Below are 57,671 nucleotides of genomic sequence, written 5' to 3' on the forward strand. Positions count from 1 at the left end.
CCGTCCTTTTAGTATGCCCGCCTACCGGAGGGCATCTTTCATTCAAGAGTGCTCCGTAGGAGCAGTTTCCTATAAAGTAAAAAAAGAACTCTGCACTTAACAGAGTTCTTTCTCCATCCTATGTAAAATTTAATGAATCCGTAATTATAATGCAGTTACGATCTTATCCTGGAATGCAGCCGGAATATCTTCTTTGTCAAGAGACATGCTGATGATGAATTTCACATTGAATTTCTCACCAACGGTAGTAAGCTGCTCCAGTGTACTGGTAACATCCAGTCCTTCTAATTTAGCTGTAGTCAGGAAACTGTCGAGATAAACCTGCTCAAGGTCATGGTCCTGAGAAATGATTCCACATACAAATCCGACAAATTCATCGGCGTTCTTGATCGGATATACAGAAACATCGATCAGACGAACCTTATTATTCAGCTCATACATATGCTTGGTGCTTTTGTCCAGATAAACAATGCTGCCATTCGCATCCTTAATTGCGCCGTTTACTTTGTCTAACAGTACTTTTGTTTTGCCTTTGCCTTTCTTTCCTACGATCAGTTCAACCATCCTGTTTTCCTCCTTAGACACAATATGATATTAATTTTGAACAAATACGATAATTAATATGTTTGTATTATAGTGTATTTTGTATCAAATTTCAATAGATAATTGCAAGTTTTTGTGAAATTTTCTAAAAGGAGGAAAATTTATAGTTCTTATGGTCGAGGTGTTTTGTCTGCGGCAGATTAATTTTCCTATGCCAGAGGAATTCCCGATTTTGAGTAGTTGTAATGAAGATAATAGTCTGTCATGTTCTCTATCCTTGATTTATAGTTAGCTTCTGTCATCTGGTATGTTCCATCGTGGATCCAGTCCATGATATCCGCACTGATCTGCTCGCTGTAATGTGTATCATCCTTGTAATTATCAAGATCACAGGTCAGATCAAAAAGATCTGTGAAGGAAAAAAGCTTCACATTATCGTATTGCAGGAGAAGCTCTGCCTGCAGTTGTTCTGCCTGAAAATAGCGTTTAAGATTCCCTGAACATTTCGTCTTATACCACCAGAGGGCACTGTATGGTGGAGTATAGAAATAAAAGGTTGTTTCAGGATGTGCTTTTACCATATCGAGAACATTTTCTTCTACATTATGTCGGACAATTTCAGCTTCTTTTTCTGTGAATTCCTTTTGATCCTCACATCTGGCTGGTGCGGAGTAATTCTGAAGGACATAATCTTTACCGACCGGATGATCAGCTGCCCAGGAGCTGTATTGATCCATATCAGGCATTTTCTGTCCATGAAGGGTATATTTCACGACACCGAGTGTATTGTCTATAAAAATGTCTTTATTAAAGAGATACTGTACGTCATTCCAGGGATTATCATCATACAGATAGGTCGGAACATTATCGTAATTATAATCAGACTTGTCATCAAAAACCTTATTATAGTCCAGACAGCGGAAGATATATTTTATATCAGATTTATTCTGAAAAATCATCCGGATTTCCTCGTCTATCGCCCAGTATGTATCACCGGTAAGAGTCACTTTGACAGAATGTGCATCAAATAGCTTATCAAACTGAGAGGTTTTGAAATTCTGCATCATAGAAGTTCCGGTGATTGCAGAATCATAATCAAAGTTTCGGATGATTCCATTGTTGAGATAACGCTCTCTTCCTCGTTCAAGAGGATATTCCAGCTGTGCTAGTGGCTTATGATAATGAAAAAATGGATCTATTACTGCTGTCATGCCGCCGATAAGAACCAGCATCGTACCAGTTCCGACGAGTACTGTTTTTACAAATTTATTACTGTTCATAATATTTATTGCTCCCTAAAAGTTAAAGTAGAGAAATTCCGACACACCTGAAAGGGTAAAAATTCCCCATACCATACAGAATACGGTGAAAACAGCCATAGAGACTGTCGGGCGAAACTTCATTTCCTGATTGTTTTTAAAATTAAGACATAAGAATAACATTCCGGCAAGCATGATCAGTGCATCAACACCCCGGATGGAAGCCATAACTTTATTCAATACAGGAATATGGCTGTAAATAAGATGAAATTCTTTTAACTGGAAGGTCTGCAAAAAAGGTCCCCGGACATTGAGATTTTTGAAGCCGAGGATTCTTTTGATAAACGTAAACGCCTGTGAAATAGAATCTGCCCGGAAAAAAATCCAGGTGATATTTACAAACAGAAAAGTGGCTGCCCATTGAATCACCTCGTGCATACTCTCCCACTGTTTTTTGAACATTCTGGTGACAGCATTACCGATTCCATGCAGGAAGCCCCAGAAAATAAAAGTCCAGTTTGCTCCATGCCAGAGTCCGCTTACAAGGAATACCATGATAATATTAAAGTAGGTACGAATGGTTCCCTTACGACTTCCCCCAAGTGGAAAATATACATAAGTACGCAGAAATCTGGTCAGCGTCAGATGCCATCTTTTCCAGAAGTCTACAATTGACAGAGCCTTATATGGAGAATTAAAGTTCATTGGAATATGGATATTAAACATATATCCAAGCCCGGTTGCCATGTCGCAATATCCGCTGAAATCAAAATAAATCTGGAAGGTATAGGCCAGCATAGTCAGAATTGCTTCCATGGAAGTAAGATCATTTCCGAGATGGCTGTATCCCCATGCGACAGACACACTTAATGTATCTGCGATAACGGCCTTTTTAACAAGGCCTGCCGCAAACATATAAAGCCCATGAGCCATATTGTCACTGTTAACTTTCCAGTTGTTCTTGTCCTCAAACTGAGGCAGAACCTCATTATGCAGAACAATTGGTCCGGCGATCAGCTGTGGAAAGAATGTTACAAATAATGCATAGTCTGCAAAATTATACTCTTTTGTTTCACCACGATAGGAATCGACCATGTAAGAAACCTGCTGAAAAGTAAAAAAGCTGATACCCAGCGGGAGAACAACATGTCGCAGCTGAAAGTCAGCTGAAAAAACTTTGTTCAGATTGTCAACAAAGAAATCATAATACTTAAAGTAAAAGATCAATCCAAGATTAAAGATAAGTCCAATACCAAGCAGAGTCTTTTTGAGCAGTGAGATTCTCTCAGGTGCAAAAAGCCATTTGCGCTGCAGCAGCTGAGACAACAGATAATTGACAAGAATACTACTGCACATGATCCAGAGATAGCTTGGATTAAAATAACCATAGAACCAGAATGACATAAGAATCAATGAAACTTTGGCTAAAACAGGTTTTTTAAGTTTATGTAGTCCGTAATAGCTTCCAATAGCCAACGGCAGAAAAACAAATATAAATATGTAAGAATTAAATAACATTTTTCTATGATTTCCCCTTAACTTTAGTTTTCTATTATTCCGTATCAACTATAAGGGAAACTTCAGGGTTAGTCAAGTCTTTCATGATGTTCAGATGATGAAGGTTGACTATGCTGGTTGATAAAAGCGCGGAGCGCAATGTATTTTGTGTTATTTGTATTTACTATACTATAACATTTACATCTTGAAAAATAACAGCCCGGGATTTATTAAGGTTCTCCGGGCTGTCTTCACTATACAGTATTGATATGTTCCAACAGGGATGTCATCTCCTGATACAAAAGTTCTTTCGTGGATGCACCCATTACAATGGACACAAATGGATTTCCATATTCATTCTGACACAACAGGGCAAGACAGTTTCCTGCACTGCTGGTCGTTCCTGTTTTACCTCCAAGGATCGTGATACCCTTTGGTGCTGTTGCTTCTCCTGTAAGATAATGATCTGTTGCAGTCAGCGCTACACTCGCATCGGAACCATCACTGTATTTATAGCTTGTCGTGTAGCTTCCCAGCTGAGTGATCTCTGTAAACTCAGGATATTTCAGAGCCTCCTTCAGCATCAGATAAATATCATATGGTGTTGTATAATGATTTTCATCCTGCAGGCCGTGAGGATTAGTGAAATGAGTTCCTGTACACCCAAGTGAAGCAGCATACGCATTCATCATAGAAACAAAATTCTCTGTCGTTCCTCCAATATGCGTCGCAATCGCAGATGCTGCGTCATTTCCGGAATATACCAGTAGACAGTGAACCAGTTCATCCATTGTGACCTGATCTCCCACCTGGAATCCTACACGCTGAGAACCTTCCTCCAAAGTGACATTCTCCTCTGAGATTGTGACAACATCATCCATATTCCCATTGGTGAATGCCAGAAGTGCTGTCATGATCTTGGTAATACTTGCCGGATAAACCTTATCGTAGGCTCCTTTGGCGTACATTACAGATTTGTCATTAAGATTCAGAAGCAGTCCCTCCTGCCCATCCTCCAAAGTGACCGAATCAAGTGCCTGATCCCCACTTACAACACAGAGGTCACCGGCAAACGAAACCGCCCTTGAGGTTGTCCTGAGTGTGTTCTGATACTGAAATTCCTGATTGATATCAAAGGCCTGTACCTTTTTTCCAGCAGGTAATCCTGTCCGGAATACATAGTATCCACCACCGCATAAAGCAATGACAAGAAGGATCACTGCTATGACCGGTAGAAAACTTCTTCTGCGCGATTTTTTCTTTCGGGAAGGCGGGTTTCTGCGGGCCTGTGATGCTTCGACCGGACGTGCATTTCTTACAGAAGTATGTGCAGTACCTCCTGTCGGCCTTGCAGATCTTCCTGATTTCCTGTTTGCCGAGGCACTTCTGCCTGATGAGATATGCGGCCTTGCAGATTTTGCTGTATCTGCGGTACGCCTGCGTTCATATGGCTGTTCTTTTTTCATAAGTAATCCTCTTTCTGATTCATAGAATTTTTGCGAATTTCCTTATTATATGCACTGCTCTGCAGACCTACATTCAAGACAAGTCCCATTCCGATATAAAGACTTACCAATGAGGTCAGACCATAGCTTACAAATGGAAGCGGCGTACCTGTGTTCGGTGCTATTCCTGTAGCTACACTGATATTCAAAAAACTCTGCAGTGCAACGACACTGGCCATTCCGCAGCATATGATCTTACCGGACAAATCCTTCGCTCGAAGCCCCATCCGGACACATTCTATGGAAATTGCCAGAAGAAGCAGGATGATCAGGGAGCAGCCGAGAAATCCATACTCCTCTCCTGCAACTGCAAAAATAAAGTCTGTCTGATTCTCTGAAACAAAGTTACCCTTATTTACTGAGGTCACCTCGTCACTTCCGGACAGCCGCTTACCGATCAGCTCACCTGACGCGATCGCTGTCTTGGAGTTATTCTGCTGCTGGATATCATCACTGTACTCGTCGTTCTCAGGGTAAAGGAATGACATGATTCGATTTCTCTGATAATCCTTGATCAGTTTCTGATCCGGCTGAACTACTATCGAGAGAAAAATGATGATAAGAGGAACCAGAATCAGAACTGTGCCTCCTATGATCTTATAGCTGAGTCCTGCTATATAGATAAGAATACAGAATACAGCCAGCATCATAAGTGTGTTTTTCAAGTCGGGCTGCTCTAAGATCAGAAAAAGAGGAACTGCCAGTAACAAAACAGATTTGGCCAGCGTCTTTGGCGTGTTCAAATCTTCCTCATGATCCATAAAGAACCTGGCGAAAAACAAAATAATAATGATCTTTGACAGCTCTGTAGGCTGAAAACGAATGAATCCAAAATCGATCCAGCGGGCTGCTCCATTTGCAGAGTCACCAAAGAGTCGTACGATCAGCAGAAGCACAATATTGACCCCGTACAAAATCCATTGAAAATTTGAGATCCACGAGTAATCGAGCAGCGAAAGTGCTGTCATGATCAGCAGACCCATAATGACACCGATCAGCTGTTTACTTCTGAGATCATCTCTGGCACTTCCGACTAATATGATTCCGATCGCACTGATCGCAACAAGAAAAAGCACCAGTCTAAAATTATAAAATCGTAATTTATACTGTTTAATCATTTTGTATTTTATTCCCTTTTCTTATATACCGGTATGTCTGCATGAAGGACCGGAGGTTCCTGACTTATCCAGAACACAACGCCTTCCTCATCTATGGAAACGTATTTTTTTACTGTATGGATCATGTCGTCCTTCAATAAATCCATCATTTGCAAGGAACAGCCAATCCTCTCTGAAACCAGAAGAAGCTTCATCCGGTTTCTTGCATATTCTGCGGAGCGGTTTTTGAACTGAAACAAAGCTTTCACATGAATCCTCTCCCTCCGTCTGTAGGCAGTCATTTATGAAAAAGGTTTCCAATCCTCTGAAGCATTCCCTTTTTTTGATGAAGGGGTGCAAATGGAACCTCCTCACCCAGTAACCTGCGGCAGATGTTTCGATATTCTTCTTCAGCCTGTGAATTTCTGCCCGAAAAAGGTTCTCCCTGATTAGCAGCGATCACAATCTGCTCATCATCCAGAATGCTTCCGATCAGATTCACGGCAAGGATCTCAACGACATCCTCCACTGACATCATATCTCCACGTGCGATCATATCCGGACGAAGCCGATTGATGATCAGATGAATATCCTGGATGCCATCTGCTTCCAGAAGTCCTATGATCCGGTCTGCATCGCGAATCGCTGAAACCTCCGGGGTTGTGACCACAAGAGCTTTGTCCGCTCCTGCGATCGCATTTCGGAATCCCTGCTCAATCCCTGCCGGGCAGTCCAGAAGAACAAAATCAAACTCTTCTCTCAGTTCTTCTGTCAGCTTGATCATCTGTTCCGGAGAAACAGCGGATTTATCCTTTGTCTGTGCCGATGGAAGCAAATACAGTTCCGGATGTCTCTTATCCTTGATCAATGCCTGCTTCAGGCGGCACTTCCCATTTATGACATCTACCAGATTGTATACGATCCGATTTTCGAGTCCAAGAATCACATCCAGATTCCGAAGACCGATATCCGTATCGACAACGACTGTCCGCTTGTCCAGCATTGCCAGTCCAGTACCGATATTGGCTACTGTTGTTGTTTTGCCGACTCCACCCTTACCGGATGTAACTACTATCACTTCACCCATGTTTCTGCACCCTCCTGAAAAGATATGTTCCAGACCTCTGGTATTCTCTTCTGTATATTTGCCGCAGCACATATCCTTAGTCGTTTGAAGTATTACTTGTATCACTGGAGGCATAACCTGTCAGAATTGTATCCTCGTCTGCCAGATCATAGATGTACTGTAAAATATCATTTGCAGTCAGGCAGGCATTTCCTGATGTATATCCATTTGCAATACGGACAGCAATCGCATATTCCGCGTCTCCCGTAGAAGGTGAGTTTGTATATCCGATAAACAGACCGTGGTTCGGATGGTAAATATCCAGCTCAGCTGTACCTGTTTTACCCGAAAGTGTTACCCCAAGTCCGTTGAACTGTTCATGCGTCTGTACCACTCTTCGCATACCGTCGTGAATATCTTCCCACACATTATTCGGTACATCACTCATTTCATTCTTTACAGACGGTGCGTATTCATTGAGAATTTTGCCCTGGGAGTCTGTAACCTTATTTAAAAGTGAAAGGTCATAGACGGTTCCCGAGGTTGCCAGTGCTGTCGCATAACGGGCAAGCTGGCTGGTTGTAAACAGATGATTACCCTGTCCAATATAGGAAGGAACTGCTTTACTGTCAGAAATATGTGGTGTTGCTTCTGAAATCTCAATGCCAGTTTTTTCATCGAGACCAAACTCAGAAGCATATTTCTGCAGTTTGGAAAGACTCAGTGTTTCAGAAAAATCACCATCCGCATTTTTGCCTGCAAGGAAACCGACCATGTTAAAGAAATAGTTACAGGACTGTTCGATCGCACCTCTGATCTCCAGAGATCCGTGACCCTGACGGTTCCAGCAGTAGATGGCCGGTGACACCAAGTCAAATTTACCCGTACATTCATAATAGGTGCCGTCATCGATAACACCCTCCATCATACCTGTAACGGCAGACAGAAGCTTTAAGGTGGAACCTGGTGCCGTTGTCTGCTGCGTTGCCTTATTGAAGAACGGACTCGACTGATCCAGGGCAAGCTTTGTATAATAGCTGGTATCCATATTGTTGCTGAGCTTATTATTATCATATCCCGGATAGGATACACAGGCAAGAACTTTTCCTGTTTTTACATCTGTAATGACAGCGGATGCTGAACATGGTGCAAGTGCAAGCTGTGCTGGTTCGATCTCCAGATTGGCAATCTTGTTGATCATGAAATCATATGCTGACATCTGACCGGATGCAAGGCTTGCGTAGCTTGCATCATCCTTTGAGAGTACTCCCTGCTCATACAGCACCAGACAGATATCCTGTCCTGAAATCCGGTCATCCATAAGCATGTATTTATACAGAAGCTTGGAGAATCCGGTATCTGTCTTGAGATAATCAGTAATATAATCTGTAAGTGTTGTATAAACCTCGTTGGAATCCAGATATTCTTCTTTCGGAGAGATGACTGATATGTCAATCCAGTTCTGACTGGCAGCATAGTTCAGATAATCCTTAAGACTGATGCTGCGATCTGTGGCCCATGCCTGATAGGTTGCATCAGAAGTATCCACCGCATCCTTCTTGATCACACCAAGTGTATCTCTCAGAATGGTATCACAGATATAAGAAAGATATTCTTTAAGCTCATCGGATTCGTCCTTGTATGCCGGTGGATTATCCATTGTCAGCCTATTAGTTATTGTATCAAAAACTTCCTGCTGCTTTTGTTGAAATTTGGCGTATAAATTTTTTTCTGTATCCGATGCATTCTCATCACTGAACTTGTCAATATCAATGACACTGTTCGAGATCAGAGCATTGTATACATCATAGATTGGAATAACGATCTTACTTGCATCCTGCTCAGCTTCATAGTTGAACTCTTTAACAGCCTCAATCTTGTTCAGAAGAATACCTGCAACTCTCTGCTTCAGAATCTGGTAGATTGCCGCCTGCCAGTCTGCATCAACAGAAAGATAGACATCATTTCCTGCCTGAGGCTCGACGGTAGTATCGCTGTCGATCTTCAAAACCTTACCAAGGTTATCAACCGTAACCGTTTCCTGACCATCTGTCCCCTGCAGTTCCAGTTCCATATACTGCTCAATTCCGGCTTTTCCGATCACTGCGCTGCTCTTATATTTTGAGTTCTGCTTCTTAAGATCCGCCAGTTCCTCAGAAGATGCCTTTCCGGTATAGCCAAGAAGCGGTCCCATACTCTCATCATCTACATACTGACGACTGGAATCCTCAAGCACATCAATTCCCTGGAGTTCATTCTGATTTTCTTTGACTGCTGCCACTGTACTTTCACTGACATTTGTCGCTATCGTAACAGCCATATATTTCTGGAAGCTGTTTGTACTCAGCTCATAACGCATGATCGCAATGTCGAGGACCTCCTGTCTGGTCAGTTCCTCCGGAAGTCCATATTTCTTCAGTTCTTCCGTTGTATAGGCATTGTCACCATAAAGAACAATAGAAAAGCCCTTGCTGCCGCTTAAGTAGCTCATAATATCCTCTGCACTTGCAGCCGCCTCATCCTCTGTCAGATCATCGATCAGCGCATGACCGTAAATATCCGCCTTAAATCGATTCAGGGTAAATCCCGGCTCAATATCAAATACATAGTTTCCGTCATTGTCCAGTTTGATATGGAATGTATTAGAGAGACTGTCACCGTTATCTGCAAGGATACGCAGAACCTTATAGGCAACTCCGTTCAGAGTCAGATTCTTTTCACGGGTGGTATCATAACTTCCATTATCCTCAAATGTCAGAGAATAAGACAGAATATTGGAAGCAATCAGTTTATTGTTTCTGTCATAAATATTACCCCTGGTACTTTTGAGGACTCGCGTTTTCGTCGTCCTTGTCTGAAATTCATCAATATAATCCTCTCCCTGTATGATCTGCAGCTGATAGAGCTGTCGGATCAGGACAAAAGACAACATGATAAATAAAAGTAAAAGTACAGAGGTTCGTTTCAGTTGAAATTTTTTGAATATTCTTTTTATTTTAGTACCCAAATAGATTCCCTTTCTTTCCTGGTTGCATTCATAAAGTGATGATTAATATAATAAAAAATTTTATATACGATCAATGCCAGAAAAACTGTATAGAAGATTTCCGGAATGATGATCCTGTATAAATATTTAAATATCCCAAGTCTTCCCCTCAGGAAAAACTGAAGCCCGTATACGGCAAGATTATAGATGAGATCCATAATAGCCGTCAGTGCCATTGGCACCTTGATATCATCATCATAATAAATACGAAATGCATAACCGCTGAAAAAACCGGCATACATATAGATCAGTGCATAAAATCCAAATACAGATCCATAAAACAGATCCACAAGCAGTCCGCTGAAAAAGCCGGTCCACAGACCACTCTTACGCCCACGCATCAGTCCCATAGATACACACAGGATCAACAAGAGATTCGGCGTGATCGAGCCAATGGCTATTTTCTGGAGGAGCGTGGACTGCAAAAGGAAGCATACAATGATCGTAAAGAAAAGAACAATCTTACTCTTCATTATTCTGTTCCCTCCTGACCAGTCTCTGCGGCATCCTCCTGTGAAGTACTGCCGCTATCGACAGCATCCTGCTTATTGACCGTGATCACAAAAACATCCTTCAGATGCTTAAAGTCCACAGGAGTCACGATCGTACCTGTCTTTGTCAGATTGTTAGTATCCAGTTCGAGCTCACTGACATAACCTACGAACAAACCTTCCACATATTTGTCACTGATGTTTGAAGTGACAATACGTTCTCCCACGGTCACCTTGTCGTCCTTGTCATACAGCTGTGAAAAACGCAGCTTGCCTTCATCGATCAGCTCAAGATCTCCTGTCACCACGCAATTATCATCCGTACCCACAGTCATAACACTGACATAGCTACTGTCGTCGATAATGGCACGGACGGTTGCCCAGTTCGAGCCTACCTCCGTGACAATACCAACAAGCCCCTTGCCGGAAATGACATTATTATCTACGCGGATGCCGTCGTTGCTTCCCCGGTTGATCATAAATGTATCATACCAGTTTCCAGGATCCTTGGAGATGATTCTTGCCGCAACCTTTGGGTAGGAAGAATACTCCTCATCCAGCTTATATAATTCCTGAAGACGTGAAAGCTCCGACTGATTCTGGATCAGAATATTGTTCTGCTCCGTCAGTGTATCCACGGCATCCTGAAGTTCCTGATTTTTGTTGATCAGCTCCTGCTTGTCCTGGAAGGTCTGACTGATCTCACCGATCCAGCTTCCGATTCCATCGATACTCTTCTCAAACGGAACCACGATCATACCTGCTGCCTCTGCCAGAGGTTCCGACGTAACGCCGGAGGCCAGCGTCGATACTACCGCACTGCCACAGAAGAATGTCATGATGACCAATAAATGCTTACTCTTTAAATGTATTCGAAATTGAAATTTCTTTTTCAGGTTTTTCATGTATCATACCCCTAAGAAAATTATAATTTACGTTGTTTGACGGGCTGTGCCCAATTTCTAAGATCCCGGTCCCGGATGATCTTCTCAAGTCCGCAGATCGTCGACTTCTCGTAGAAAGGCGATAAATTAAAGGATACGCCTGTATAGCTTGCCAGATAATTGTCGATATACGGAATACGTGTACTTCCACCGGTAAGATAGATTCCCTCTCTGGAAATATGATAAGCGATCTGCGGTGGGATTCGTTCCAGAAATATCTTCATCTCTGCCGCGATCGCATTCACACAGTCCATGATCCCGGCGTTCACGACATATCCGGAAATGATCTCTTCCCTCGGAAGGCCGGAAATACTGTCGATCCCGACCACCTTGCGGGCATCCTTTCGCTGATCGTTCAGTCGTCCCATGGCAATCTTAAGCCGCTTACCGGTACGTGTGCCGATCTGCAGATTATAACGCTTACGTATCTCTGCACAGATAGCTTCATTCATCTGTCTGCCGCCGATCGGAACCTTCCTGGACATAATAATATTTCCGTCCGTCAAAATGGAAAACTGCGTACTCTGTGCACCAATGTTGACGACCATACTTCCCTCATTCTTCTCCATTCGAATTCCCATGGCCAGTGCATCCGCTATGGGAGCTTCCACCATATAAACCCGATTCTGACGAAGCCAGTGACCGTTTACCACATGATAATATGCACGTTTCTCAATCGCCGTCATATCCAGCGGAACTGAAAAAAACATATCCGATCCGATCCCGAGAAATTTATCAATCTTCTTCATCATGCTGTACAGGGCAATCTCCTGAAGTTCCAGATTGGCGATCATTCCAAAAGTCATCGGAGAGTTCACCGCAATATTTACCGGGGATTTTTCAAACATCTCATAGGCCTCATTTCCAATGGCAATGATCGTGTGCCCCTTGGATGCCACCATGTTTTTTTCCATGTAACTCTTGTTCTTTAAAAAGGAATAGACTTTGATGGTGCTGCTGCCCAGGTCTATTCCGTACGTTTTTCGTAAAAGCATAAAACAATCCCTTCATTTCAGGTATTCTCCGAGTATTTCCTGTTCCCTGAAGCTGACATATCTGTGATCTCCAATGATGATATGATCCAGAAGAGAAATCCCAAGCATTTCTCCTGCTTTAAAGATCCTCTCCGTGATCTCACGGTCACAATGACTTGGTGCAGGATTGCCGCCAGGATGATTATGTACAAGTATCAGGCTGACTGCATGATAGCGGAGTGCCTCCAGATATACTTCTCTTGGAGTGATCAGTGTCGCATTTACTGTTCCCTTGGACAATACAATATCATTCAGCAGATGGTTCTGATTGTCAAGCATCATACAGATCATCAGTTCCTGTTCCTGGTGTCGAAGCTGCTCCATATAATAGGCTGCGATCGAGTCCGGATTCTGAAAACTAAGTGCCGGTCTTGCAGCCGCACACGCCATGCGTTTGGAAAGTTCCCCGATGCATTTAAGCTGTACTGCCTTCACGGTACCGATCCCATGGATCTTCTTCAGATCTTCCAGTGAACTGTGAAGAAGTCCAAGCAGTCCCGGGTAGGAAGAATGCTCCATATGATTCAGGATTTCGTTTGCCAGTCCCAGAGAATTCATCCCCCTGGTACCGCACCGCAGAATCACTGCAAGGAGCTCACTGTCACTGAGCACTGCCTCTCCATCCCGTATACATTTCTCATAAGGACGCTCTGACTCCGGTATTTCTTTCATAATTTGATTCATATGTCTGCCTTTTGCTCTCTAAACAAGATCAGGCCCCCCGAAGAATCAAAACTCATTTTAGCATAAAAAGAGGGAGATGTACACTCCCTCCTAAAAATTTCTGAATTTTTCACAAATGAATTCCGCCACTTTTATGCCATCCATAGCAGCAGATGTGATGCCTCCGGCATATCCGGCGCCTTCCCCGCAGGGATAGATTCCTTCTATATTAGATAGTCCTTCTTTGCTGCGGACAATCCTCACCGGAGAAGAAGTTCTGCTCTCAATTCCACTCAAAAGTGCATCTTCACGGTCAAATCCGGAAAGCTTTCTGCCGAAGGCAAGCATGCCCTCCTCGATGGAATCACCGACTGCCTTAGGAAGAATAGAACGGACATTGGAAAGGACAAATCCACCTTTCATCTGCGGTATCACCTCACCAAAGGCTGTACTCGCCTGATTTTTTCTGAAATCCCCAAAAAGCTGAACAGGAATCCTGCCTTCTCCAAGCTCCCAAGCCTTACGTTCCAGATCTCTCTGGAAAGCAATTCCCCCAAGTGGCGTATCATCCGGGAAATCGGAAGGACTCACGGTGACGATCAGGGCACTGTTTGCATTTTTACTGTCACGCGCCTGATAGCTCATGCCATTGACTGCCAGTCTTCCCGGTTCCGAAGAGGCATTCACGACATATCCACCCGGACACATACAGAAAGAATACACTCCGCGTCCATTTTCGCAGGTATGTGTCACCTTATAGCTTGCAGCACCGAGGAATTCATTTTCCTCTTCTCCATAAAGATCCATATTGATCATACTCTGCGGATGCTCCACTCGAAGACCGACAGCAAACGGTTTGGGTTCCATATAAACTCCCCGCCGATTTAACATCTCAAAGGTATCTCTGGCGCTGTGACCAAGTGCCAGTACGCAGACCTCTGCCGGGATTTTCTCCTGAGCATTCACTTCCACTTCCTTCAGATGTCCCTCTTCAAAAAGCAGGTCTGTCATCTTCGCCTCAAAGCGGAAGCTGCCGCCCATCTCCTCGATCTGATGGCGGAGCGTTTCTACAATGCCGATCAGCACATCTGTCCCAAGGTGGGGCTTTTGCTGATAGACGATCTCCTGTGGGGCTCCTGCCTGTACAAAGCGTTTTAATACCTCATGGTTTCGTCCGTTTGGATCCTTGACCAGAGTATTCAGCTTTCCGTCAGAAAAAGTTCCTGCACCGCCTTCTCCGAACTGAACATTGGAATCAGGATTCAGGACACCATTCTTCCAGAAATGATCCACGGTCTCCTTTCGTCTGGATGCTTGCTCACCGCGCTCCAGAACCAGAGGACGATAGCCGGCTTTTGCCAGATACCAGGCACAAAAAAGACCGGCCGGTCCGCTTCCGACGATGACCGGTGGATGTACGAGCCTGGTACTTCCCGGTTTCGGAAACTGGTATTCCTTCTTTTCTGTTGACATAATATTTTTATTGTGAACTTTTTTTAATATCTGTTTTTCATTCGGAACGACAACATCCACCGTATAGACAAATTTCTTGTCTTCTTTATGTCTGGCATCCAGAGACTGTCTTATAATCTCATATGAAAAACTTCCCTCCGGACACTTCAGCGTCCGTGCAATTTTTTTGTGAAGCTGTACTTCTGTATGATTCACAGAAAGCTTTAACTGTGTGATCCGTATCATCTTTGCTCCTTTGCCGCATATCTGCCTGCCACTGCTCCGCTTGACCACGCCCACTGCAGATTATAGCCTCCGCAGGGACCGTCAATATCCAGGAGTTCCCCCGCAAAATGCAGTCCCTGACAAAGCAGGGATTCCAGTGTTTCCGGGTTTATTTCTGTAGTATCTACCCCTCCGGTGCAGACCTGTGCCTGCTCAAATCCGCTGGTTCCCTTTATTTCAAGCGGAAATGCCGTCATTGCCATGCAGAGGTCTTTTTGCTTTTGAAGGACTTTGATCAGCTTATCCGGAAGCAGGCCGAGAAGTCTCTCTGCCGCAGAAAGCTCCGGATATTTCTTTTCCCTTTCCAAAAGAAGTTCCCGGACAGCTGTTTCTGTATATTCCGGAAAAAAATTCAATGTGACAGACACCTTTTTTTTCTGATCCAGTGCCCTTGCTGCCGCTCCGCTGATCTGAAATACAGGAATACCAGAAATACCATACTCTGTCAGCTGAAGCTCTCCGGTTTCGCTGTCAGATACCTCTCCATCGATCCACAGCGTCACCTTACCTTCCGTACGTACCCCTGCCCAGGAAGAGAAGAAATTTCCCTTCGCCTTCAGTCCTGTGAGTGCCGGAAGCGGTCTTAAAACAGAATGCCCAAGTTCCTCTGCAAGGACATAACCACTTCCGTCAGAGCCCGGAACCTTTGAAGCTTTGGAGCCATTTGCAAGAATGACAGCATCACCTTCATACGTCCAGCCTTCGGTCTGAACCTTCCAGGTATTCTGTTCTTTATAGATTTTTAAGACCTTTTCCCTGGTTTTGATTTTTACTTTGAGGGAACGAGCTCTGAGAAGCAAAAGCTCCGGAATATATTTCGCCTGCCCTCCACGAGGATACAGCCAGCCCTTTTTCTCTATCACGACAATTCCCAGTTCATCAAAAAATCTTAAGGTATCTTCCAGAGAAAACTGAGCAAGGATCTTCTTTGCAAACTCTGGATGTTCTCCGTGAAAATACTTCCAGGACATATCCTGGTTTGTCAGATTGCAGCGCCCATTTCCTGTCACACAGATTTTGCGTCCCGGCTTCTCGTTCTGTTCCAGGATCGTGACGGCGGCTCCGTTTCTCGCTGCCATGATTCCTGCGGTAAGTCCGGATGCACCACCACCGACAATGATCACCTGTCGTTTTTTATCCATAAATAACTCCTTCTCAGAAAAAACGCGGTCCCTGCTTTATTTTACAGGCAGAGTTACCAGATTTTTCTCTACCAGTTTCTGAAGCGACATCAGAACACCCAGTTTGGCATGCTCAAAGGTAAGTCCGCCCTGGAAATAAACTGCATATGGCGGTTTTACCGGACCATCTGCGGAAAGCTCAATGGAAGAGCCCTGCACGAAGGCACCCGCTGCCATGATGACCTGGCTGTCATATCCCGGCATATCCCACGGTTCCGGATCCACATAGCTGTCAACCGGCGCTGCTGCCTGGATTCCCTTACAGAATGCGATCAGTGCTTCCGGGGAACCAAGTGTAACTGCCTGAATGATATCCTGCCGTGGCTCGCTTCCGTTTGGAACAACCGGAAAACCAAGCTTCTCATAGATGTTCGCTGCAAAAACAGCACCCTTTAAGGCTCCCTTGGTCACCATCGGAGCAAGGAAAAAGCCCTGGTAGAAAGAACGGTTTACACCAAGAGAAGCACCTACTTCCATCCCAAGACCAGGACAGGTCATACGGGCTGCCGCATTTTCCACACATTCTTTTGTTCCTGCGATATAGCCTCCGATCGGTGCCAGTCCGCCGCCCGGATTCTTGATAAGAGAACCTACGATCATATCTGCTCCGACATCACTTGGCTCCACTGTATCGACAAATTCACCGTAGCAGTTGTCCACCATACAGATGACATCCGGTTTGATTCCCTTTACGAATGCGATCAGTTCTCCGATCTGCTTTACAGAATAGGAAGGTCTTGTCTGATATCCCTTGGAACGCTGAATTTCCACAAGACGTGTTTTTTCATTGATCGCAGTGCGGATCGCATCGTAATCAAAGGTTCCGTCTTCTTTTAAATCTACCTGTTTATAGGTAACACCATATTCTGCAAGAGAGCCTCTGGACGGGCGGATACCGATCACTTCCTCCAGGGTATCATAAGGTTTTCCTGCCGGTGCCAGGATTTCATCGCCTGGGCGCAGATTTCCAAACAATGCGATCGCAAGTGCGTGAGTCCCGCAGGTAATCTGTGAACGGATCAGGCAGGCTTCCGTATGGAACGTATCTGCATACACTTTTTCCAGAGTGTCACGACCGAAATCATCATAGCCATACCCTGAAGAAGACTGAAAGCAGTCTGCACTGACTTTGTTTTTCTGCATTGCCAGAAGTACCTTCATCTGATTGTATTCTGCAATCTCATCAAATTTCTGAAAACGTTCCTTTAAAGATGCTTCAATCTCTTTTCCAAAATCGTAGACTTCAGAAGAAATCCCAAGCTGTTCATACATTTCTTTCATTTCTTATCTGTTCCTCTCTCGTTAATTTCTTTCAAGAATACCTCGTTCACTGAGTATATTCATCATATATTCCAGTATTTCACTCTCATTCCAGTGAAATGCTTCTTTATCCAGCCAGATCACGTCCTGTTCTCTTCTGAACCAGGTCAGCTGGCGCTTTGCAAAATGCCTTGTGTCCCTTTTAAGGATGCGGATTGCCTCTTCAAGAGGATATTCTCCGTCCAGACAGGCCAGGATCTCCTTGTATCCAAGTCCCTGCATGGATACCATTTCCCGATGACATCCACGTTCTTTTAACGCTTTGACTTCCTCAAGAAGTCCCTCCTCCATCATCTTATCTACACGTTGATCGATGCGTTCATACAAAATCTCTCTCGGTGCGTTCAGGACAAAATATGCCAGATTGTACGGGGAAACCTGCTGCTTTTGTTCGTCGTTATGCTCTGAGATCGGTGTTTTATTCTGATGATAGAATTCCAGGGCACGGATCACACGCTTCACATTGTTGGCATGAATATTCTGTGCACTCTTGGGATCCACTTCCTTGAGTTTCTCATGAAGATATTCTGCCCCTTTTTCTCTGGCGAGGCCTTCCAGCTCCTCCCGATAGGAGGTTTCCTGTTCTGCCTGGGTAAAATCAATATCCCTGGTAACTGCCTGAATATAAAATCCTGTTCCTCCTACCAGGATCGGTATTTTTCCCTTTGCATAGATCTCTTTCATGGCAGCTTTGGCCATTTCCTGAAATTTCACAATATGAAACTCATCCTCTGGCTCCAGCACATCTACCAGATAGTGCGTGACACCCTGCATTTCCTCTCTGCGGATCTTGGCGGAACCGATGTCCATTCCTTTATAAACCTGCATGGAGTCTGCAGAGATGATCTCTCCGTTTACTGCCTTCGCCAGCGAGATCGAAAGACTTGTTTTTCCTACTGCGGTTGGCCCCGTCAGTACGATCAGTGGCTTTTTCATAAAACACTCCTATACGATTCGTTTAAATTTCTTTTCCATTTCTGTCTTTGTCATGGAAATGATCGTTGGTCTTCCATGCGGACAGTGATATGGATTTTCCAGTGTCATAAGTTCATCCAGAAGCTTCTCTGCTTCCTCCATAGATAAGCGGTTATTACCCTTGACTGCTGCCTTACAGGCCATCGTTGCCAGCCTTGAAGCAAAAATATCCAGAGTATCCTTACTGTGATCGCTCTCCAGCTTATCCAGCATCTCAAGGAAAAGTTCCTCCTCCGTCAGTCCATACAGATTAGACGGCACTGCACTGATACAGTACTCACGTCCTCCAAAATGCTCGATCTCAAAGCCAAACTTCTCAAAATAATCTCTGTTTGCATTCAGGACTTCCTCCTCCTGCATGTTCAGGGAGACAATAAGTGGCGGTGTCAGATACTGAGAATCTATGGAATGCTCCCGGAACTTTCTGACCAGACGCTCATAGTAGATTTTTTCATGCGCAGCATGCTGATCGATGATATAAAATTTATCCTCAAACTGTGCCAGCCAGTAGGTGTCAAACACCTGACCGATCATGCGGATGCGGCTTCTGGACTGCGGAGAGAGTAACTTCTCCTCAAAAAGCTCCAGCTGCTTAGGTTCCGGTTCATTTACTTTTTGTTCTGCCTCTTTCGGCTTTCCTTCTTTTACTTCTGACTGTATTGTTTCCGGCCGTTTTGACTCTGACAGTTCCGGTTCCGATCGCCTGAGTTCTGGCTGCTTTTCTTCCGGATTTACTTCTGATCTTATTTCCGGCTTTTCTTCCGGTTCTTTTTCCGGCTTGGAAGGCAGTACGGCTGCCTGTCGGCTCTTTGCTTCATCCAGTTCCTGATTTTTCTTGAGAGTTCCCTCAAAAAAAGTTTCCTCCAGAGGCGTAAATACCGGACTTTCGCGAACCAGAGAGTGTGTCGCAGAAGCTTTGTAAAACTGCTCTCTTCGTTTCTGTTCGAACGGTTCCGGCACTGCAGCGGATTTTACAGTTTCTTTCGCCTCTTTCTTCACAGGTTCATCTGTGCCGAGTGTCACCTTCGGAATCATTTCCCGTCTGGTCAGGGCGGTATGGACGGTATCATAGACAGCATCATAGACCTCCTGTTCTCTGGCAAAACGCACTTCCCTCTTGGCAGGATGAACATTGACGTCCAGGTCATTTCCTTCCATTTCCATCCGAAGAGAGACAAACGGGAATTTATGCTGCATCAGAAATCCTTTGTAGGCATTCTCGATTGCCTTTGTGATGATGTTGTTTTTGACATAACGGCCATTGATATAATAATTCTCAAATGAGCGGTTTCCGCGGGCGATCTCCGGTTTACCGACGAATCCGGTGATCTTCATAAAAGAATTTTCCCATTCCACCTCCAGAAGTGCCTTTGCAATATCTCTTCCGTACACGCTGTAGATCACATCACGGACACTGTAGTTCCCAGAGGTATGCAGCTTCACCTGTTTGTTCTGAATATATTTAAAGGAAATTTCCGGATGTGAAAGTGCCAGCTGCTCCATCAGGGTGTGGATATAGTTTGCCTCCGTACTATCCGATTTCAGAAATTTACTCCGGGCCGGTGTGTTATAAAAGAGATTCCTTACCAGAAAAGTCGTTCCTTCCGGTGCTCCCAGTTCCTCCAGCGAATGCTCCATTCCACCCTCTATCACATAGCGGTTTCCACTGATGGCAGACGGTGTCTTGGTAATCAGTTCCACCTGGGAGACTGCCGCAATACTGGAAAGTGCCTCGCCACGAAATCCCAGCGATGCTATGTGCTCCAGATCTTCCACCTTCTCAATCTTGCTGGTGGCATGACGGAGAAAGGCCAGCGGGATCTGCTCTTCTTCCATACCGGATCCATTGTCTGTAATGCGGATCAGTTTTTTGCCGCCGTCCGTGATCTCTACGGTAACAGCCGTCGCTCCGGCATCGATCGCATTTTCTACCAGTTCCTTCACAACAGAAGAGGGACGCTCTACCACTTCACCGGCTGCGATCTTGTCAATTGTATTCTGGTCCAAAACTGCTATTTTTCTCAAGGCTGCCTCCTCATTCCATGGTACGCTCTTTTACCAGCGGTTTTTGATCTTGTTCTGTAGATTATACAAAATGTTCATGGCCTCCATAGGCGTCAGATTCGTCATATCCAGCTCCTTGATCTCCTGTACGATATCATTATCCTGAACGGTATCAAAAAGAGACATCTGTGCCATATCGACCTGATCATAGACAATTTTCTGTTTCTTCTTCGGAGCAGTCAGATCCTTGACTGCTGCCGTGATATCGGCATCGCTTAATTCCTCTACAAGCTCCTTCGCACGGTTGATAACAGAATCCGGAACACCGGCAAGCTTTGCCACCTGAATACCGTAGCTCTTATCGGCACCGCCTTTGACGATCTTACGAAGGAATACGATGTCGTCCCCTTTTTCCTTGACGGCAATACAGTAGTTATTAACTCCCGGTATCTTTCCCTCCAGCTCTGTCAGCTCATGATAATGGGTCGCAAACAACGTCTTGGCTCCGCAGAGTCTGGTGTTGCTGATGTGTTCGATCACCGCCCAGGCGATCGCCAGACCGTCAAAGGTACTGGTTCCGCGACCGATCTCATCAAGGATCAGAAGACTCTTTGAGGTCGCGTTGCGCAGAATATTTGCAACCTCCGTCATTTCCACCATAAAGGTACTCTGTCCGCTTGCCAGATCATCGGAAGCGCCGACTCTCGTAAAAATACGGTCCACAATGCCAATGTTCGCTTTCTCTGCCGGAACAAAGCTTCCAATCTGTGCCATCAGTACGATCAGAGCTGTCTGGCGCATATAGGTGGATTTACCTGCCATGTTTGGTCCGGTGATGATGGAAACTCTTTTTTTCTGATTATCCAGGTATGTATCATTTGAAATGAACATATCGTTTTCGATCATCTGCTCTACGACCGGATGACGTCCTCCCTTGATATCAAGGACACCGGTTTCATTGATCTTCGGTCTGACAAAATTATTCTTTTCCGCAACAAGGGCAAGAGAGGCAAAAACATCCAGTGCAGCTACTGCCTTGGCAGTCTTCTGAATGCGCAGGACCTCCTGTCCGACTTTATCACGGACATCCGCAAACAATTCATACTCCAGTGCATACAGACGGTCTTCTGCACCAAGGATCAGATCCTCCAGTTCTTTGAGTTCCTGTGTGATATAGCGCTCTGCATTGGTCAGTGTCTGTTTTCGCACATAATTATCCGGCACCTGATCCTTGAAGGAATTTGTAACCTCCAGGGAATATCCGAATACACGGCTGTATTTGATCTTAAGAGATTTGATCCCGGTACGTTCCTTCTCACGGGCTTCCAGCTCTGCCAGCCACTTCTTGCCGTCTGTTCTGGAGCGGCGGTATTTGTCAACATCTGCATGATATCCTTCACGGATAATGCCTCCGTCTTTCTGTGCCAGCGGCGGTTCATCTACGATCGCACGCCGGATCAGATCTGTGACGTCCTCAAGAGGATCCATATCCTCATAGATCTTCTGCAGGATCGGTGCCTTAAACTCACCCAGAATCTGACGGATGAACGGGATCATTGCCAGAGAAGAAGCAAATGCAACCATATCTCTCGGATTTGCGGACTGATAGCTGATCCGGCTGATCAGTCTCTCCAGATCGTAGATAGGATTGAGATATTCACGGATCTCGTCACGGAGCATCGGCTTCTGTGTCAGTTCCTCTACCGCCGTCAGTCTCTCCCGGATCTCTGTGGCATCGATCAGCGGCTGCTCCACATAGCCTCTTAAAGTTCTGGCTCCCATGGCAGTTCTGGTCTTATCCAGAACCCAGAGAAGAGAACCTCGCTTCTGTTTTTCACGAAGAGTTTCTACCAGTTCCAGATTTCTTCTGCTCGAACTGTCGATCAGCATAAATTTGTCGGCAGAATATGGTCGGATCGATGCCATATGGGAAAGTGCGGTCTTCTGTGTCTCATTCAGATACTGAAAAAGTGCTCCTGCTGCTATCACACCGCTGTCATAATCCTGAATACCAAGCCCTTCCAGCGTATTTACATGAAAATGCTCCTTCAGTGTACGCTGACAGAGACTGTCATCAAAATACCAGTTATCCAGTGGAAAGATGCAGATACGAAGGCGGTCCTTCAGATCATCGGTATCAATTCCGCTCATAAAAAAAGCGTCATTGCAGATGATTTCCGCAGGGACGAATTTGTTGATCTCATCCAGAAGCTTCTGAGGTTTGTCAACTTCTGTAAGAAAACAGTCACCTGTTGTGATATCTGCGATGGCACAGCCAAAATGATCTTCCATTGATACAATAGACATCAGATAATTATTCTTGGACTCATCCAGAGAAGTCGCATCTAGCGTTGTTCCGGGTGTGACAACACGGATCACTTCCCTCTTGACCAGCCCTTTGGCTTTCTTCGGATCCTCCACCTGCTCGCAGATTGCTACTTTGTGTCCTCTTTCAATCAGGCGTTTGATATAGGTCTCCGCCGCATGAAACGGAATCCCGCACATCGGTGCACGCTCTTCAAGGCCGCAGTCCTTGCCTGTCAGTGTCAGTTCCAGTTCTTTGGATACAAGCAGTGCATCATCAAAAAACATCTCATAAAAATCGCCCAGGCGGTAAAATAAAATACAGTCTTTATAAGTTTCCTTGGTCTTGCAGTATTCCTGCATCATCGGAGATAATACACTAATATTCTCCGGAAACCCAGTGTTTATGCGGCTTTTAGAAGTCCCAAATGTTGATTTGACCACATTATTACGATAGTTTTTTCCCTCGTTAGTGTTTTTGTCTATACTCAAGTATTTAAACCTCTCTTTAAAATTTTATCTCCATTTGCAAAATCAGGTTTCTGTTCCGTATTTTTGAATATACAGTTCGTATTCGTCATCTATATGTTCTTCTTCAATGTGTGTATAATAATTAGTCATTTTTTCATCAGAGTGTCCAGCTATTTTCTTTACTGTAGCGGCATCCATTCCCGATTGAATGCATCTTGTTACAAAAGTATGACGGAAAATATGAGGATGAACATCCATTAAATTCGGATCTCTGTTCTCTTTTTCTGCCAGAGCAATTTCATGTTTATTAACAATCCCAACAATCCGCCTGCATTCTGTTTGAGCTGATGATGGAAGATAACTTCTTCCTGAAGATGTTGTAAAAATCAGACCGGGATATTTTTTTAAAAGTATATTTGGTTTTCCCCAGTTTTTCCCCAGTTTTTCTTTATCACGATCCTGTTTTTCCTTCCAGCTCATAAAAGCAGCAATCACTGCATCCGTTAATGGAACCTTTCTATTGCTGGCACTTTTCTTTGGTGTTGTAATCTGAATAGTAGAATACCTTTCAGGAAGTTCATTTCCTTTCGAATCATAATATTTTGTAACTCTGTTTAAGGTTTTATATACACGAAGCTTTTCATGCTTAAAGTCAAGATCACACCATTCTAGGGCAAGTGCTTCCCCTATACGTAATCCTGTATGAAGAAGAATAAAAAAGAGTTCATAATACCGGGTATTCTTGCAGCTCTCAAGGAAACGATGAGTGTCATATATACTAAGACATTTTTCATCTTCTTGTTCCTGCATTATCTTCTCATCAGGTATTTCACCCGGTTCTTCTTTAGGCAGTTTAATATCGGCTACGGGATCTATGGGTATCATTTTTCCACTATATGCCTTTTTGAAAAGCTGACGGACTACACTTAATGATTGTATTACCGTTGTACGTGCATATCCTTCTTCTTCGAGTCCCTTTATCATGTCAAGAATATGTGTCGGACGGACCTCTATTAACCTCATGTAACCAATATATTCTCTTACTCGCTCAAAACCATTTACATAGTTACTTAAAGTGGTTGCTTTAACAGAATGCACCACATAAATAAGCATCCATTTTTCATACCACTTTGAAACAGAAATTCTAGGATCATATCCTGCAATTCCGGGGGAAACATTAGCAAGGTAGGCATTTCTTTCTTTTTTTAGATGTTGTAAATTTGTACCATAAATTGAAAACGTTTTTCCTGTACCGCGAACGAAAATTCTGGCCTCATATCGTCCATCTTTTCTTTGATATAATCCTTTTCCTAATTCTTTACCCTTTAAGTTTTTGCCCATAACACCACCATCCTTTCTGATGATAATGCATGGCACTGGATATATATTTTAGCACAACAAAAAAAAGCTTTCAAGACTGCCGATCTATCCATTTTTGAAATTTTTTCTTATCAATCAGTGTTCTGCGCCCAATCCGTACCATGAAACAGTTTTCATTCATCAATGATCTCATTGTTTTCTCAGAAAGTCCTGTAAGCTCACAGGCTTCTTTAACGGATATAAGAATTTTATCGTTGTTTGCTTCCGGCTGTGTTTTTTTTCGCAACATATATAACCGGTCAATATCTGCAGGCAGATGATATTGACCGTTCCTCCTCTCTATTATATAAATTCTAAAAAAGGCTGCCTGCTGGCCTTATAGGTTAATCCAATGTTCTATGTTCCTGTTGGCTGACATAATACTCCACTGCTTCCTGTAAACTGCATCCTGCCCTATGGATTCGACTTATTACACTGCTTTTATTTATTCCTAATTCCTCACAGCATACTTTAAGCGATGGATAAACAGTTCCATGATATTCAAATTCCGGGTTACTTAACTTTTTTTTCCTTTTTCTCGTCATAAAATGTGTAAACGATTCTTCAAGAGAACAATTCTTATCTCGTGCTCTTTGTCTCACACATATATCATCAATACCATATTTTTGACAACATGCCCGGAGACTTCGATATTCTATTCCTTTAAATGTAAATTTTTGTATTCTTTCGGCAATCATATCTTTATTTTCAATAAAATGCTCCAATGATTCTTCCATAGTACAATTCAATCTATATTTTCTTGAAGATACACTGTCAGCGTTGACTCCATATTCCAGACAGCATTCTTCCAAAGACCTATAGGTTTTGTCTCTAAAAATAAATACCGACGGCTGTATTTCCATTCTGGCTTTCTTTATGAAATGATCCAAAGATTCTTCAATGCTGCATTCTGTTGTTTTGGCACGGTTACGCACACTGGAAGCATTAACGCCGTATTCAGCACAACATGCTGAAACACTTTTATACTTTTTCCCTTTATAAAAGAATTGCATTTTCGGTGTTTCTGTTTCCTTTTTTTGAATATAATATTTCACAGCTTCTTCCCATGTACACTTTTTTCGCCAAGCTCTACTGCGTACACTAGATTCATTAATTCCATAGAATTCACAACATTGTCCAAGTGAGATATATTTATTTCCCTCATAAAAAAAAGCCTCTTTCGCACGATGCCTTTCTTTAGACATCACCTGATTTTCAGGAATTTCTTCTTTTTTCGTTACTTCTTTTGGCATACAACCTTCCATATGAGAGATAATTTCTTCCATAACATCCGCGTGAGGACGTTTCGCTTTAAATACTGCTGAACTTACTGACTTTGGCTTTAATCCATACGCAAGACAACATTCCGTAAAATTTTTGTATTCTTTTCCACGGAATTCAAAGGCTCTTTTCTCTTTAGATTTGATATAATGTGTAATCGCACGTGTAGAAGAAACCCCATTCTTTTCCATATACAAACGTACGGATATAGGATTTATTCCCAGGTCTTCACAACATTGAGGCAGTGATGGGTATTTCACACCATGATATGTGATTTCATGTGCTTTTTTCCATTCTATTGCCCGTTCAATCGCTTCCTGTGGTGTGCATTTTCGATTCCACATATCGGTCTTGACAGAATCTTCGTTTAAATCATAAAATTCGCAGCAGGTCTTAATGCTGGCCCATTTTCGATTTCGGAATATGATCTCTTTATTTTTTTTCAATTCAATAAAATGTGTAATTGCTTCTTCAGTATTGCATTTATATTGATTCTGGTACGACATTACACTACGGTAACATATTCCATAAACTTTGCAGCATTGACGTTTACTTTCAAAAGTCTTTCCATTATATACAAATTTGAATTTCTCCCTATAGTTTGATCTGATTTTACGTGGCATAAAAACTTCTTTCCTCCTTTTGGCGTGATTGGATCTGATACATGTCAAAACATTTTGCCAAACAAAAAAAGACACTCCAAGAGTCCATTTTACTCTTTTTGTGTCTTTATCGGTTGATCCGCAGACGCGGTATAAAGTATAAAATTCTGACCTCGTATCAGAATAAAATTTTATGCAATCTGCCTTGCAAAATGTTCAATTTTATCGTATCATTCCAGATATTTAATGTCAATTTCACTACAGGCTTTAAACAGTAGCAGCTGGGTAGTATTTTACTCGTATTCCTGCGAATACATGCATAAACTGTTGCATACATGCAAATGCCCCTCCGGCCTTTTCACCAGAAAAGGGCACTTACAGAAGGCTTTTTGTATTCATGTCATACAAAAAATCACATAAATCAAGATTGGAAATGAAACAAACATAAGCCCAAAATCAACAAAGATCAATATCAGCCAAAGCAACTTTAATTTTTCCTCCAAAGCTCATCCTCCGTTTCGAGTATATTTAAGGAATTCCATAAAATCCCTTATACTTAAATAAAAGAGAATTTCAGAGCTGTTTCTGTAAATATCCCCAAATTTTCACAGGAATTTCATTTTACTGTTAAAGTTACTTTTGTGATATATCAATCTGCTATTATGCGGCCTGTTCTTCCAGTTCTCGATTCCCAGCCTCCATTAAATCTTCCTCCAGAATTTCAGCAAGCAATTTGTTGCAATACCCAACACCGTTTACACGAACGCCTTTGCTGCGGAGCTCGTCAATCTCTTTTTTCCTAAGACTCTGACTTTTTACAGCCAGTTTATAATCTTCTTTTGCCAGTTTCTTTTTTAATTGTTTCTGCCATTTTATAAGAAACCCCCTTGCAAGCTCAATATCTTCATTCTGCTGGTTATAAAAAGTACGTGTCTGCCTTATGGTCCCATCCGGTTCCACTTCAAGCGTATAGTACGCCTCCGTTGGTTGTTCTGCCTTTCTCAAAAACAGGATATAGGATTCCTGCTGGCTCATTCGTTCATAATAGGTTTCTGTATTATTTACGCAGTGATGCATCAGTTTTGCTTCATACAAAATGTCATCCACTTTTTCCGGCACAACGATCTGATACTCTTTGTCCGCATATTCATATTTTTTCAAATCCCTGCATATACGATTCAGACCCGGATACTTCTTTTCCAGCTCTCCGGCTCTTAAAATCAAATCTTTTGCTTCTATCTCTTTTATCATTTCATTATGTCTCTGCATGAGTTTTCGTGCACGGTAGATAACAGAATCCTGCACATTCACTCCGACCCGAATTGCCATATTGAGATAATCCTTCCATGTTTTGATCAGGTCTTTCACGGATTCCCCACTTTCTGCTGCCTGCTTTTCCAGATAATTTTTGATCTGTAAAGGGGCCATACGATCCATAATGAACATAAGATCCGCTGGTTTAAGCTTTTCCCGGCACATCCACGAAATCACATCGTCACGGATCAATTTGTTTTGGGCTTTTTCAAGTAATAGCCATTGAAGAAAAATCTCTCCCCCATTGTTTGTACGCAGCCTTTTTAAGCGGAATCTATCAATTCCCAGTGCTTTTCCAAGGTCTCCGGAATCTTCACAATAGATCTGTGCTTTATTATCCATAATGTCCTCTGCCAGATGATAAAGTCCTGCTTTAATGAGCCGTTCCAGATAAGGTCTTTCTTTAACCATTTCAAAAAAACTTACCGGATCTAAAAACCTTTTGACTTTTGCATATTCGTAGAATCCTGTCCTACGGAATGTCCTGTTTTTAATGCCATACAGTGATTTTCCATAAATATTTCCCATATTATATTTTTCATATGTCATATAGCCACCGTAACCTGGATACAGTGGAACCTGTAATTTACCCTGGATCCATCGGTTTTCTTTTGTCCAATGATGACGGCCGAAATAATATTCTTTCGTATTTAATTCTTCATCATACAGGATTCTCCGGCGCTCAAAGAAAGAATATACTGGTTTTTTATATGAGCTGCTTACTATGAGCATCTGAAGCTGGAATTCTCTCAAAACAAACACATTATTTCCACAGGTCTGAAGCAGGTATGCAGTCTCTTTTTGGGTTTCTATATTTTTGGCCCGGCCTAATGCTTTATATTGAATCTGATGTCTGCATTTTGGGCAATTCCCCACTGCATTATGGTGAGGATGGCTGATTGGAACTTCGCTTTCACACCAACTACAATATCCTGTCTGATCTTTCCTGCGGCTGTAATGATAAAAGATAAAATTCTGGGTAATTCCAACTTTTTTCTGCCATCTCAGCCAGTCTTTCGGAACTTCTGGGAGTCTATCCATACACTGATCCCAGTTTGTCAGAATTTTTTCATATTTCATTCCCAGCCTCCGGTGTCTCTGGTCACATTGATATACATACAGTGCATAAAAAGCATCGTCATATTCACTTTCAAGATACTTTTGGATCAACGCTGTATCCGCCTCTTTCATATAAGAATTTTCCTGATATAACCATTTTGAAAAAATGGTCTTATCCAGCATACTTTCTGACCATTTTTTTGTCTGGTAATCATACCCTTTAAAAACATCGTTCTTTTTATCAACGTATAATGTATATACAGGTTTCCGACAGTCCGTGGAAAGATATTCTGCCAGATAAAATGCTACTTTTAAAATATTGTTTTCTACTTCTGCACGTAAATATAGCCCCCTCTGATAAATCAGCTGCTCCGTATAGTATCCTTCATCTCTTACCGGCACATCTTCTTTTGCAAGTTTTATCAGTTCATCCGTAGCTTCCAGCAATTTCATGTTACGCAATTCTTTTTTATTCATTTCCGTCCTCTCCTTCATTTTCTGCTGTATATAATGTCATTTTCTCTTTTCTGCTCAAATGCAGCAGGGGAACTCCCTGCCGCATCCACTTTATCCTTTTATTTACGCCGCTATTTCAGTAGGGCTTTCTCCGTTTTCTGCCGATTCCACTGGTAGGTCCATTAAGTCTTTCTCTAAAAGATCAGCCAGAAGTTCCCCAGCAAATGCTCCGCCATGGACAACTACATGCTTATCACGTATCTCCTGATAGTTCTGCTGCCTGAGCTTCCTGCTTTCTTCTGTGCTCTTACGATCTTTTTTGGTTAATCGCTTCTGAATTTCCTTCTGCCACAATGTTAAAAAAGAAGTCACCTTATCAATGTCCTTATTTTGACGGTTAAATTCCGCACGTTTTTGCCGGATGGTTCCATCTGGTTCAACTTCCAGTGTATAAAACGGTACTTTCGGATTCTCTTTTTCCCGCAAAAACAGGATATAGCTTTCCTTTGAAACGATCCGGTCAAAATAAGTATCCGTCTTATTTACACAGTGATGAAGCGTATCACCTTCATATAGGATGTCATCGATACTCTTTGGCGCAATAACCTGATATTCACCGTCACTGAACTCATATTTTTCTTTCAAATCAATGAGATGTTTCTGAAATCCGACATACTTTTCTTCCAGCTCCCTGCGTCGGATTCCGCGTTTCATTTCTTCTATCTTCAAAACCGCCTCTTTATGGCGCAGTTGAAGATCTTTGGTACGGTAAATAATGGAATCATGTATATCCATTCCCAGTCTTTTTGCCATAGAAAGATAATCGTTCCACACCTGCAGCACATGGCTGATATCATCCCCGGATTTTTCTGATTGTTTCACAAGATAATGTCGAATCTGGCAGATGCTCATCTGATCCAGAACAAACTTCAGGTCGTTTGGTTCAAATCCTTCTTTTACCATCCAGCATATTTCTTCATCCCCGATTGTTTTTCCTGTACTCTTTTCAAGTTGCAGCCATTTAAGTTCTTTTACCCCGCCATTCATATCTCGGAGTCTTCGAAACTCTTTCTTATCTACGGACAGGAATTCTGTTGGTTTTCTGCCTTTCCTTTTTATTGCATCTGCTGCCCTGTGGTCCAGTACATCATCAACTAACTGGAAAAGCCCCGCTTTTACAATCTGTTCCAGTACCGGGTATGTCTTCCACAGGTAAAGATATTTTCCAGGATCTATCTTTTTCTGACCAAGAGCGTACTCACGCAGACCTGTTTCTTTTAATTCATGCCTGGACAGATCCGACAGGGTATATGGATAAACCATTCCTTTATATTGACTGTCACAGCAAGTATAATACCAAGAACTTCTACACGAAATCCAACGCATTTCCCGTTGTTTGAACAGATCATAAACGAAATTGGAAATTTCCTTTCCATTTGCAGAGAAGATTCTTCTCTGCTCTTCATGGCAGGTAGTTTCGCAATCTGTATAGCCGCCCCTTTTATACCACGTTCTGGCATGAAAGATCCGGAGCACAAAACCAGAAGTCTTGCGTCTCCTTTGGATAAGATAGACTCTGTACCACTTTGTACAAAATCTTCCAGACTTTCCCACAGAACGAAAAGTAATCGGTTGTCCACACACATTGCACTGTCCTTTCTGGTTATATTTGGGTGAGCGGATAGGAACATGTTTTTTGCAATATGTACAGTATCCTTCTGTAGCACCATTTTTCTGATACTTGTAGAAGATATAGTGTTCCGTAATTCCATATTTTGAAACCCATCCGATCCAGTTCTTAGGCAGTCCAGATATAGTTTTCATCACCTGGTCCCATGAATCTGTAAGTTTTTTATCATGACGTATCCTTTGTTCTTTACGGATATTCGCCTGAAACTCTTCCAGTGCCCGGATTGCAGGCTGCATTGTCTTTAAATATTTTTGGATGACCTTTGTATCACAGTCATTTACATAGATGTTGCCAAGATTAATCCTTACATCCCATAAGATACTTTCAAGAAGTGCCTTTCTCCATTTTTTTAATTTTTCATCATAGGTAATAAACCGTCTCTCTTTTCTGCTGATAAACAGACGGTACCTCGGAAAGTTTATATTCTCCTCAATATCCGTTACGGCAAACAGATACACTTTTAAAATTCCTTTTTCTACTGCTGCCCGACAATACATCCGATATTTTCCGGGTTCACCCCTTTGTTTCTCCAATGGACTCAAAGATATTTCAGTTTTCTTTGCATCTGCGATATGTCTGTTCATCACTTTTAATGGTTTTAATTCCATCAACATCTTTTTTCTCATAACTCCACCAGCTTTCCAGTCACATCAATCCATGCTTCCTCCGGATATTTCCGACCATCGATACAGATGACCCCAATTTCCAGGATCTGGCTGTTGCCAGGCTGCTCCTTTAAAAGTAACAGTAAATCGCCCTTTTGTCCTTTGGCTTTGGGGGCTTTTCCACGTACAATACAAAATCCGTTGCAACTGGTCCCGCTTTCTTTTGCAACATGGGAGTTCCATTTCCGGTTTGGATATTTCGCCATGTAAGCAGCTCCATGTAATAACAGGCTTCTCAATTCAATTTTCTTTAACAGGCGCATCTTTGTGCAGGAGATTTTTGAATCTTCTCCATCTTCATCCAAATCCCCTGATGCATCTACTATGTAATACGCGGAATTTTTCCAATTCGGATAATAGCAGAGACAATCCAGTGGGTTTTCTGCACAATGAAATCCATTTTGTCTACAGTTTGCTTTTTCCGTTTCATTTATGCCATACTCCTGAAACTGAAAGCCCCGACATTTCAAATCCTTTTGAAATCCTTTATATGCGATCATATCCTTCTCCTTTAACTCTCTTTCGGCTGCATCATGTCAAACAAGGACATCTGCCCGGAATCTTTTGATTTTTTCTTGCTGATATGCTTTTCTTCCTGCTCCGCTGCTTCTTTGGGATGCACCTCGGAATCTTTTTTTGTCCCCTGGTTTTTCGGTATTGTTTTCGTTCTCTTATTTACCGAATCCCATTCCTTTTGAATCTTTTTCTTTTCTTCCTGCTCTTTTTCTGCTATTTCTTTTTCATCATCTTTCGCATAATATTCAAGTACCCAGGGAAAAACCTGGTCGTCGGAGAGTGCCAGGCCAGTATTGGCCCGAATGCCGTTCTCTCCCTTTTTTTTCGCTTCCTCCAGTGCAATGTTATAGGCTTTTTGCGTCACGTAATCCAAACATCTCTGAAGCATCTTATGTTTTTTTAACACCTGTGCATCTAAAGCAGAATCCGTTTTGGCAAGATTTACAAGATACTGTCCTATGATGTCTGCAAAGCCTGCATCCTTTAAGGCAAACACTTCTGCACGCAGTTTTTCAGACGCATTCGCAAACTTTCTTTCCTCAATCGGTATATCAACCAGCCGGTAGCGGCTGCCCTGAATAAATTCCTCTGTCTGTTTTTTGGAAACTGCATGTGCTTTGGCAAGTTCCCGCACACCATCCATATTCCCGCTCTGGCGGTAATACAATGCTGCTGTATTTAATTCTTCTGCAGTTTTTATGATCTCATTTAACATAATCGGTCCCTTCTTTCCTGATAAAAACATGAGGCAGAAGAAAAAATCTCCTGCCTCTGCCTGCTTTTTATGCCGCATTCATTTTCTGTTCAGCCGCTTCCATTTCTTTTTCTACTTCCAATGCAATCCTGCGTCTCTCTGCATCATCAGAATCCAAAAGGCTGATCATTTCCAGTACAATACGGCGAACCCATTCATTTTCCTCCCATCCTGCACAGATCTGACGGGCTTTTTCCGTCAGTTCCTTCCAGTCAGCATCTTCCAGATCCCTGCCACGATATTCCTTATAGAAAGAATAAATTTCTTTCATGGCTTTCGGTGCCTGAATCTTTGCCGCTTCATCCAAATTGGAAAGGAGCCCCATCAGCATGGGATGGTTTTTATATTTTTCAATCAAAGGACGGATACCGGTCTGAATTTTACCCGTATAAAGTCCCAAAAAATCATTAAATATTCCTGCAATCAATTTCTGATCTGTCATTCGTTTCCTTCCTTTCTGTTAATTTTCTTACTCTGCGCCTGACCGTAGATGGAAAACACTGAAATGCTTCCGATACTGCATCCTGGCTGTACCCCTGATCAAGAAGAGCCTTCATAGCCGCTGCCTGTTCTGTTTCCTTGAGCTTTCTTATGGACGGTTTCCGAACTTTCTTTTTCAGGATTTTCCGGCAAAGCGGATGATCTGGTCCGTATTCGTACATTGTGCTGGCTTCCGCTGCATTCAAATCGCACAGGATTGCGATCAGCAGACAGTAATATCCCTTATATTCGTCGTCTTTCATGCCGCACCACCTTTATTGCCTGGTTTTCAAATGTACCTCTTTACCCTAATCTGCTTTAAGTTCTTTTTGATCAAGACCATTTTCGAGCAGATATCTTTCCGTACCTTCTGGATCGAGCTGTGCAAGTCGTGCAAGATTAAACTCTACGACATAATAGCTGCCATAATTGATTTTCCTCTTACCTACAACTTTTCCTAGTTTATACTTCTCAATAAACGCAACCTTTGCTTTTGCTCCGCAATCCGAGATTATTGCCTGCCCCGGTCTTAGAAATCCCATAACTCCAATTGTAAGATCTCCGAATAATTCCAGCTTTTTCTCACATTCCTTTTGCTTTTGCCATAATCCGACATACAGGGATCCGTTGTAGTACATATTCACTCTGACATATAATTCCTCATGTCCACATTCCCAGTCATATCCCAATGGTTTTTCATCTTTTCGACTGCATATATCCTGTCCCATATTCTGCCTCCTTTTTTGATTTTCCTGTTCATCTTTTGTGGATTATTTTACATTTCCTCCCTTCCTGTTTTTTTGCACACTTCACATTTCGTTTTTGGACAACAAAAAAAGACACCAAAAATCTTCTTTTGATTTTTGATGTCTTCCTATTGATAAAAGGCCTTCGCCTAAATGTTGCTCCCGGAACAGCATATCCGGAACAAAAAACTTTGCTGCGTGGCAAACCATGCATAAAAAATAATCCATTTATATGGTAACACAACATATTGTATTCGTCAACAAAATACAGTACTTAGAACACTATATCTTGCTATTTTATCATTCTTCAAGTACGCTTACTATTTTTACTTCGCTGTTATTTCTACGTTCATCAGGAAAATTTCCAAGGAGTCATATATTGAAATATACTATAAAAAATAAGATCCCATAAACGCACAAGGACGCTCTGTCGAGGATATGCAGAGCGTCACTCTCTTATGGGCTAAGATTTGTGCAAATTATAATAATACGTCCTAAAAAGGAAGGAGACCGATACTTTCGTACCGGCATATGAAAAAGAAAAATATTTAAAAATGAGATACCTTAATTAGCATCTGCAGTTATTAATATACAGTATATTTATGACGATACTATGGTATAAATTTTAAGAATCTGTGAAAATTATAGAATTTAAGCGGTGAAAATATGTCACTTGACGTGATCAAAAGATATTAATAAAATAAATAAATAAAAATAAAAGAAGGAAATGTAATGAAAGCTTTTTTTACCTGCGAGCAAAAATTGGGAAATACCATCTTCACTTTTTCACAAAAAGCAAAAGTTCTTAGTACAAGTCCCTTAAACGGCGGCATTACAAGACACCTTTCTCATGTTGTAAATATCAATTGTATGAATGGTTCTTATGAATGTAAAATGCTGGGAGATACTTACGAAAAAGATCTAGCTGCACATGTCCATGCCCTTGGGCTTTCCCCTTCCTGCACTACTGCATTAAGTACCGCAGCTTGGACGGAATTACGTGCTATAGAAGAAGTATGCTTTCGGGATCTTACGGTAACTGCTGTTGTAACCGGCGGAATTGACTCCAATGGTATGCATCCCGGCGATCCTGCTTCTTACTATGAAGAGGACGGAAATTATGAAATGCTTCCTCCTGGAACAATCAATATTTTTCTGTTCATTAATCAGAATTTGACTGATGCAGCAATGTCCAGAGCACTGATGCTCTGTGGAGAATCGAAAGCTGCTGCTGTTTCTCAGTTATTGCTGGGAAGCTGCTATTCTGAAGAGATCGCAACAGGTTCTGGAACTGACGGAATTGTAATCGCTTCTAATCTTTGTGGTACCAGAACTCTTACGGATGCTTCTGGACATTCCAAACTTGGTGAACTGATTGGAAAATCCGTGAAATCTGCCGTAAAACAAGCTCTTCTTAACCAAACAGCAGCCTCTGGTCCGAGACAATTTCTTTTATCTGCACGCACGGCAAGATATAAGATCACACCTGCTACTTTATGGGAGTTTTATATAGAATACAGAGAAATTTTTAATGATTTTAAGATTTCTTTTGAAATGCCCTCATTATTGGAGCAGAAGTTTCTTTCACACAATCGTACCAGTAACCTGGTTCTATGTGTATCACTTTATCTTCACCTTATGGATCAGGTTCGTTGGGAGTTGATTATGGAGCCGGAAGCTATCCGGGAGGGGAAACGTCTTCTGATTTATGGACTCTATTGGAAAGATGGAGACTTTTTTGAAAAAGCATATCCGGCAAAAGCATGGGAGCAGCCCGGATTTCTACATTTTTCATTAAAAGAACAGCTTATGTATCTGCTTTTATTGTATATTGCTATTTAGAATTGTTGGACATAGTGCTCAAAATTTCTAACTTTTAATATAAATGGGTAAGTCGAAAACCGACTTACCCACTATAATATCATTTTTATTTACTTCGCTACACACATGTTTTCATCAATCCATTTCTGGATGTCGTCTTCGCTTACTTTAACCAAACGGGCAATTTTCTTAACATCCATCCCCTCTTCTGCCATAGAAAGAGCTGTCTCTTTTGCTTTTTTTAGTTCGCCGCTTTCCATTCCTTCGCTATAAATTTTTTCCATTTCATGGCACATAAGCGTGGCCCCTTTCTGCGTGTCTTTTAATTCATGTACCCGTTTTGCAAGAACCGGACTGTGCATTTCATCCGCATTCCTGTTTGTGAGATCATACTATTTTAACCAATCTGTGATATTTTCATCTGTTGCATGGTTCGCATTAAATGGTCTGCACCATTTTGCAGAATATTTCTTTTTGATCTTCACTGCAACATTCTGTGGTTCTGTAGCTCCGCTGGTTGTAAAAATTGCTGCTTTTTTTCCATTCAGGTTTACCTTGTCCAGAAAACTGAATACTGCATTTGGAAATGTTCCACACCAGATCGGGCTTCCTATCAGTATCCTGTCGTATGTAGAAATATCAGGAATCTCCATATCCAGTTCTGGCCGCTCATTTAATAAAATTTCTTTTAATGCGGTAAATACCGTTTTTCTATAAGACATCCGGTAAGATTTATGAGTCTTAATCTCTGCCAGATCTGCACCGGAAAGCTGTGCGATCCGTCCAGCAGCTTCTTTTGTCTTTCCTTTCTGCGAAAAATAGATAACTAATGTTTCCATTTGATAGGCTCCTTTTCTAATACTATATATTTATGGCTGATGTCTCTACAACTCTGATACAGAATAACTGCTCTATTATAACTGGATATTTACTCTTAAACACGATATTATATAAATCAGGGCAAGCCCAATAGACCTGCCCATTTATAAATGCGTTCCTTATTTTATTGCACATAGATTTTCATCAATCCATTTTTGGACTTCATTCACATTATGATTTACAGCTTTTGCAATTTTTTCAACAGGCAGACCCATTTCTGCAAGTGAAAGGGCTGTTTCCTTTTTAGCCTTTAATTCACCGCGCTTTTCGCCGCTTTCCATTCCTTCGCTATAAATTTTTTCCATTTCATGGCACATAAGCTCAACCCCTTTCTGCGTGTCTTTTAATTCATGTACCCTCTTTGCAAGAACTGGACTGTGCATTTCATCCGCATTCTTACAATGCAGATCATGCATAAGTCTCCCAAGTTCTGTGTCTTCCTGTTTTCTGGAATTCACATATATAATATGTGCTTCGTCCTGAAAGCTATCATCGGCTTCTTTGATATGCCTGTCAATATGGTAAATAGGAAAACCATACCCAAGGATGTCATCCCTGGTAATAAAAATCACATAGCTTTCCGGTAATTCATCAAAATCCTGACCTGGATTTAGAGTGTTCATGTCCATCAAACCACTATGGTAACGTGCCCTCTTAGGTGATGCACCTTCATTATCCTGCTGGATCTCCACATCAAACTGTTTGCCTTCGGAATCTCTGGCAACACAGTCCATGATTGCGGATCGTCCCTGCAGATTCTTATAATCCTTCTGGATGATCTGCTCAATTACTTTCAGATCCTGTTTTTCCATAATGACCTGCAGAACATATTCCAGGCATTCTCTCTGTTTGAAAACATTTCTCATAAATATGTCACTCATGAGTGTAAAATTCTTAATAATACCTTTATATCTTTCGTAACGTACTTCCAATCCGTTCTCTGGCACAATTTTTTCATCTGCCACGTTCGCTGTCACCTCCCACTTTATTCTTTTTATGTTATGAAGAAATTAAATTTTCGAAAAAGCTTTTGTTTATTTTATCTTAGCATCAATGAATGACCTTTACAAGACACTTTTTCCCCGAGTTGCATCGGGTGTTTTTTAACCTACCCGTTCCACATAGCATACACTGTTTCCCTTGCACTCAAATTCCGGACAAAGAGACAGCCATAATCTTTCCAGATCATTGATGTTCATGGCGTCCAATTCTGTTTCATCTTCTTCACCATAAATATTTACAAAACCGATCCGATATATGCCATACTCTTTATGTAGGTTTTTTACTACTTTTCTTCCTGCTCTTCGTATATTCATAAGCTCTCTTCTCTCCTCTCTTCTGCTTCCAGCAAAAATGTATTACAGGTATAGCTTCCGGAAGCACTGACACCAGCGACCCCTCCAAGGCTGTCCAGATACTGGCTTCCATTTTTAGATGCGGAAATATACATATAAAAGTTTGTCAAAACATAGTTTTTATTTTCCAGAACATTCTTATAACTGCTGCTAAGCACAAGCCTTGCTCCAAGTTTTTCTGCTTTTTCTTTTACCAGCATAGCAGTTAAATTTACTGCTTTTCGTATTTCCTGTTCGCTAAGTCCGCTTTGATAATAACGTTCCAAAAACAAAACCAGTTCTTCTGCTTTATTTTCATGTGGTTCGCTTTTGACAGTCACATCAACAAACTCAATCGTCTTCCTTTCATCCGCAGCTACAAAAGATCCCTTTGTCAGACGGAGGATTGCACGAAATACAATTTTACCATTGTGTTTGATAAATATAATTTTTTTATTTGCATCAAAACAGGATAACAGACAATCACAATTTGGACCATTCCGATAGGAAATGCAGCTGCGCAGCGGTACTTCTCCTATCTGCATGACCGGAAGCAGGCTGTCCTCTTCCCAGATTTCCCATCCACAATCCACGCGCAGCAGCTTTTCTTTCCAGATTTCTTCTGTATCTCTTTTTATTGGAAAAGCAATTTCCCGTCCCAGATCTCCTCCATGGTATTTAAGCTCCATGAATTTGCCTAATAACTCAGCATTTACGATTCTTCGGATTTCTTCCTTCTTTTTCGGCTGCCTGTTCAGAAAGGAAGTCATGATCTCAGCGCCGCCTTCATAAATGAACTTCTGGATATTGGATTTATTTTCCACGACAAAAGCATCCGAAATATTCAATTCTGTCTTTAAATTCTTCCAGGAAGGATCCTGGGCCAACAGTTTGTCCATCAATGCAGGTAATCCGGAACAGCCATTTAAAAGATTCTGATTATGTAAAAGGAAGTAAACCTGATTATCCCTTGTAAGCTCTTTTAAAAGTTCAGTAAAATTCATTAAAAATATCAGAATCCATATGGCTGTTTCATGCCGAAGATCCAGAATGTTTTTAAAATCCTCCTGCATCCATCTGGAAAGCGGCTTTTTTGACAAAGCTTCTGCCAATCGCTCAACCTGATTTTCCTCTAATGCATCTGTCAGGCAGTCTCTTTTTATCAACTCACGGATCACCCGAAGACGATCATCACTTTTGGAGTATGCTAAACGATCATACAGGTCTATATAGACTGCTTTCACATTGTACAGGACTTTCAATTCTTCAAATACACGAGGCTTCGAAAACAGTGATTCTTCACTCTTTCTCCAGGGAACTACCATATATTCACAATCCCTTAAATTTTGCTCGTTTAAAGTATTTAGATTCAGGCATCTTTTATAAACCTCTTCATCCAGAATCAACGAATTCCTGTCAAGGTTTATAAGCCAGTCTCCATTCTTTCGCAAAAGTTCCAGGAAATGTTTCTTCCGTTTCGTAATGGCATACAGGATAAGCTCTGTCTTTTCCAAAGTGAGCTCATAAAGATCCATATCTGGAAGCGGATTTCCATACAGAGTGTTCACATAGGCTGCCTTTCCGTTTGAAACCTTTTCAAAATCTGCATCCGGACCTGTCAAAAATCTTATCAGCTTCGGAATATCTGCATATAATGATTCGTTCCAAAGCCACAAGTGAAGAAAAGAGGCCTGCCATTCTTTTGGAATCTGAGTGAGAACCACTTCCAGTCCATTCCGAATTTCTTTTGGATGCCGGCTCAGTTCTTCCAGCTGTTTCTTATTTAAGCTTTCCGTTTCTTTACAAAACTCGGATAAATAATTTACGAGTTCCATCAGATCCTGCTTCAAAAGTAATGCCAATGATTCCTCATCCTTGAGCAGCTCATAAAGAAGCTCTGTTGAAAAAACCGGATTTATCAAAAGCATGCGTATCTTTATTCCCGCACGGGCAACATCAAACTCACCAATGCAGGTATCAAGACTTGCTACAAGCTGTTTCTTTAACTCTTCTTTCGGTTCCAGAAAAGCATAATATTTCAGATAAACATATACGATCCGGTCCGGGATTTCTTTATCTGCCAGTACTTTCTCAATCTTTTCATAGGGAAATTCGGACAGCTTTTCATTTCCCGCACATTCTATGACCATTCTGATGCGGTCTGGTTCTAAAATAGGAAAATCCTTTTTGTTCATTTTCCCCAAATAGCTGAGTATTTCCGGATCGTCCATCAAAGAAGAAATCGTCTCCTCATTTAACCCCTCCATCAGACCGGAAAGTTCCTGCTGATTTACCAGTCTGGCCGCATTCATACAGGAATCTTCCCCTTTCTTTCCTATCAGGTTCAGGGGAATTGCTGCATTTTTCATTTCCCTGTAAATATTCATGTGCTTTAAGATTCTTTCGATCATCACGCTACCTCTGCCCTTTCTATTAATTCAGTAATCTCCGGTAACTCCATGCATTCGTCCTGGTACATATTTTCTGCCAGCTTAAGAAGATACAGAGCTTCCTTTTTTGCCATAGGCTTTTTCGCTGTTCCTGCAAAATTATCTTTTAAATACGAGGAAACGATCTTACAGTAGAGCTTTTTATGGCCATATGAATAACGACCATTCTTGTAAAACTCATAAATAGACTGAATCTCCTTATCCGTTTTTCTGTTTTCCCGTAATATCTGATTAAACTGCTGTTTGATGTTTTTTTCAGTTTTCCAGTGATCTATCCGTTTTTTCTGTTCCTTTAGCCATTCTTTCCGTTCCTGATATCTTTTCCGATCCTCTTCTGTCATATATTTCTGATACAGGGTTTCTCTTCGATAAGAATCACTTATAAATGGAAGAAGCAATTTGGAAAGCTCATATGCTTCTGACTGTTCCATCCAAAGTGCTGTACTTTCCTTTAAAAGTAAGGCCGTCAGGTATTCTGGATAAATATCCGGATATTCATAAAAAAACTTCTTTTCTACCATTGAAAACAGTTCCCGGTGTTCCTCTTTTCCCAGAACTGGCGAAAAAAATTCGCACTCTCTATGTCGGATAGCATAGTATCCCAAGGAGAAAGTTTCCTTTAAAATCCTCCAGGGGCTTAAGAATTCGCATCCATCCATTCCAATCTCATTGATCAGAAATTTCAGCATAGGATAGGAATGCTCATTACAAAGACCCTTTATTTCACTTTTTAAATATCCTGCCATAAATTCCCATTTCTTTTCCAAATCTGGATCTTCATTTTTATAATCCTTTACAAACTCTTCCAGATACTTTTTTCCATCCAAAATCCCATGCAGGATCAGCCGGTTGAAAACCACATGTAGTTCCGGCTCACTCTTTTTCCAAAAAACATCCTGGTATCTTTTTCCTGTAAGGTTTTCATAACGTTCCAGATACTTCAGCAAACTTTTCGTACTGTATGTTTTGCCTTTCAGAGTATCTGTAACACACGCTTCAAATTCTTCCGAAGAGAGTTCTTTTACCAGAGGATCCCATTTTTCTTCTGTCAGATCAATGTAGTGCCACTCTTCCGGTTCATTACTTCTAAATGGAAACAACGTAAGAAACGTTTTTACATTTTCCACCCTGAACGTTTCATTCATACATTTTTCCAGCCGTTCTTTACCGTCGATACGGACAGAAAGTTTCCCATATGTTCTTAAAATCCGTGAACAAAGTACATAAGCTTCTTCTGGATATGTCTCTTTTCCGGGCAAAAATGCCTCTAATACATTCAGACCAATTTTTTCTGCTGTCAACCCGGAAAGGCTTATCCGATCGGGTCTCTCTACAAAATACATCAGTACAAAATTTAAAAAAGCGGTCTCTTTGTCGGAATATCCAAACATACGCATACGTTTTTCCAAAACGGCATCCGCATTTTTAGCATTTGTGCCTGTTAACTTTACCAGCAGTTTCAGGATATCCAGATCCTTTTTGCGATACCCTTTAAGCTTTGTCATTACTTTGCCTACCATCCACACGAAAAGATTCCATTCAGTAAATACGGATATCTTCCGGTTCTTTGAAAAGCTGTCAGCAAGTCTCTGTTTTATGCCTTCCCACAGTGTTTCATCATCCGGAAGGATGGACATGGCAAACAGCATTTCTTCTGCTCGCTCAAATGGATACGCATGCATGGCCTGTTTCCACCGATTCTTTTCCTTTTCCTCACAGATATAATTGATACTGATCAAAAACAGGTCTTTCTCTCCAAGAATCTGTTTCATCTTTTTCCAAAACAGATCCTTTTGAGTTCCATTGAACATACAGGTCTCCTGCAAAGGCATCATCCTTGCCAGGGCAAGTCCGAGGGCACGGTATGTCTGCTTTGTCAAGGTCAGATGTTCTCCGATGCGCTCCAGGACTTCTCCCGGATAGTGCAGTCCATAAGCGGTTTCCATGTCTACTTTCGGCTTTTCCAGAAACATATCATTTTCTTTTAATTGCATATAAATTTTATATTTTTCCTCATTAGATGACAGCTTATAGATCAGGTTCGTCATCTGCCGGTACAGGGTAATATCAAGCCATTCTTCATAAATCTTCCATTCCATCCAATTTCCTCCTGTTTTCCCATATAAAAAGGGGACTGTTCGCCAGTCCCCCAAAATTGTTCTTATGCTGCCAGGATAATCTTCTTTTTCCGGCTTGCATAAGTGATCGCCATTGTAGAATGTTCCATGCCTCGCTGTTTCTGGTATTGCTTTACATCTGCATAATTTGTAAACGAAAGGATCTTACCATTTTCCTCTAACAAGTTCTCTTCGTTATCTTCCATATTTTCACTCCCGCAGGAAGCCAGCGTCCAGTTTACATGGCAGACATAACAGGACATGCCTGCAAATCCCAGATACTTATGTACATACTCTTCCGCTGCCTCAGCACTCGGAAAATAACGTGCATACTCCAGGGAACGGCAAACGATCCGGTCTTTGTACCATCCGGCAAAATACCGGTTCTTTTTCAGTTCAAGTACATACCCTGTCAGATAAATCTTCTGTAAAGCATTTTCTTCCTCGTCCATCATATCAAGAAGCTGTTCCGCATAGATTTTTTTCCATTTCAATGTGTTCTTCTTTATTCTTTTACGCAGCATTATCTTTTTCCTCCTCAGTTCCCACAATGAGTTTTTCTATCATTCTGTACAAGTTCCGGAAATTTCCAGCCTGTCTGCGGCGTGTCATGCAATCCTGTTCAAATGCCCGGATCACAGCAGAAGTTCTTGCAAACAGTGTGAAGATTTCCTCATCTTTCAGTTGTATGGTAACCTCTTTTTCTTTCCGGTAGCTGTCTTTTTTACAATACTGCCCGCCATTGGCATTATGCATCGCTACACCGGTGCCATTCTGTATCCTGACAACCCACGGATAATTTAAAACTTCTCCTTTGTTGTTGCGAACCTTCCTCTGTATGGAAAATACTGTAACCCTTCCCATGTTGGAATTTTTATCCTCGCAAAAGATCTTTTGCTGGAAGAATTTAAATTCCTGCACATTATTCCATATACGGGAGTACAGGTATTTTATGATTTCCGGGCTCAGATTTGCATAAACGCTGATGCTGTCTTCTTTGCTGTAGTCAACCATGACCGCCCGGATCCGGGAATAATCGCTGGCAAAGTCTTCGTGAAGATGCCAGAACTCCTCTGGTTCTGCCATCCGCAAAAAGCTATTAAATTCCAGTAACGTATTCTGTGTCTTATGAACACAGATCTGCTTTGATACATCCGTATTCTGTTCTTTTTCTTTCCTGTTCATCCTTACCTCCTGATAAAACGCAGCAGTTTCTTTGTCAGAAGAGCCGGAAGCTGTTCAAGATCCGTAATATCCAGAAAAGATTCCTCATAAATTTCCTGAATTGCTTCCTTGTCGCTTCCGATCGCAGCAGCCTGAAAGAATACTCCCTGCTGCAGCAGTTTTTTCCGAATCTTCTGAAGGTCCCTTTTTGCCCCTGTGCCTCCATACTGGTTTGCATTAGGTGCACCATCACTGATCACAAACAGCAGTTTCTGCTTTTCCGGTCGTTCTAAAAGCCGGCTGCCAGCATACCACAATGCAGTTCCATCCCGGTTGCTTCCATAAGGCTGCATACCAGCGATCCGGAACCGATCCTTTTCATCCGTTTCAAAATCTGCGCAGCAATGCAGATACACCGTTTCGTCTTTCAGGTTCTCATGCCGGTATCCATCTGTATGATGTCCGCACACCAAAACCGGTATTTCTGATTCCATACAAAAATCATACAGGCAAAGTGCTGCAAGAATGGCATGATCCATCCGTTCCCCACACATGGAAAAAGAATTATCGACCAGCACAGCCACACAGATATCCAGCTTTTTTCCTGGCTGTTGTTTCTTAAATACTGCCCCAGACGGTGCAGCTATGTTTCGAAGATCTACCCGACGTCCAAGAAAAAGCTTATGTTCCGTGCGTTCTTTCTGATTTTTCAATATAGGAAGCAGTTTCAGGCGAAGTCTCTTTTTTACCTGTTTTAGCTGCCCCTCATACTTTTCTGTCAGTAATTTTAAAAAATCTGATATCTCGGTCTTACGGCAAAGTTTTTTCTGTACCAGGTCATGGCCTTCTTCAAACGGTATCTCCATCAATTCCTTTTGAAGATGTTCGAAAATTTCTTTCTGTATCTTCTCATCAAGCGTCTCTTTCGCCATTTCATAAAGGATTTTTTGCAAGGCATTATCACTGGATGCTTCCGTTTCTGAGGCAGGGATGCCACATTCATTCTGTTTGTCTTCGAAGCCACCAGACTCCCTGACACATTTCGGAAGATTTTCACACAGCTGCTGCAGGAACTTCTGAAGTTCTGCAGTACGCCCGTATTCATGGCCTTCCGTTTCCTGATCCTTTCCGTTCCTTTCGGTTTTGTCTTCTGTTTCCGACTCCTGTTCCGTATCCTCTTTTCTGATCTTATCTTCATTTTGCTCAGTCTGTGCCCCTGTGTTACCCTGCTTTTCTTCCTCCGGTTCTTCTTCGGATTCAATCGGGTTTTCCTTTTGCCCTTCACGCTCTTCCTGTTCTGGCTTTTGCTCTTCATTTTCTGTACTGTTCTTCTCTATTTCATCTATGATTTCCGCAAAATATTTCCAGATCATCAGAAGAATATGGTTGGTGGCAAGATATCTCTCCATGTCATCTGCTGCCTTTCCCGCTTCATCAATGACCGGCATAAGCAGTTTTAGTGTATCAATAAGCTCGTAATCCGCACCATCCCAGGCATTGACCCTTGAAGACAAGGCATACTGTGCACACAGGTTCATAAGAATAGATAACCTGTCTTTCTCCGTTTCCAGCATTTCCCTAAGTGTTGGAAGCCATTCCACATTTCGGTCACGATTCATAAGGATTCCCCTGCGGATGCTTCCCGGAAAAAGGGCGCACATCTTCTCTTCTATGTACATATCATTCAAAAGATTGCTGAGATAGGATGCTGTCTGCAGAAAGATAGAAAGGATTGCTTTATCTTTTCTTTCAAAGTAGACATTCATCGCATCCAATGCCTCTTTTTCCTGTGCATTTTCCGGTGCTGGCTCCTTTGGATACCAGCTGCCATTTAACATATGCTCGGCATACCTTTTTCTAAGTGCAGAATCCGTATACCGGTAATGTCCGCATTCATGTCCCAGAATCCCGATCAGGCTGTCACTTTTTAATTCCAGTGTCAGAAAACTTGACGTAATCTGGTTTCCAAGATTTACGGCAACAGTTTCTCCCTGATTCCATCCTGCAATCCCTGAATTTTTATCATCGTATAACCGTAATGTAGTCAACTTTCCACCCGTGATTTCATGCCCGATCGAGGTCAAAAGATCACGATACTGCGGCGTATGAAATACTTTTTCCGGTGTCAGTTTTTCTTTCTCTGCACATATCCGTTTCCGGTATAAAGCCTTTTTCATTCGTTTCCTCCATCCGTTTTTAATCCACATCACAATGAGGAAGAAGAAAGACGCGTTCCATAGTTCCCCGTTCTTCCCTGTCCATGGATGCTTTACTGAGCAGTGCTGTCCATGCTGACCTCCTGAGATCATTGGAAACCATGTAACTTAACACCCAGTTTTCCAATTCTCGGTATCCGCATACGCCATCTGTAATGTCCTGTTCGATCAAATATTCATGGATCTTGCAGACCGTGGCAGCCATAAAGGACAGAAGTTCTTTATTTTTAAACCCGGTTCTTTTCATTGCCCTTTTTGCCATTTCTTCTTCTGTCAGGGCTTCCTTTGGCTGAATCAGATTCATTCGGGAAAGAACTGACTGGTTGAAGTTCTGACAGCCAACATAATCCAGATTGGTGGTCATGATCACAATGGTATCCGGATTTCTCCGTATCTGTTCTCCATTTACCAGATCGGTTACAGCTCCATCGTCAAACAGGGAGTTTAATCTCGTAAGTGTCCCAGGTTTTTCAATCATGGCCGGCTCCTGAATTTCAATCACAGATGGTTCCCTGCATGCCTTTACGATTTCTGACTCTTTTAATAGGAAGTCTTTTTCATTTTTCGACTTTTCATAGCCTTTTTCATAAACTGCTTTCAGGATCTCCTGAAAAGCTTTTTCCCGGCTGATCCCCTCTTCATAAATGCCATTTACCGTTGCAAGAGCTGAAGCCGGATCCATTTCAATGTCTTCCAGACGTGGCAATTCCATTTCCAGATGTGCTGTTCCGCCCATATTTGGCACGGTGGTCGCTAAAAGTTCCAGTTCATCCGTTCCAGGTCCACAGGTGAACACATAATATGGAAGCCTTAATATCTGGGCGATCATTCTGGCATCCGTTGTCTTTCCAGTACCGGCATCGCCTGTCAGCATAAACAGCCTTGCCGGTGTCTTATCCACCATCTGCAGGATTTCTTCAGCTTCCTTACTTACCAGATAGTCTTCTGGAAGCGAAGGGATCCTTTCTTTTGTCCTTTCATTTACATCCCATCTGCCAGAGTAGATCTGTTTTAATTCAAAAAGTGTTCTTTTTGTCTTCTCATTTACAGGCAAAAGCACATGAAACTTTCCATAGATTTCATCGTTTGGTGCATATACCCCGGCCGCAATTTTATATTCCGGAAGCACATCCTCCAGTTCCTCTGCACGGAACTGGCTCTTTTCCAGCGGGATTGCCTGCTGCGGATTTGCTATTACTTCGCAGTACATGGCATCGCAGCAGATAAATGCCGCCCGCAGTGCAGCTTCCTTGTCTTCCCATTCCTTTTTTTCCTGTTCTTCAAGTATGTAGAAATTTTTTTGGAACTCTTCGTTAAATAAAGGATTATCCGGGACCAGATTGGCATAAGCTAAAAGGGCCAGGTACTGCTCGCCTGTGTTTTTGCCCTCCCGGATTCCCGGAAGCTTCTCGTTTTTTTCTTCTGTCTTTAAAATCCCACTGAAACGTCCGTTTTTCGAATTATAAGTCATTACATACTTTCCCTGATTTCCAGGATATTCCATGCAGAAATAATTTATGGCATCCCTGCCCCTTTGTATACCGGCAGCACCAGAGTCTTTTTCTTTCCGGATCTGAATCAGTGTCAGAAGAGCATGTAACGTAGGCCCATGAAGGCGCGATACTTTTCCCTGCTTCCTGATATTTCGCATGGAACAATCCGCTTCATCATAGCTGATCCGTTTTTTCCCTGCTTTTTCCAACATCATCCGAAATGGGTCCGGAATGGGTTCTTTCATAATCCATGGTGCATAAAAACAAAGATCTGGCATTTTGTTCCCTCCTCTTTCATTATGTGATTTTCTGCATACGAAGGAAAGAAACAGGCAGAGCATTGGGTTTTTCCAACGTCTGCCTGTCATTCATTCTTTATGCGCTCTTTTCCTGTTCCAGGATTGCTTCATATATTTTTCGGATACGGTACCCAAACATGGTGTTTCGCCGGCTGATGTAATCCGTCCGGATAGCCTGTGCGATTGCACGTTTGCTTCCCACAATTATAAACCTTTCTCTGGCTCTTGTTACTGCTGTATAGAAAATGTTTCTGCGAAGCATCCACCGGAAACATGGAAGCATTGGAAGGATTGCCATCGGATATTCACTGCCCTGAGCCTTATGTACCGTAATCGCATATGCCAGTGTCAGCGGCCAATAGTCTTCCTCCTGATATTCCATGACCCGGCCATCCCCAAAATCTACACGCATGACCATTTTTTGATCTTTCCGAAAAATCCCTATGACTTCTCCAATGTCGCCATTTGCTACTTCATCGTTGTTTTTTGTCTGCATGACCCGGTCACCTTCCCGGTAAGTATTCCTGCCATTTGTGATTTCCGGATAACCGAAACGCTTTGGATTCGCAATGTCACGCAATACCAGATTCAATGCATCCGTACCTGCTTCCGTATCTTTTCGAAGTGGTGACATCACCTGCACTTCTTCCAGAGAACCGTTTCTCTGCAGTACTTCTTTTCGATAGATCTTCTGTATCTTTCGCGAAGCCTCCTCCGGTGTGGAAGCCGGAATAAACTGAAAGGTATCATCAAACACCAGATCCAGCTGATTCTTATTGATCTTAATGGCATTCTGGCTGATGGTGGAATTCCCTTCCTGTCGGAAACATTCATCTAAGACAGTTACCGGAAATACGCCGGAATCAATGATCTCCTGAAATACTTTTCCAGGCCCTACGGATTCGATCTGATCTTTATCACCCACCAGGACCAGTCTGGCACCGGATTTAATACTGGCAAACAGTTTATCCGCCAGATACATATCGACCATGCTGAACTCATCTGCTATGATCAGGTCATCTGGAATTGGCTGCTCGTTCTTCCATTCTTCCTCTCCAGCTTCTCCGGTAAGCCCTATGGATTTATGGATCGTCAGTGCTGGATACTCTGTACATTCCCGCATTCGCCTTCTGGCGATGCCTGTAGGTGCACATAAAAGGATCACCGCATTTTTATCCAATGCTTCCTGTACAGCAATGATGAAACGGATCACCGTAGTCTTTCCTCTGCCGGGTCCTCCTGTAATGATGGATACCGGGTTTTCAAAGACATTTTTTACTGCCACCTGCTGTTTCGCATTCAAAATAGTATCCTGTTCTTTCTGGATCTTTCTTAAAATACGGTCAACATTTACAGCTATTCCCGTCTGCATATGGAGTCTGACTAATGCGGCAGCAGCTCCCAGTTCGGCCTGGAAGCTTTTGCGTGTATAAAACCCTCCATCGTGGCAGACCAGGCTTCCATCTGTATGGATCATATCATTGCCTGTATCCCGGATTGCCCGTTCAGAGACCGGTGAAACATCTTTGTTGTGATTTAAAAGTTTTTCGACACGTTCTATAATGTCCTCTCTTTTTAAATACAAATGTCCTTCGCCTTCTGCTTCTGACATAATATGCAAAATAGCAGCCTTAATACGAAGGGGATCATCTGCACGGAAATGTTTTGCCTTTACTGCAATCTGGTCAACAGTCAGAAATCCAAATCCATGAACCTCACAGAGCCGGAAAGGCTCCTCCTTCACGATCATAACTGCAGCAGGGCCAAATTTCTCCTGTATTTTTGAAACTTTTGCAGGAGTCACCCCAAAAGGGGACAAATACATCATCAGTTCCCGGATGGAACTGCTTTTTTGATATCCTTCCAGAATATCATCTAAGCGTTTCTGCGTAATTCCTTTTACCTGAAGGAGTTTCTCCGGGCTGTCATTAAAAACATTCAGTGTGTCTTCCCCAAACGTTTCTACGATGCGGGCTGCCATTGCCGGTCCGATCCCTTTGATCAGGGATGACGACAAATAAGTCCGAATACCTTCTTTTGTGGTTGGCATGGTTACTGAAAAATTGCTCACACTATACTGCATTCCATATTTTGTGGGTTTCCAGTCTCCCGTCAGTTCCACATCCAGGCCTTCGTTCGCCGGAAGTTCGGTTCCAAATGCCTGAAATATTCCATAATTTCCATTCTTTTGTTTTTTTACTTCCTCCGGTAAATCTTCATTGGTCATGTAGGAAGCTACCGTATATCCACTTCCTGCATTATAATAGATCTGCCGGATGGCTTTACAGCAAATGCTCATGTTCCAGCTCCTCTCTACCATGAGATCCAGAGATAATTATTGCATCCCATACTGGTGATGAAACCATCCTTCTTTAGTTTTTCCCGGATCACCTCTGTCTGTCCAAAAGGATATCCTTTTAAAATTCCAACCCTTCGATATTTCCTTTTTCCAATGGAAATACTGCAGATTCCTTCCCTGTTTACTGAAAAACGGTTTCGATTTTCAGATTCCAGAGTTTTCCGAATCGCCTGGATCCGCTCAAAGCCTTCATCTTCGTACCATATGGCAGCCTGTGCCATGCATCTTGCCTGCTTCTCCTGATTATCGAAATTTACCGTTTCCGATCCCTTCTCATGATTTTTCGGTAAATCCTCGGTCTTTTCAGCATCTGCATGTACTTTACGGGCATCTGCATTCTTTTGCTGTTTGTTGTCATCATCATTCTCATTCGTTTCCTCCTTGTCCTTTTTCATAATAAATTTTTCATAGAAAAACAATCCTGCTGCAACCGGAATGACCAGTGAAAGGGACTGTATGATCACTGCCAGAAATATCGGCCATAAAAATGGTGATACTAACAGACCAAAAATTCCAGTTATCACGCACAGCTTTTTATGTGCAGACAACCATTTGTTCATTTCCTCCATCATAAGCATTTCCTCCTATGATTTGCTCAGTCAAAATCCAGCTTTTCATCATCTGTTTCCATGTACCGGTCATCAATATCCTGACTACGCTCCCGGCTTCTTGCCGAAGTTCCTCTGGATCTTGTCCCTCCAGAATTTGATCTTCGTCTGTCATCCGATGCACCTGCCCTGGTATTGCTTCTGTACCTTCCAGCTTCACGTTCCCTGTCATAGTCACGGTCATCCACTTCTGCTTCTCTTCCACTTCTGGTGCTTCTGGAAGCTGAACGCTGGTTTTCTGCACGGTCAGAACGGTTTCGATTAGAAGATGCCCTCGTTTCTCTTTCCGGTTCTTCCCGCTCGTCATTTCCAGATTCTAAAGCTTTCTTACTTTCTGCAAAAGAAATTTCTTCAATCATAAGCCGCATGCCATAGACATTTTCACCAGCCCGATTCTTATAGTTGTCATTCTGCATACGGCCTTCTACCAGAATCTTGATCCCCTTAAACAGATATTTTTCCGCGAACTCTGCTTTTCTGCCAAAAGCCGTACAGCTGAAGAAATCTGCTTCCGGATCTCCTCTTCGTACAAATTTCCGGTCTACCGCCAATCGAAAGTTTGCAATGGCAAGTTCTCCATTCTCTGTCTGTGTGTAGCGTAAATCAGGCTCATTTACTACTCGTCCCATCATGATTGATTTGTTCATAATTGTCCTCCCATAACTTTATAAAGTTTTCCAGTTTCATTCCAGATGTTCCCGCATACATTTGACTAATGCTCCCATACCATTTTTTCGAATCTCGCGGGCAGCAGAGTCAGCCGTACATAAATTTTTCGCCATCTCCAGTGATTCTTCTCCCGGATGTGTTGCAAACAATACCGGTATCAGATAAAACAGAGATTTTTTGACCAGCATATCATATGCCATCTTAAAAGATTCAGGCGAAGTTTCTTTTCCATCTGGATTACATACAATCTGCCATACTCCTGGATATTCGATAATCCATTCAAGAAGGTGCACAACCTCCTTTTCCATCTTTTTTCGTTTCATAACGCCCTCCTTGTATTTTGAGTTTCCTTGTGTTTTTTATGATCCTCCTTTCCGTATTTGCTGATCTGTACTTGTTGTCTGCCATATTTTTGCAACAAAAAAAGGCCATTTAGAAATTTTCATTCTAAATGACCTTATTTATTACAAAGGCAGGAGGCTTTTGGCTCCTTAATGTTTTACTCCCGGTCAGACCCGGAACCAGCGTTTCTTATCTGTGTCTACAGATACAAATACAAATCTCACAATCATATTAACACAAGATATTGTTGGCGTCAATCGCACTTTTGCTATATTTTGTATCTTCCATATCACATTTCTCCCCCGTATATTAGTGTTTTTATGCAGATAGGTTATTTGCAGTGTGCCATATTAATATTTTCTGTTATATAGAACGTATTTTTTTCTGTTTGGTTGCACTTTTTTTCTATTTTTATAATTTTTTTTGTTACCATGCTTCCATTATCACTATAACATATTATCTAAACATTCTTCTCTCTTGGTCAACTATTAATATCGTAATCTACTTCTGCAAATAAAGCTACATGCAAAAAATGAAAAAAGGAGCTGCCATTCCATGTGTATTCATGAAAGGCAGCTCCTGCTTAAATCATTTTTGTTTAACTACTACTTTTACTTTTTTGCGGATCTTTCCAGATTTCACTGTTATATAGGCTGTTCCCTTTTTCTTTCCGGTGATCACACCCTTGGAATTTACCGTCACGATCTTCTTATTCGAAGAACTGTAGGTAACTTTCTCCTGGGAAGTGATCGGGCTGATGACCGGTTTCAGCGCAAGTTTTTTATTCCTTGCAACGGTCACTCTTGATTTCAGTCCGGTGATCTTTGTTGTTCTTACCGTTGTTTTCTGCACAGTAATGGAAATGACCTGTTTCTTGCCGCTGGCCAGTGTAATGGTCACTTTGGCTTTTCCGGCTTTCAAGCCTTTCATCGTTCCCTTTCTGTTTACAGAAACGATTTTCTTATTGCTGGAAGTCCAGCTTTTAACGGAATCACCCTTTGCAAGTCTGGAAACCTTTATTTTGGAAGTAGACTGTTTTACTTTCAGCTTAATGCGGGTAGCCGTTACCTTGATCGTAGGTGTCAGTTTTTTGCCGACGGTCCTCTTTTCCTTGCGGCCCTTGTTGCTGGTACGCATCTGTACAGCCGGTGAAAATACCGTGGCTGCAGAGATCGTTTTCCATGGTCCGAACACCTCCGGTACTTCTGTAGGTGTTGGTGTCGGAACGTTTTCTTTCCGCTGTATGGTAAGAAGATAGTCTGTTTTTCCGCTTCCGGCAGCTGTTACCGTGATCTTCACCTGTGCTTCGCCTGCATCTGTTTCCCAGTATACATTTACACGTTTCGTTTTTCCGTTTGCCACAACCGGCATGGATACTTTCTCAACACCTTTTACTTTCTGTACCGTTACCGTGGCATCCCCATCTGAAGGTTCCACATAAAGGCGGAGGAACTTTTCCTTATTTTCCTCTTTGTCTGCAAGATACGAAACGGTATAGCTGGTTTTGGTGCTGTCAAATACCGGTGATAATGTAAGATATTTTGAAGTATCTGTAAAAGTATTGCTGGTACTTACCACCAGGTTTGCCAGGGAGGAATTTCCAAGCCCGCTGGTAAGGTGGAAGATATAATCCCTGCTCTTTCCGTTCAGTGTTGTTTTAACCGTAACATCTGCCTGTCCGGATCTTACATCTGCCACATAAGTTCCATTGGAAGCTTTTCCGTTGACAGTCAGGGTACATCCGGCAGGTGCTTTAAATGTCAGGGTCACTTTTGTAGCATTTTCAGCAACCCTTAAGGTATGCTCTTTTTCCGAACGCTGGAATGCTTTTTCCCAGCTGACCCGGCCAGTATCTGCTTCTGCTGATACACTGTCAAGGTAAGCTCCATTTGTTTCCAGTGCCATCAGATAACAGGAGTCATTCTTATAATAAAGTGTCCCATCCCTGTCTACGCAGATCGGACTGATGCAGTACTCCTGCTGTGCGAGTACCGGACGGAAGAGTTCTTTCGGTTTTCCGGAAGTCTGGCCCGGCTCATCTGTCAGCATATAGATACCGCCAGGTTTTGCATTGTAGGTAAAATACAGATAAACACGTCCATCCGCTTTGCCATCTCCATTAAAGTCCTGGTTTTCATAAGCGGTCGAAAGAAGCGGTGCTGCCTGCGGATATCCCGGGATAGAAACTTTATATGCAAGGGAAAGACCGGAAGCAGATTCTGTCAGGACATCAAAATGGTGTCCCCCATCCGCATTGTACTGTCCGCCGTTTCCGCAGACACCTACATAGATTCTTCCTTTATAGACGACCGGTGTGGATGTTGCCGCACCGCCCAGGTTATAGCTTGCCACTGCACCGAAAGTACCATCTGCATTCATGGCAACCCGGTAGAGATAGCCGCCTTTGGTCGTAAAATAAACATATCCGTTGTTATAAACAATGGTGGATCGGATATCGCCGATCATGTCCGTGCGCTTGTCGATCAGCTGTCCGGTGTGCGTATTAACTGAATACAGGATAGAAGTATAGGCATCACCGGCCCCGTCATCAGAACCAAACACCAGATAATTTTCGGACGCATAAGCACCTGTCCAGTAAAAACCGCCCTTATGGTTATATTTCCAGGTACAGTATTTTATCTCATCACCTTTTGACGGGTCTTCATCTGTAACAGAAAGGCAGAAGTAAGAACCAGGGGTTGTATCCGAAGTCCAGGTTCCGGTATAAATATATCCATCCTTATAGGTGATCGGGGAAAGTGTCTGGCCTCCCAGGCTCTCACTGATCCAGAGGGATTTTAAAGAAGTGGCACTCAGTGCCTGGATCTGTCCGCCGCCGATCTGTGCAAAAAGCATTCCTTCCGCATAAGCAAGCGGGATCATGGCATACTGCATATTTCCGTGCATCTGTTCACTGGTCTGCACGATATCCCCGGTATTTTTATCTATTTTATAGATGAACTGTCCGGATGCCACGTAAAGATAGCCGCCCAGGATCAGTGGAGGGGTAAGTGCTGCATCCCATCCCTTTGCATCCAGATGCAGGGACCATTTCTGCACCGTTGTATCCTTGCTTGCCGGCGTGGAGGTATTGGTGATCCCGTTGTTTGTTTCACTGTTCCGGTAACTGCTCCAGTCATTATCCGTGATCTCTGGCTGCGTTGCCGTCTGCTGTTCCAGTTTTACCTGGATCTCTGTTTCCTCACCTACCGTAAACTTCTCTCTTCTGGAGATATATCCATGGCGTGACACATTCCAGGTATACTCATCCCCGTAATAAAGAGAATCATACACAGAAGCATCTTTGGAAGGTTCCACACGCTCCCCTTTAGAATCATATACACTGACCACTGCATCCGATGGATCTGTTACAAAAGCGATCGAGGACTTTGCTTTTTTATGTACGGTGATCGTATAGGTGCCTGTGGATGTATAAGTGATATCCTGATAAGCCGGATCCTGATAAGTCCCGTCTTCGTTCATCTGGAAAGTGATCCTGGTCTCAGAACCGTCAAGTGGGATCTCAATGGCATTGCTGCCGGATACTGCCTGTCCGTTTACGGTAAGACCATACCACTTGTCATTAAAGGCTTTTGCAGAAACTTTTACAGATTCTGTATTCTCACCCACTGTCACATCATAATCCCTGGTGATACCGGCACTGTCAAATTCTGAGATCAGGTTTTTGGCCATGTCCGTGTCCGAGGGAAGGTAACAGCCGATCATGGAAAGATCCAGCCTCCGGAGCACTACGATCTTGTAAGTCTGGCTGTCTGTGGCTGTACCGGCTGTTACTGTGTAAACAGCCCTTTTTCCATTATCTTTTGTAAAAACATTTGAAAAATTATAACGTTTTCCATCGGTATATCCGGTTGCAATGATCTCACTCTCAACCGTCTTTCCATCAAGATCGCAGGCAGATAACCGGATCGTTGATCCCTCCGGCGCATCGGCCCCCAGATCTGCCGTTACATAAAATCCGGTAGAATTATAACTGGATCCGATCTCAACGGTATAGGTTTTCCCGCCATAAGTTTCATCCAAATCTTCCCTGCGGCTGATCTCCAGAGGATCCTTAACGCCATAGCCGGAATACACACTGAGATCCTTGAGATATTCTTTCGTACTGTTCTCCCCGGCAAATGGAGCATCCTCAAAGGTAAGTTCTGCAGAATCTTCATCGTCAGAGCCGTCCATGACCAGTTCCTCCTGATCCTCGCCGTTAAATTCCCCCTTTGAGAATTCCGCATCTTCTGGTTGCTCTGTTTCCGGTTCTTCGGTGATCTCCACGTCACTGTCTCCCGGCTCTTCTGTGATCTCTGTCCCTTCCTGGACATCCGGCTGTGCTTCCGTCTCTGCTGCCCCGGAAGAAAAATCACTTTCCATGGATATGTCGGCTCCATAGACCGGAGCTGTCCCTGCCAGCATGCTCACCGACAGAAGGACTGCCAGCCATTTTCCTAGTCTTCCTTTCATCTGATGTTTACCTCCCTTTTTTTACTGCTGAAGCAGTGGATTCCTGCTTTTTATTTTTCTGAAACTGCGTCTCGCTCCTGTCCACAGGAGCAGGTACAAAACTCCTGCCAGTGCAAATAAGGATAGAATCCTGGTAAAGAGTTTCATGTGCGTCCAGGTGTCTGTTACTTTACTTCCTACCAGTTCCGGGATACTCTTTCCTTCGTTTTTGGAGGAAGCGGACACAATCCCGGATGTGGTCTCCCTGTCTTTGCTTTCAGTCAGTTCTTCTGTGGATGACTCTTCTGTTTTCTCTTTTGTTTTGTCTTTTACGGCATCCGCTTTTTTGCTGTTTTTCTTTTCACCTGATGTACCGGAACCGGAGCCTTTTTTCTTCGTACCGGCATAAGCCGTCAGTTTCTTTTCCTTGTTTTCGTCTGTGCTATCCAATCCGTTCTTTCCGGATGCCGTACCTTTTCCGCCAACCGTTTTCAGATTTGTAAGGGATCCTTCCCCATTATTGCCTTTGCCCGGGACTCCGGCTTCACTTTTATTTCCACCATATCCGGGTCTCTGGGCGATCGAACCGGAATTTCCATTGCCCCCATTTCCCGCTGTCCCGTTATTCTTCTTTCTGACATCAGGGATCCGGATCACCAGCGGACTGCTAACATTGCCCGCAAGGTCTTTCACCACGACCACCACATCTTTTTCACCTTCTGACAGGCCTGTAATGGTCAGGGTATCGCTTCCTTTCAGTACTTCTCTTCCCTCTTTTGAGGTATCCGGGATCTGTACTTTCGCGCCGGCCTCTATGACACGGTAATAGCATTGTCCCCTTTCACTGGTCTTATATACTACTGAGGCCTGGTCCACGGATATCCTGCTCGCACTGATCTTTTTCAGTTCCGGCGGTGTCTGGTCCGTGATCCCAAGTGTCAGGTAATAATCCCTCCGGGTGCCGTCCTGTGCGGTTACCTGCACCCGGACCATAGCTTCCTTTTCCTGGTCTCCGAAATGGATCTTCCAGTAAACATGCCCCTTTCCATCGTTGCTTTCTTTGATGGTCTCATCTTTTTCCACGGTAGAATGCTTCACTCCGCTCAGCGCATAGATCTTGAACGTGGCATGTTCTTCTTCCGCTGTCAGCCAGATGTTCAGGCTCTGGCGTTCCCCGTCATAAACCGCCTTGTATCTGTCACGGTCCTTGTTTAATGCGGGATCTAGTTTTAAGATTCCTTTTCCCCAGGTATCGGAGCTGGATATATATAATTCTTTCAGATCCGCATTGCTGCTTTTAACTTCCGGAGTGATGGTCGGTTCCGGTGTAATAGAAGGCTCCGGCGTAACGGAAGGCTCTGGAGCTGCCGTCGGTTCCGGCGCAGCGGTCGGTTCCGGAGTGGCAG

Annotated in this window: 45 protein-coding genes (1 of these 45 running past the window's edge); 1 reads left to right on the top strand and 44 read right to left on the bottom strand. The window is 42.6% G+C overall.

Annotation, left to right across the window (positions count from 1 at the left end):
- Positions 1–144 precede the first annotated feature (144 nt).
- The 28 genes from GT674_RS02580 to GT674_RS02715 form a co-directional block, all read right to left on the bottom strand.
- On the bottom strand, positions 145–564 hold the full coding sequence (locus tag GT674_RS02580) for a twitching motility protein PilT (RefSeq protein WP_161284293.1): 420 nt from the start codon (positions 562–564) through the stop codon (positions 145–147).
- A gap of 188 nt (positions 565–752) precedes the next feature.
- The gene (locus tag GT674_RS02585) at positions 753–1,823 is read right to left on the bottom strand and encodes a hypothetical protein (protein ID WP_161284294.1); all 1,071 of its coding nucleotides are present in this window, start codon (positions 1,821–1,823) and stop codon (positions 753–755) included.
- Between the two features lie 15 nt (positions 1,824–1,838).
- Positions 1,839–3,320 (bottom strand): MBOAT family O-acyltransferase, encoded by a 1,482-nt coding sequence (locus GT674_RS02590; RefSeq protein ID WP_161284296.1) that lies wholly within the window; start codon positions 3,318–3,320, stop codon positions 1,839–1,841.
- Between the two features lie 233 nt (positions 3,321–3,553).
- A complete protein-coding gene (locus tag GT674_RS02595) occupies positions 3,554–4,765 on the bottom strand; it encodes a D-alanyl-D-alanine carboxypeptidase family protein (RefSeq protein WP_161284298.1) in 1,212 nt (403 codons plus the stop codon).
- Positions 4,762–5,922: an FtsW/RodA/SpoVE family cell cycle protein gene (locus tag GT674_RS02600; protein WP_161284299.1), complete on the bottom strand. Its 1,161-nt coding sequence runs from the start codon at positions 5,920–5,922 to the stop codon at positions 4,762–4,764. Before GT674_RS02600 ends, GT674_RS02595 begins: the two co-directional genes overlap by 4 nt.
- 8 nt (positions 5,923–5,930) lie before the next feature.
- A complete protein-coding gene (locus GT674_RS02605) occupies positions 5,931–6,170 on the bottom strand; it encodes a cell division topological specificity factor MinE (RefSeq protein ID WP_227240482.1) in 240 nt (79 codons plus the stop codon).
- Between the two features lie 29 nt (positions 6,171–6,199).
- Positions 6,200–6,988, bottom strand: a complete 789-nt coding sequence (gene minD / locus GT674_RS02610) for a septum site-determining protein MinD (RefSeq protein ID WP_161284302.1) — start codon at positions 6,986–6,988, stop codon at positions 6,200–6,202.
- Between the two features lie 76 nt (positions 6,989–7,064).
- Positions 7,065–9,974 carry a penicillin-binding transpeptidase domain-containing protein gene (locus GT674_RS02615; protein ID WP_161284305.1) on the bottom strand — a complete coding sequence of 970 codons (2,910 nt, stop codon included), beginning with the start codon at positions 9,972–9,974 and terminating at the stop codon, positions 7,065–7,067.
- On the bottom strand, positions 9,959–10,486 hold the full coding sequence (gene mreD, locus GT674_RS02620; protein WP_161284306.1) for a rod shape-determining protein MreD: 528 nt from the start codon (positions 10,484–10,486) through the stop codon (positions 9,959–9,961). The genes GT674_RS02615 and mreD overlap by 16 nt, the downstream gene beginning before the upstream one ends.
- Entirely contained in the window at positions 10,486–11,409 is a 924-nt protein-coding gene (mreC, locus tag GT674_RS02625; protein ID WP_161284308.1) for a rod shape-determining protein MreC, read from the bottom strand. The genes mreD and mreC overlap by 1 nt, the downstream gene beginning before the upstream one ends.
- 20 nt (positions 11,410–11,429) lie before the next feature.
- Positions 11,430–12,443, bottom strand: coding sequence for a rod shape-determining protein (locus GT674_RS02630; protein ID WP_161284310.1), 1,014 nt, complete (start codon positions 12,441–12,443; stop codon positions 11,430–11,432).
- Between the two features lie 12 nt (positions 12,444–12,455).
- Positions 12,456–13,166 (bottom strand): RadC family protein, encoded by a 711-nt coding sequence (gene radC / locus GT674_RS02635; protein ID WP_161284311.1) that lies wholly within the window; start codon positions 13,164–13,166, stop codon positions 12,456–12,458.
- Positions 13,167–13,256: 90 nt separating this feature from the next.
- Entirely contained in the window at positions 13,257–14,843 is a 1,587-nt protein-coding gene (locus GT674_RS02640) for an NAD(P)/FAD-dependent oxidoreductase (RefSeq protein ID WP_161284313.1), read from the bottom strand.
- Entirely contained in the window at positions 14,840–16,024 is a 1,185-nt protein-coding gene (locus tag GT674_RS02645; protein WP_161284314.1) for an NAD(P)/FAD-dependent oxidoreductase, read from the bottom strand. Before GT674_RS02645 ends, GT674_RS02640 begins: the two co-directional genes overlap by 4 nt.
- Positions 16,025–16,060: 36 nt before the next feature.
- Positions 16,061–17,344 carry a methionine gamma-lyase family protein gene (locus GT674_RS02650; RefSeq protein WP_161284316.1) on the bottom strand — a complete coding sequence of 428 codons (1,284 nt, stop codon included), beginning with the start codon at positions 17,342–17,344 and terminating at the stop codon, positions 16,061–16,063.
- A gap of 21 nt (positions 17,345–17,365) precedes the next feature.
- Positions 17,366–18,319, bottom strand: a complete 954-nt coding sequence (miaA, locus tag GT674_RS02655; protein ID WP_161284317.1) for a tRNA (adenosine(37)-N6)-dimethylallyltransferase MiaA — start codon at positions 18,317–18,319, stop codon at positions 17,366–17,368.
- A 9-nt stretch (positions 18,320–18,328) separates the two neighbouring features.
- Complete coding sequence (gene mutL, locus GT674_RS02660; RefSeq protein WP_161284319.1) at positions 18,329–20,383, bottom strand: DNA mismatch repair endonuclease MutL; 2,055 nt, start codon at positions 20,381–20,383, stop codon at positions 18,329–18,331.
- A gap of 30 nt (positions 20,384–20,413) precedes the next feature.
- Positions 20,414–23,032 (bottom strand): DNA mismatch repair protein MutS, encoded by a 2,619-nt coding sequence (mutS, locus tag GT674_RS02665; RefSeq protein WP_161284375.1) that lies wholly within the window; start codon positions 23,030–23,032, stop codon positions 20,414–20,416.
- A gap of 168 nt (positions 23,033–23,200) precedes the next feature.
- Complete coding sequence (locus GT674_RS02670; protein WP_119235160.1) at positions 23,201–24,478, bottom strand: tyrosine-type recombinase/integrase; 1,278 nt, start codon at positions 24,476–24,478, stop codon at positions 23,201–23,203.
- Positions 24,479–24,548: 70 nt separating this feature from the next.
- Positions 24,549–24,746 carry a helix-turn-helix domain-containing protein gene (locus GT674_RS18215; RefSeq protein WP_005422911.1) on the bottom strand — a complete coding sequence of 66 codons (198 nt, stop codon included), beginning with the start codon at positions 24,744–24,746 and terminating at the stop codon, positions 24,549–24,551.
- A gap of 94 nt (positions 24,747–24,840) precedes the next feature.
- A complete protein-coding gene (locus GT674_RS02680; protein WP_161284321.1) occupies positions 24,841–26,400 on the bottom strand; it encodes a hypothetical protein in 1,560 nt (519 codons plus the stop codon).
- Positions 26,401–27,039: 639 nt separating this feature from the next.
- Positions 27,040–29,229 (bottom strand): PcfJ domain-containing protein, encoded by a 2,190-nt coding sequence (locus GT674_RS02685; protein ID WP_021977994.1) that lies wholly within the window; start codon positions 29,227–29,229, stop codon positions 27,040–27,042.
- Between the two features lie 102 nt (positions 29,230–29,331).
- Positions 29,332–31,524, bottom strand: a complete 2,193-nt coding sequence (locus GT674_RS02690) for a PcfJ domain-containing protein (RefSeq protein ID WP_161284322.1) — start codon at positions 31,522–31,524, stop codon at positions 29,332–29,334.
- Positions 31,521–32,063, bottom strand: coding sequence for a DUF7666 domain-containing protein (locus GT674_RS02695; RefSeq protein WP_021977992.1), 543 nt, complete (start codon positions 32,061–32,063; stop codon positions 31,521–31,523). Before GT674_RS02695 ends, GT674_RS02690 begins: the two co-directional genes overlap by 4 nt.
- A gap of 11 nt (positions 32,064–32,074) precedes the next feature.
- Positions 32,075–32,794 (bottom strand): Cas9 inhibitor AcrIIA9 family protein, encoded by a 720-nt coding sequence (locus GT674_RS02700; protein WP_161284324.1) that lies wholly within the window; start codon positions 32,792–32,794, stop codon positions 32,075–32,077.
- Positions 32,795–32,861: 67 nt separating this feature from the next.
- On the bottom strand, positions 32,862–33,275 hold the full coding sequence (locus GT674_RS02705) for a hypothetical protein (RefSeq protein ID WP_005422924.1): 414 nt from the start codon (positions 33,273–33,275) through the stop codon (positions 32,862–32,864).
- Positions 33,241–33,576, bottom strand: coding sequence for a hypothetical protein (locus tag GT674_RS02710; protein WP_118037272.1), 336 nt, complete (start codon positions 33,574–33,576; stop codon positions 33,241–33,243). Before GT674_RS02710 ends, GT674_RS02705 begins: the two co-directional genes overlap by 35 nt.
- A 45-nt stretch (positions 33,577–33,621) precedes the next feature.
- Positions 33,622–34,041, bottom strand: a complete 420-nt coding sequence (locus tag GT674_RS02715; RefSeq protein ID WP_243149035.1) for a DUF4313 domain-containing protein — start codon at positions 34,039–34,041, stop codon at positions 33,622–33,624.
- Between the two features lie 750 nt (positions 34,042–34,791).
- On the opposite strand from GT674_RS02715, the gene GT674_RS02720 reads away from it, so the two are divergent.
- Positions 34,792–35,901 (top strand): adenosylcobinamide amidohydrolase, encoded by a 1,110-nt coding sequence (locus GT674_RS02720; RefSeq protein ID WP_161284326.1) that lies wholly within the window; start codon positions 34,792–34,794, stop codon positions 35,899–35,901.
- Positions 35,902–35,990: 89 nt separating this feature from the next.
- On the opposite strand, the gene GT674_RS02725 is transcribed toward GT674_RS02720, so the two are convergent.
- From GT674_RS02725 to GT674_RS02805, 16 genes are all read right to left on the bottom strand, one after another.
- Complete coding sequence (locus GT674_RS02725) at positions 35,991–36,242, bottom strand: hypothetical protein (protein ID WP_173746617.1); 252 nt, start codon at positions 36,240–36,242, stop codon at positions 35,991–35,993.
- 30 nt (positions 36,243–36,272) lie between these two features.
- Complete coding sequence (locus GT674_RS02730; RefSeq protein ID WP_161284327.1) at positions 36,273–36,719, bottom strand: flavodoxin; 447 nt, start codon at positions 36,717–36,719, stop codon at positions 36,273–36,275.
- 159 nt (positions 36,720–36,878) lie between these two features.
- A complete protein-coding gene (locus GT674_RS02735; RefSeq protein WP_243149041.1) occupies positions 36,879–37,640 on the bottom strand; it encodes an Rpn family recombination-promoting nuclease/putative transposase in 762 nt (253 codons plus the stop codon).
- Between the two features lie 222 nt (positions 37,641–37,862).
- Entirely contained in the window at positions 37,863–38,075 is a 213-nt protein-coding gene (locus GT674_RS02740; protein WP_005422985.1) for a hypothetical protein, read from the bottom strand.
- Positions 38,072–40,504 carry a hypothetical protein gene (locus GT674_RS02745; protein WP_161284331.1) on the bottom strand — a complete coding sequence of 811 codons (2,433 nt, stop codon included), beginning with the start codon at positions 40,502–40,504 and terminating at the stop codon, positions 38,072–38,074. Before GT674_RS02745 ends, GT674_RS02740 begins: the two co-directional genes overlap by 4 nt.
- Complete coding sequence (locus GT674_RS02750; RefSeq protein ID WP_161284333.1) at positions 40,504–42,642, bottom strand: hypothetical protein; 2,139 nt, start codon at positions 42,640–42,642, stop codon at positions 40,504–40,506. Before GT674_RS02750 ends, GT674_RS02745 begins: the two co-directional genes overlap by 1 nt.
- Before the next feature lie 62 nt (positions 42,643–42,704).
- Entirely contained in the window at positions 42,705–43,184 is a 480-nt protein-coding gene (locus GT674_RS02755) for a hypothetical protein (protein WP_161284334.1), read from the bottom strand.
- A complete protein-coding gene (locus tag GT674_RS02760; protein ID WP_161284336.1) occupies positions 43,174–43,845 on the bottom strand; it encodes a hypothetical protein in 672 nt (223 codons plus the stop codon). The genes GT674_RS02755 and GT674_RS02760 overlap by 11 nt, the downstream gene beginning before the upstream one ends.
- 2 nt (positions 43,846–43,847) lie before the next feature.
- Positions 43,848–46,001 carry a cobaltochelatase CobT-related protein gene (locus GT674_RS02765; protein ID WP_243149036.1) on the bottom strand — a complete coding sequence of 718 codons (2,154 nt, stop codon included), beginning with the start codon at positions 45,999–46,001 and terminating at the stop codon, positions 43,848–43,850.
- A 19-nt stretch (positions 46,002–46,020) separates the two neighbouring features.
- Positions 46,021–47,811 carry a hypothetical protein gene (locus tag GT674_RS02770; protein WP_055066292.1) on the bottom strand — a complete coding sequence of 597 codons (1,791 nt, stop codon included), beginning with the start codon at positions 47,809–47,811 and terminating at the stop codon, positions 46,021–46,023.
- A gap of 97 nt (positions 47,812–47,908) precedes the next feature.
- Positions 47,909–50,131 carry an SF1B family DNA helicase RecD2 gene (gene recD2, locus GT674_RS02780; protein WP_243149037.1) on the bottom strand — a complete coding sequence of 741 codons (2,223 nt, stop codon included), beginning with the start codon at positions 50,129–50,131 and terminating at the stop codon, positions 47,909–47,911.
- A 14-nt stretch (positions 50,132–50,145) separates the two neighbouring features.
- The gene (locus GT674_RS02785) at positions 50,146–50,763 is read right to left on the bottom strand and encodes a hypothetical protein (RefSeq protein WP_055066294.1); all 618 of its coding nucleotides are present in this window, start codon (positions 50,761–50,763) and stop codon (positions 50,146–50,148) included.
- A gap of 23 nt (positions 50,764–50,786) precedes the next feature.
- Positions 50,787–51,446, bottom strand: coding sequence for a single-stranded DNA-binding protein (gene ssb / locus GT674_RS02790; protein WP_070100275.1), 660 nt, complete (start codon positions 51,444–51,446; stop codon positions 50,787–50,789).
- A 36-nt stretch (positions 51,447–51,482) separates the two neighbouring features.
- Positions 51,483–51,791 carry a hypothetical protein gene (locus GT674_RS02795; protein WP_015525087.1) on the bottom strand — a complete coding sequence of 103 codons (309 nt, stop codon included), beginning with the start codon at positions 51,789–51,791 and terminating at the stop codon, positions 51,483–51,485.
- 607 nt (positions 51,792–52,398) lie between these two features.
- Entirely contained in the window at positions 52,399–56,286 is a 3,888-nt protein-coding gene (locus GT674_RS02800; RefSeq protein ID WP_055066295.1) for a cadherin-like beta sandwich domain-containing protein, read from the bottom strand.
- Positions 56,287–56,307: 21 nt separating this feature from the next.
- A protein-coding gene (locus tag GT674_RS02805) for a hypothetical protein (protein WP_055066296.1) crosses the window boundary here: on the bottom strand, positions 56,308–57,671 show its 3' portion. Its footprint extends 298 nt past the window's final position; the window shows 1,364 of its 1,662 coding nt (coding positions 299–1,662); its start codon lies beyond the right edge, outside the window; it ends in the stop codon at positions 56,308–56,310.

Source organism: Blautia sp. BIOML-A1, assembly GCF_009883055.1.
Lineage (GTDB): Bacteria > Bacillota > Clostridia > Lachnospirales > Lachnospiraceae > Blautia_A.

Excerpts from the sequence above, each read along its gene's own strand:
- GT674_RS02580 (WP_161284293.1), bottom strand. The coding sequence starts at position 564 with ATGGTTGAACTGATCGTAGGAAAGAAAGGCAAAGGCAAAACAAAAGTA.
- GT674_RS02585 (WP_161284294.1), bottom strand. The coding sequence starts at position 1,823 with ATGAACAGTAATAAATTTGTAAAAACAGTACTCGTCGGAACTGGTACG.
- GT674_RS02590 (WP_161284296.1), bottom strand. The coding sequence starts at position 3,320 with ATGTTATTTAATTCTTACATATTTATATTTGTTTTTCTGCCGTTGGCT.
- GT674_RS02595 (WP_161284298.1), bottom strand. The coding sequence starts at position 4,765 with ATGAAAAAAGAACAGCCATATGAACGCAGGCGTACCGCAGATACAGCA.
- GT674_RS02600 (WP_161284299.1), bottom strand. The coding sequence starts at position 5,922 with ATGATTAAACAGTATAAATTACGATTTTATAATTTTAGACTGGTGCTT.
- minD (WP_161284302.1), bottom strand. The coding sequence starts at position 6,988 with ATGGGTGAAGTGATAGTAGTTACATCCGGTAAGGGTGGAGTCGGCAAA.
- mreD (WP_161284306.1), bottom strand. The coding sequence starts at position 10,486 with ATGAAGAGTAAGATTGTTCTTTTCTTTACGATCATTGTATGCTTCCTT.
- mreC (WP_161284308.1), bottom strand. The coding sequence starts at position 11,409 with ATGAAAAACCTGAAAAAGAAATTTCAATTTCGAATACATTTAAAGAGT.
- GT674_RS02630 (WP_161284310.1), bottom strand. The coding sequence starts at position 12,443 with ATGCTTTTACGAAAAACGTACGGAATAGACCTGGGCAGCAGCACCATC.
- radC (WP_161284311.1), bottom strand. The coding sequence starts at position 13,166 with ATGAATCAAATTATGAAAGAAATACCGGAGTCAGAGCGTCCTTATGAG.
- GT674_RS02640 (WP_161284313.1), bottom strand. The coding sequence starts at position 14,843 with ATGATACGGATCACACAGTTAAAGCTTTCTGTGAATCATACAGAAGTA.
- GT674_RS02645 (WP_161284314.1), bottom strand. The coding sequence starts at position 16,024 with ATGGATAAAAAACGACAGGTGATCATTGTCGGTGGTGGTGCATCCGGA.
- GT674_RS02650 (WP_161284316.1), bottom strand. The coding sequence starts at position 17,344 with ATGAAAGAAATGTATGAACAGCTTGGGATTTCTTCTGAAGTCTACGAT.
- miaA (WP_161284317.1), bottom strand. The coding sequence starts at position 18,319 with ATGAAAAAGCCACTGATCGTACTGACGGGGCCAACCGCAGTAGGAAAA.
- mutS (WP_161284375.1), bottom strand. The coding sequence starts at position 23,032 with ATGATGCAGGAATACTGCAAGACCAAGGAAACTTATAAAGACTGTATT.
- GT674_RS02670 (WP_119235160.1), bottom strand. The coding sequence starts at position 24,478 with ATGGGCAAAAACTTAAAGGGTAAAGAATTAGGAAAAGGATTATATCAA.
- GT674_RS18215 (WP_005422911.1), bottom strand. The coding sequence starts at position 24,746 with ATGTTGCGAAAAAAAACACAGCCGGAAGCAAACAACGATAAAATTCTT.
- GT674_RS02680 (WP_161284321.1), bottom strand. The coding sequence starts at position 26,400 with ATGCCACGTAAAATCAGATCAAACTATAGGGAGAAATTCAAATTTGTA.
- GT674_RS02685 (WP_021977994.1), bottom strand. The coding sequence starts at position 29,229 with ATGAATAAAAAAGAATTGCGTAACATGAAATTGCTGGAAGCTACGGAT.
- GT674_RS02690 (WP_161284322.1), bottom strand. The coding sequence starts at position 31,524 with ATGAGAAAAAAGATGTTGATGGAATTAAAACCATTAAAAGTGATGAAC.
- GT674_RS02695 (WP_021977992.1), bottom strand. The coding sequence starts at position 32,063 with ATGATCGCATATAAAGGATTTCAAAAGGATTTGAAATGTCGGGGCTTT.
- GT674_RS02700 (WP_161284324.1), bottom strand. The coding sequence starts at position 32,794 with ATGTTAAATGAGATCATAAAAACTGCAGAAGAATTAAATACAGCAGCA.
- GT674_RS02705 (WP_005422924.1), bottom strand. The coding sequence starts at position 33,275 with ATGACAGATCAGAAATTGATTGCAGGAATATTTAATGATTTTTTGGGA.
- GT674_RS02710 (WP_118037272.1), bottom strand. The coding sequence starts at position 33,576 with ATGAAAGACGACGAATATAAGGGATATTACTGTCTGCTGATCGCAATC.
- GT674_RS02715 (WP_243149035.1), bottom strand. The coding sequence starts at position 34,041 with ATGGGACAGGATATATGCAGTCGAAAAGATGAAAAACCATTGGGATAT.
- GT674_RS02720 (WP_161284326.1), top strand. The coding sequence starts at position 34,792 with ATGAAAGCTTTTTTTACCTGCGAGCAAAAATTGGGAAATACCATCTTC.
- GT674_RS02725 (WP_173746617.1), bottom strand. The coding sequence starts at position 36,242 with ATGCACAGTCCGGTTCTTGCAAAACGGGTACATGAATTAAAAGACACG.
- GT674_RS02730 (WP_161284327.1), bottom strand. The coding sequence starts at position 36,719 with ATGGAAACATTAGTTATCTATTTTTCGCAGAAAGGAAAGACAAAAGAA.
- GT674_RS02735 (WP_243149041.1), bottom strand. The coding sequence starts at position 37,640 with ATGAGTGACATATTTATGAGAAATGTTTTCAAACAGAGAGAATGCCTG.
- GT674_RS02740 (WP_005422985.1), bottom strand. The coding sequence starts at position 38,075 with ATGAATATACGAAGAGCAGGAAGAAAAGTAGTAAAAAACCTACATAAA.
- GT674_RS02745 (WP_161284331.1), bottom strand. The coding sequence starts at position 40,504 with ATGATCGAAAGAATCTTAAAGCACATGAATATTTACAGGGAAATGAAA.
- GT674_RS02750 (WP_161284333.1), bottom strand. The coding sequence starts at position 42,642 with ATGGAATGGAAGATTTATGAAGAATGGCTTGATATTACCCTGTACCGG.
- GT674_RS02755 (WP_161284334.1), bottom strand. The coding sequence starts at position 43,184 with ATGCTGCGTAAAAGAATAAAGAAGAACACATTGAAATGGAAAAAAATC.
- GT674_RS02760 (WP_161284336.1), bottom strand. The coding sequence starts at position 43,845 with ATGAACAGGAAAGAAAAAGAACAGAATACGGATGTATCAAAGCAGATC.
- GT674_RS02765 (WP_243149036.1), bottom strand. The coding sequence starts at position 46,001 with ATGAAAAAGGCTTTATACCGGAAACGGATATGTGCAGAGAAAGAAAAA.
- GT674_RS02770 (WP_055066292.1), bottom strand. The coding sequence starts at position 47,811 with ATGCCAGATCTTTGTTTTTATGCACCATGGATTATGAAAGAACCCATT.
- recD2 (WP_243149037.1), bottom strand. The coding sequence starts at position 50,131 with ATGAGCATTTGCTGTAAAGCCATCCGGCAGATCTATTATAATGCAGGA.
- GT674_RS02785 (WP_055066294.1), bottom strand. The coding sequence starts at position 50,763 with ATGATGGAGGAAATGAACAAATGGTTGTCTGCACATAAAAAGCTGTGC.
- ssb (WP_070100275.1), bottom strand. The coding sequence starts at position 51,446 with ATGAACAAATCAATCATGATGGGACGAGTAGTAAATGAGCCTGATTTA.
- GT674_RS02795 (WP_015525087.1), bottom strand. The coding sequence starts at position 51,791 with ATGAAACGAAAAAAGATGGAAAAGGAGGTTGTGCACCTTCTTGAATGG.
- GT674_RS02800 (WP_055066295.1), bottom strand. The coding sequence starts at position 56,286 with ATGAAAGGAAGACTAGGAAAATGGCTGGCAGTCCTTCTGTCGGTGAGC.